Source organism: Streptomyces sp. RKAG293, from assembly GCF_023701745.1.
GTDB lineage: Bacteria > Actinomycetota > Actinomycetes > Streptomycetales > Streptomycetaceae > Actinacidiphila.
Genome location: NZ_JAJOZB010000001.1, coordinates 5,739,227 through 5,795,699, shown reverse-complemented (window position 1 = coordinate 5,795,699; position 56,473 = coordinate 5,739,227). Strand labels below are relative to the sequence as shown.

Annotated in this window: 54 protein-coding genes (2 of these 54 cut by a window edge); 19 read left to right on the top strand and 35 right to left on the bottom strand. The window is 70.0% G+C overall.

The window, feature by feature from the left end; translation table 11 throughout:
• On the bottom strand, positions 1–108 hold the beginning of the coding sequence (locus tag LNW72_RS26000; RefSeq protein WP_250977581.1) for a hypothetical protein. It extends 618 nt beyond the left edge of the window; the window shows 108 of its 726 coding nt (coding positions 1–108); the start codon lies at positions 106–108; its stop codon lies off the left edge, out of view.
• A gap of 257 nt (positions 109–365) precedes the next feature.
• Here LNW72_RS26000 and LNW72_RS25995 point away from each other — a divergent pair, with 257 nt between their 5' ends.
• The 3 genes from LNW72_RS25995 to LNW72_RS25985 are packed head-to-tail and all read left to right on the top strand — an operon-like array spanning position 366 to position 3,400.
• Entirely contained in the window at positions 366–1,679 is a 1,314-nt protein-coding gene (locus LNW72_RS25995) for a magnesium transporter MgtE N-terminal domain-containing protein (protein ID WP_250977580.1), read from the top strand.
• Complete coding sequence (locus tag LNW72_RS25990; RefSeq protein WP_250977579.1) at positions 1,669–2,223, top strand: DUF1003 domain-containing protein; 555 nt, start codon at positions 1,669–1,671, stop codon at positions 2,221–2,223. The genes LNW72_RS25995 and LNW72_RS25990 overlap by 11 nt, the downstream gene beginning before the upstream one ends.
• 19 nt (positions 2,224–2,242) lie before the next feature.
• On the top strand, positions 2,243–3,400 hold the full coding sequence (locus tag LNW72_RS25985) for an Mrp/NBP35 family ATP-binding protein (protein ID WP_250977578.1): 1,158 nt from the start codon (positions 2,243–2,245) through the stop codon (positions 3,398–3,400).
• 55 nt (positions 3,401–3,455) lie between these two features.
• Here the strand turns inward: LNW72_RS25985 and LNW72_RS25980 are convergent, their stop codons facing one another.
• The 5 genes from LNW72_RS25980 to sigE form a co-directional block, all read right to left on the bottom strand.
• A complete protein-coding gene (locus LNW72_RS25980; RefSeq protein WP_250977577.1) occupies positions 3,456–4,070 on the bottom strand; it encodes a hypothetical protein in 615 nt (204 codons plus the stop codon).
• A gap of 144 nt (positions 4,071–4,214) precedes the next feature.
• Positions 4,215–4,661, bottom strand: coding sequence for a sec-independent translocase (locus LNW72_RS25975; protein ID WP_250977576.1), 447 nt, complete (start codon positions 4,659–4,661; stop codon positions 4,215–4,217).
• 122 nt (positions 4,662–4,783) lie between these two features.
• Positions 4,784–6,079: a S1C family serine protease gene (locus LNW72_RS25970; protein ID WP_374117324.1), complete on the bottom strand. Its 1,296-nt coding sequence runs from the start codon at positions 6,077–6,079 to the stop codon at positions 4,784–4,786.
• 70 nt (positions 6,080–6,149) lie between these two features.
• A complete protein-coding gene (locus LNW72_RS25965) occupies positions 6,150–6,941 on the bottom strand; it encodes a zf-HC2 domain-containing protein (protein WP_250977575.1) in 792 nt (263 codons plus the stop codon).
• Positions 6,938–7,699 (bottom strand): RNA polymerase sigma factor SigE, encoded by a 762-nt coding sequence (gene sigE, locus LNW72_RS25960; RefSeq protein WP_187145001.1) that lies wholly within the window; start codon positions 7,697–7,699, stop codon positions 6,938–6,940. The genes LNW72_RS25965 and sigE overlap by 4 nt, the downstream gene beginning before the upstream one ends.
• 225 nt (positions 7,700–7,924) lie before the next feature.
• Between sigE and LNW72_RS25955 the strand changes: the two genes are divergently transcribed.
• Positions 7,925–8,563: an O-methyltransferase gene (locus LNW72_RS25955; protein ID WP_250980313.1), complete on the top strand. Its 639-nt coding sequence runs from the start codon at positions 7,925–7,927 to the stop codon at positions 8,561–8,563.
• Positions 8,564–8,651: 88 nt separating this feature from the next.
• On the opposite strand, the gene LNW72_RS25950 is transcribed toward LNW72_RS25955, so the two are convergent.
• Positions 8,652–8,819 carry a DUF3117 domain-containing protein gene (locus tag LNW72_RS25950; RefSeq protein WP_069464762.1) on the bottom strand — a complete coding sequence of 56 codons (168 nt, stop codon included), beginning with the start codon at positions 8,817–8,819 and terminating at the stop codon, positions 8,652–8,654.
• 279 nt (positions 8,820–9,098) lie between these two features.
• Here LNW72_RS25950 and LNW72_RS25945 point away from each other — a divergent pair, with 279 nt between their 5' ends.
• Positions 9,099–9,899, top strand: a complete 801-nt coding sequence (locus LNW72_RS25945; RefSeq protein WP_250977574.1) for an enoyl-CoA hydratase/isomerase family protein — start codon at positions 9,099–9,101, stop codon at positions 9,897–9,899.
• Positions 9,900–9,928: 29 nt separating this feature from the next.
• Here the strand turns inward: LNW72_RS25945 and LNW72_RS25940 are convergent, their stop codons facing one another.
• Together LNW72_RS25940 and LNW72_RS25935 are read right to left on the bottom strand one after the other, a co-directional pair.
• Positions 9,929–10,519: a DNA-3-methyladenine glycosylase I gene (locus LNW72_RS25940; protein ID WP_250977573.1), complete on the bottom strand. Its 591-nt coding sequence runs from the start codon at positions 10,517–10,519 to the stop codon at positions 9,929–9,931.
• Positions 10,512–10,880, bottom strand: a complete 369-nt coding sequence (locus tag LNW72_RS25935) for a cell division protein DivIVA (protein ID WP_250977572.1) — start codon at positions 10,878–10,880, stop codon at positions 10,512–10,514. Before LNW72_RS25935 ends, LNW72_RS25940 begins: the two co-directional genes overlap by 8 nt.
• A 134-nt stretch (positions 10,881–11,014) precedes the next feature.
• On the opposite strand from LNW72_RS25935, the gene folP reads away from it, so the two are divergent.
• Positions 11,015–11,875, top strand: a complete 861-nt coding sequence (folP, locus tag LNW72_RS25930; RefSeq protein WP_250977571.1) for a dihydropteroate synthase — start codon at positions 11,015–11,017, stop codon at positions 11,873–11,875.
• A 45-nt stretch (positions 11,876–11,920) separates the two neighbouring features.
• Here the strand turns inward: folP and LNW72_RS25925 are convergent, their stop codons facing one another.
• The 3 genes from LNW72_RS25925 to dapE form a co-directional block, all read right to left on the bottom strand.
• Positions 11,921–12,736 (bottom strand): TIGR00730 family Rossman fold protein, encoded by an 816-nt coding sequence (locus tag LNW72_RS25925; RefSeq protein ID WP_250977570.1) that lies wholly within the window; start codon positions 12,734–12,736, stop codon positions 11,921–11,923.
• 19 nt (positions 12,737–12,755) lie between these two features.
• The gene (locus LNW72_RS25920) at positions 12,756–13,835 is read right to left on the bottom strand and encodes an esterase family protein (RefSeq protein WP_250977569.1); all 1,080 of its coding nucleotides are present in this window, start codon (positions 13,833–13,835) and stop codon (positions 12,756–12,758) included.
• Between the two features lie 116 nt (positions 13,836–13,951).
• Positions 13,952–15,022 (bottom strand): succinyl-diaminopimelate desuccinylase, encoded by a 1,071-nt coding sequence (gene dapE, locus LNW72_RS25915; RefSeq protein ID WP_250977568.1) that lies wholly within the window; start codon positions 15,020–15,022, stop codon positions 13,952–13,954.
• 101 nt (positions 15,023–15,123) lie between these two features.
• Here dapE and LNW72_RS25910 point away from each other — a divergent pair, with 101 nt between their 5' ends.
• On the top strand, positions 15,124–16,065 hold the full coding sequence (locus LNW72_RS25910; protein ID WP_250977567.1) for a heavy metal transporter: 942 nt from the start codon (positions 15,124–15,126) through the stop codon (positions 16,063–16,065).
• A gap of 275 nt (positions 16,066–16,340) precedes the next feature.
• Entirely contained in the window at positions 16,341–16,838 is a 498-nt protein-coding gene (locus LNW72_RS25905; RefSeq protein ID WP_250977566.1) for an ATP-binding protein, read from the top strand.
• Positions 16,839–16,932: 94 nt separating this feature from the next.
• Here the strand turns inward: LNW72_RS25905 and dapC are convergent, their stop codons facing one another.
• Both dapC and fdxA read right to left on the bottom strand, forming a co-directional pair.
• Complete coding sequence (gene dapC, locus LNW72_RS25900; RefSeq protein ID WP_250977565.1) at positions 16,933–18,030, bottom strand: succinyldiaminopimelate transaminase; 1,098 nt, start codon at positions 18,028–18,030, stop codon at positions 16,933–16,935.
• A gap of 88 nt (positions 18,031–18,118) precedes the next feature.
• On the bottom strand, positions 18,119–18,445 hold the full coding sequence (gene fdxA / locus LNW72_RS25895; protein WP_138351014.1) for a ferredoxin: 327 nt from the start codon (positions 18,443–18,445) through the stop codon (positions 18,119–18,121).
• 114 nt (positions 18,446–18,559) lie between these two features.
• Between fdxA and LNW72_RS25890 the strand changes: the two genes are divergently transcribed.
• Both LNW72_RS25890 and LNW72_RS25885 read left to right on the top strand, forming a co-directional pair.
• Positions 18,560–19,519 carry a GNAT family N-acetyltransferase gene (locus tag LNW72_RS25890; RefSeq protein WP_250980312.1) on the top strand — a complete coding sequence of 320 codons (960 nt, stop codon included), beginning with the start codon at positions 18,560–18,562 and terminating at the stop codon, positions 19,517–19,519.
• Positions 19,516–20,340 (top strand): transglutaminase-like domain-containing protein, encoded by an 825-nt coding sequence (locus tag LNW72_RS25885; RefSeq protein ID WP_250977564.1) that lies wholly within the window; start codon positions 19,516–19,518, stop codon positions 20,338–20,340. The genes LNW72_RS25890 and LNW72_RS25885 overlap by 4 nt, the downstream gene beginning before the upstream one ends.
• A gap of 33 nt (positions 20,341–20,373) precedes the next feature.
• Here LNW72_RS25885 and LNW72_RS25880 read toward each other — a convergent pair whose 3' ends face one another.
• From LNW72_RS25880 to LNW72_RS25840, 9 genes are all read right to left on the bottom strand, one after another.
• Complete coding sequence (locus LNW72_RS25880; protein ID WP_250977563.1) at positions 20,374–21,012, bottom strand: response regulator transcription factor; 639 nt, start codon at positions 21,010–21,012, stop codon at positions 20,374–20,376.
• Positions 21,013–21,038: 26 nt separating this feature from the next.
• Positions 21,039–23,267, bottom strand: a complete 2,229-nt coding sequence (locus LNW72_RS25875; protein ID WP_250977562.1) for an MMPL family transporter — start codon at positions 23,265–23,267, stop codon at positions 21,039–21,041.
• A gap of 149 nt (positions 23,268–23,416) precedes the next feature.
• Positions 23,417–24,601, bottom strand: coding sequence for a sensor histidine kinase (locus tag LNW72_RS25870; RefSeq protein WP_250980311.1), 1,185 nt, complete (start codon positions 24,599–24,601; stop codon positions 23,417–23,419).
• A gap of 115 nt (positions 24,602–24,716) precedes the next feature.
• A complete protein-coding gene (locus LNW72_RS25865) occupies positions 24,717–25,457 on the bottom strand; it encodes an ABC transporter permease (protein WP_250977561.1) in 741 nt (246 codons plus the stop codon).
• Positions 25,454–26,410 (bottom strand): ABC transporter ATP-binding protein, encoded by a 957-nt coding sequence (locus LNW72_RS25860; protein WP_250977560.1) that lies wholly within the window; start codon positions 26,408–26,410, stop codon positions 25,454–25,456. Before LNW72_RS25860 ends, LNW72_RS25865 begins: the two co-directional genes overlap by 4 nt.
• A 116-nt stretch (positions 26,411–26,526) precedes the next feature.
• Positions 26,527–28,602, bottom strand: a complete 2,076-nt coding sequence (locus LNW72_RS25855; protein WP_250977559.1) for a hypothetical protein — start codon at positions 28,600–28,602, stop codon at positions 26,527–26,529.
• A gap of 140 nt (positions 28,603–28,742) precedes the next feature.
• Positions 28,743–29,177, bottom strand: coding sequence for a DUF6113 family protein (locus tag LNW72_RS25850; RefSeq protein WP_250977558.1), 435 nt, complete (start codon positions 29,175–29,177; stop codon positions 28,743–28,745).
• Entirely contained in the window at positions 29,174–30,052 is an 879-nt protein-coding gene (mshB, locus tag LNW72_RS25845; protein WP_250977557.1) for an N-acetyl-1-D-myo-inositol-2-amino-2-deoxy-alpha-D-glucopyranoside deacetylase, read from the bottom strand. The genes LNW72_RS25850 and mshB overlap by 4 nt, the downstream gene beginning before the upstream one ends.
• Before the next feature lie 31 nt (positions 30,053–30,083).
• Positions 30,084–30,278, bottom strand: coding sequence for a hypothetical protein (locus LNW72_RS25840; RefSeq protein WP_138351021.1), 195 nt, complete (start codon positions 30,276–30,278; stop codon positions 30,084–30,086).
• Positions 30,279–30,467: 189 nt separating this feature from the next.
• Between LNW72_RS25840 and LNW72_RS25835 the strand changes: the two genes are divergently transcribed.
• Complete coding sequence (locus LNW72_RS25835) at positions 30,468–32,588, top strand: prolyl oligopeptidase family serine peptidase (RefSeq protein ID WP_250977556.1); 2,121 nt, start codon at positions 30,468–30,470, stop codon at positions 32,586–32,588.
• Between the two features lie 48 nt (positions 32,589–32,636).
• On the opposite strand, the gene LNW72_RS25830 is transcribed toward LNW72_RS25835, so the two are convergent.
• The gene (locus tag LNW72_RS25830; RefSeq protein WP_250977555.1) at positions 32,637–33,737 is read right to left on the bottom strand and encodes a hypothetical protein; all 1,101 of its coding nucleotides are present in this window, start codon (positions 33,735–33,737) and stop codon (positions 32,637–32,639) included.
• A gap of 417 nt (positions 33,738–34,154) precedes the next feature.
• Here LNW72_RS25830 and LNW72_RS25825 point away from each other — a divergent pair, with 417 nt between their 5' ends.
• The 5 genes from LNW72_RS25825 to LNW72_RS25805 all read left to right on the top strand — a co-directional run bounded on the left by LNW72_RS25825 (position 34,155) and on the right by LNW72_RS25805 (position 40,377).
• Positions 34,155–35,189, top strand: coding sequence for an ABC transporter permease (locus LNW72_RS25825; protein WP_250977554.1), 1,035 nt, complete (start codon positions 34,155–34,157; stop codon positions 35,187–35,189).
• Between the two features lie 103 nt (positions 35,190–35,292).
• Positions 35,293–37,083: an ABC transporter substrate-binding protein gene (locus LNW72_RS25820; RefSeq protein ID WP_250977553.1), complete on the top strand. Its 1,791-nt coding sequence runs from the start codon at positions 35,293–35,295 to the stop codon at positions 37,081–37,083.
• A 93-nt stretch (positions 37,084–37,176) separates the two neighbouring features.
• Positions 37,177–38,154 (top strand): ABC transporter permease, encoded by a 978-nt coding sequence (locus LNW72_RS25815; protein WP_250977552.1) that lies wholly within the window; start codon positions 37,177–37,179, stop codon positions 38,152–38,154.
• 11 nt (positions 38,155–38,165) lie between these two features.
• Complete coding sequence (locus LNW72_RS25810) at positions 38,166–39,227, top strand: ABC transporter ATP-binding protein (RefSeq protein ID WP_250977551.1); 1,062 nt, start codon at positions 38,166–38,168, stop codon at positions 39,225–39,227.
• 22 nt (positions 39,228–39,249) lie between these two features.
• Positions 39,250–40,377 (top strand): dipeptide ABC transporter ATP-binding protein, encoded by a 1,128-nt coding sequence (locus LNW72_RS25805; protein ID WP_250977550.1) that lies wholly within the window; start codon positions 39,250–39,252, stop codon positions 40,375–40,377.
• A 117-nt stretch (positions 40,378–40,494) separates the two neighbouring features.
• Here the strand turns inward: LNW72_RS25805 and LNW72_RS25800 are convergent, their stop codons facing one another.
• The 5 genes from LNW72_RS25800 to LNW72_RS25780 form a co-directional block, all read right to left on the bottom strand.
• Positions 40,495–41,574 carry a dipeptide ABC transporter ATP-binding protein gene (locus LNW72_RS25800; protein WP_308402033.1) on the bottom strand — a complete coding sequence of 360 codons (1,080 nt, stop codon included), beginning with the start codon at positions 41,572–41,574 and terminating at the stop codon, positions 40,495–40,497.
• Positions 41,567–42,592 carry an ABC transporter ATP-binding protein gene (locus tag LNW72_RS25795; protein WP_250977549.1) on the bottom strand — a complete coding sequence of 342 codons (1,026 nt, stop codon included), beginning with the start codon at positions 42,590–42,592 and terminating at the stop codon, positions 41,567–41,569. Before LNW72_RS25795 ends, LNW72_RS25800 begins: the two co-directional genes overlap by 8 nt.
• Positions 42,593–42,604: 12 nt before the next feature.
• A complete protein-coding gene (locus LNW72_RS25790; protein ID WP_250977548.1) occupies positions 42,605–43,588 on the bottom strand; it encodes an ABC transporter permease in 984 nt (327 codons plus the stop codon).
• Positions 43,581–44,504: an ABC transporter permease gene (locus LNW72_RS25785; protein ID WP_138351031.1), complete on the bottom strand. Its 924-nt coding sequence runs from the start codon at positions 44,502–44,504 to the stop codon at positions 43,581–43,583. The genes LNW72_RS25790 and LNW72_RS25785 overlap by 8 nt, the downstream gene beginning before the upstream one ends.
• A gap of 64 nt (positions 44,505–44,568) precedes the next feature.
• Positions 44,569–46,209, bottom strand: a complete 1,641-nt coding sequence (locus LNW72_RS25780; RefSeq protein ID WP_250977547.1) for an ABC transporter substrate-binding protein — start codon at positions 46,207–46,209, stop codon at positions 44,569–44,571.
• 169 nt (positions 46,210–46,378) lie between these two features.
• On the opposite strand from LNW72_RS25780, the gene LNW72_RS25775 reads away from it, so the two are divergent.
• Positions 46,379–47,341 carry a class I SAM-dependent methyltransferase gene (locus LNW72_RS25775; protein ID WP_250977546.1) on the top strand — a complete coding sequence of 321 codons (963 nt, stop codon included), beginning with the start codon at positions 46,379–46,381 and terminating at the stop codon, positions 47,339–47,341.
• Positions 47,342–47,397: 56 nt separating this feature from the next.
• Here LNW72_RS25775 and LNW72_RS25770 read toward each other — a convergent pair whose 3' ends face one another.
• The 5 genes from LNW72_RS25770 to LNW72_RS25750 form a co-directional block, all read right to left on the bottom strand.
• Positions 47,398–48,498 (bottom strand): dipeptide ABC transporter ATP-binding protein, encoded by a 1,101-nt coding sequence (locus LNW72_RS25770; protein ID WP_250977545.1) that lies wholly within the window; start codon positions 48,496–48,498, stop codon positions 47,398–47,400.
• The gene (locus LNW72_RS25765) at positions 48,491–49,540 is read right to left on the bottom strand and encodes an ABC transporter ATP-binding protein (RefSeq protein ID WP_250977544.1); all 1,050 of its coding nucleotides are present in this window, start codon (positions 49,538–49,540) and stop codon (positions 48,491–48,493) included. The genes LNW72_RS25770 and LNW72_RS25765 overlap by 8 nt, the downstream gene beginning before the upstream one ends.
• 58 nt (positions 49,541–49,598) lie before the next feature.
• Positions 49,599–50,531 carry an ABC transporter permease gene (locus tag LNW72_RS25760; RefSeq protein ID WP_250977543.1) on the bottom strand — a complete coding sequence of 311 codons (933 nt, stop codon included), beginning with the start codon at positions 50,529–50,531 and terminating at the stop codon, positions 49,599–49,601.
• Positions 50,532–50,564: 33 nt separating this feature from the next.
• Positions 50,565–51,488, bottom strand: coding sequence for an ABC transporter permease (locus LNW72_RS25755; RefSeq protein WP_250977542.1), 924 nt, complete (start codon positions 51,486–51,488; stop codon positions 50,565–50,567).
• Between the two features lie 176 nt (positions 51,489–51,664).
• A complete protein-coding gene (locus LNW72_RS25750) occupies positions 51,665–53,314 on the bottom strand; it encodes an ABC transporter substrate-binding protein (protein ID WP_250977541.1) in 1,650 nt (549 codons plus the stop codon).
• Between the two features lie 436 nt (positions 53,315–53,750).
• Here LNW72_RS25750 and LNW72_RS25745 point away from each other — a divergent pair, with 436 nt between their 5' ends.
• Together LNW72_RS25745 and LNW72_RS25740 are read left to right on the top strand one after the other, a co-directional pair.
• The gene (locus tag LNW72_RS25745) at positions 53,751–54,161 is read left to right on the top strand and encodes a VOC family protein (protein WP_250977540.1); all 411 of its coding nucleotides are present in this window, start codon (positions 53,751–53,753) and stop codon (positions 54,159–54,161) included.
• Positions 54,162–54,222: 61 nt separating this feature from the next.
• Complete coding sequence (locus LNW72_RS25740) at positions 54,223–54,669, top strand: nuclear transport factor 2 family protein (protein ID WP_250977539.1); 447 nt, start codon at positions 54,223–54,225, stop codon at positions 54,667–54,669.
• 237 nt (positions 54,670–54,906) lie between these two features.
• Here LNW72_RS25740 and typA read toward each other — a convergent pair whose 3' ends face one another.
• Positions 54,907–56,473 carry the 3' portion of a translational GTPase TypA gene (typA, locus tag LNW72_RS25735; RefSeq protein WP_138351040.1) on the bottom strand. Its footprint extends 299 nt past the window's final position, so only the last 1,567 of its 1,866 coding nucleotides appear in the window; its start codon lies off the right edge, out of view — the gene reads right to left on this strand; it ends in the stop codon at positions 54,907–54,909.

The window sequence follows — 56,473 nt, the reverse complement described above, 5'->3', positions numbered from 1 at the left end:
CAGTTTGGCGACCCCGTTCGTTCCGGCGTCCGGGTCGCCGCAGCCGGCGAGGGTCAGTCCGGCGCACAGCGCCCCGACGAGAACAGCGGATCGGCGGCCGGGAAACACGTGTTCTCTTCCTCCAGCGGCAGGGGAACGGTGGTGAGGAGCCCCGAAGCTACCGCAGCGTACAGCTCCCTGCCGAGACCCGGACCGAACCATTCCATGGGCGACCGGAAGCCTGTGGCCTGCCCGGGGCGCACCCACGGCCCGCCCACGGCCTCCCGCCGCCTCCCCCGCGGAGCGGCGCCGTGCGGCAGCCAAGATCCCAGCGGGTTAGCCTGACAGCGACGAACCGTGACCCGCACGACGCCAGGAGGCACCGCATGGCCGCAGGTGCCCCGCGCGTGTTCATCTCCCACATCTCGGGTGTCGCGGTCTTCGACCCGGGCGGCGACCAGGTCGGCCGGGTGCGGGATCTCGTGGTCATGCTGCGGGTCGGCGGGAAGCCGCCGCGGGTGCTCGGGCTGGTCGTCGAGGTGGTCAGCCGGCGGCGGATCTTCCTGCCGATGACCCGGGTGACCGGCGTCGAGTCCGGCCAGGTGATCACCACCGGCGTCGTCAACATGCGGCGCTTCGAGCAGCGGCCGACCGAGACCCTGGTCCTCGGCGAACTGCTCGACCGGCGGGTCAGGATCGTTGCGACCGGCGAGGAGGTGACGGTGCTGGACATCTCGATGGTGCAGCTGCCGGCCCGCCGCGACTGGGAGATCGACAAGGTCTTCGTCCGCCGCGGCAAGGGCGGCGCGCTGCGCAGGCGCGGCGAGACGCTCACCCTGGACTGGTCCGCCGTGTCCGGCTTCTCGCTGGAGGAGCACGGGCAGGGCGCCGAGAACCTGCTCGCCACGTTCGAGCGGCTGCGCCCCGCCGACCTCGCGAACGTCCTGCACCATCTGTCGCCCAAGCGCCGCGGTGAGGTCGCCGCCGCCCTGGACGACGACCGGCTCGCCGACGTGCTGGAGGAGCTGCCGGACGACGACCAGGTGGAAATCCTCGGCAAGCTCAAGGAGGAGCGCGCGGCCGACGTCCTGGAGGCGATGGACCCGGACGACGCGGCCGACCTGCTCTCCGAGCTGCCCGAGGTCGACCAGGAGCGCCTGCTCACGCTGATGCAGCCGCAGGACGCGGCCGACGTGCGCCGGCTGCTCTCCTACGAGGAGCGCACGGCCGGCGGTCTGATGACCACCGAGCCCATCGTGCTGCGGCCCGACGCGACGATCGCGGACGCGCTCGCACGGGTCCGCAACCCCGACCTGTCGCCCGCGCTCGCCGCCCAGGTCTATGTCTGCCGGCCGCCCGACGAGACCCCGACCGGCAAGTACCTGGGCCTGGTGCACTTCCAGCGGCTGCTGCGCGACCCGCCCTTCACCCTGGTCGGCTCGATCGTCGACACCGACCTGCTGCCGCTGCCGCCCGGCACCCCGCTGTCCGCGGTGACCAGCTATCTGGCCACGTACAACCTGATCTCGGCGCCCGTCGTGGACGAGAGCGGGTCGCTGCTCGGCGCGGTGACGGTCGACGACGTGCTGGACCACCTGCTGCCCGACGACTGGCGCGAAACCGATCTGCACGGCGCGGCCGGCGCGTACCACGTCGGTGAGACCCGCCAGGACGAGAACAGGCCCGCCGATGCCCGCTGACGTGGAGCGCGAGCGCGCGAAGACACCGGGCGGCTCCACCGCGGCGCCGCGGCACCGGGTACGCCTGGACCAGCCCCGCCCGACCCGGCGGCGGCTGCTGCCGGCCTACGACCCGGAGGAGTTCGGCCGGTTCTCGGAGCGGATCGCGCGCTTCCTGGGCACCGGGCGCTTCATCGTCTGGATGACGGTCCTCATCATCCTGTGGGTGCTGTGGAACGTCTTCGCCCCGGACTCGATGCGCTGGGACCAGTACCCGTTCATCTTCCTGACGCTGATGCTCTCGCTCCAGGCGTCGTACGCGGCGCCGCTGATCCTGCTCGCGCAGAACCGCCAGGACGACCGCGACCGCGTCACCCACGAGCAGGACCGCAAACAGAACGAACGCAGCATCGCCGACACCGAATACCTGACGCGGGAGGTGGCGTCGCTGCGGATGAACCTCGGGGAGGTCGCCACCCGCGACTGGATCCGTTCCGAGCTCCAGGATCTGCTGAAGGAACTGGAAGAGCGGCGTGACGAAGGCGACGCCGGACCCGACCGGTGAGCGCCGTACCATCGACCGTATGGCTACCGACATTCACGGATCCGCTCCGACCGCCGACGCCGTGCGCGCGGCGCTCGCGACGGTGAACGACCCGGAGATCCACAAGCCGATCACTGATCTCGGCATGGTCAAATCCGTGGACATCGCGGACGACGGCACCGTGAAGGTCGCCGTCTATCTGACGGTGTCGGGCTGCCCGATGCGCGAGACCATCACCACGAATGTCACCACGGCCGTCGAAGGGGTACCGGGCGTCACCGGTGTCACCGTCGAGCTCGACGTCATGAGCGACGAGCAGCGCAAGGAGCTGGCCGGCAATCTGCGCGGCGGCACCGCCGAGCGCGAGGTGCCCTTCGCCCAGCCCGGCTCGCTGACCCGGGTCTACGCGGTCGCCTCCGGCAAGGGCGGCGTCGGCAAGTCCTCGGTGACGGTGAACCTGGCGGCGGCGATGGCCGCCGACGGCCTCAAGGTCGGCGTCGTGGACGCGGACATCTACGGCCACTCGGTACCGCGCATGCTCGGTGTCGAGGGCCGGCCGACGCAGGTCGAGAACATGATCATGCCGCCGTCGTCGCACGGCGTGAAGGTCATCTCGATCGGCATGTTCACCCCGGGCAACGCGCCCGTGGTGTGGCGCGGACCGATGCTGCACCGTGCGCTGCAGCAGTTCCTCGCCGATGTGTACTGGGGCGACCTGGACGTCCTGCTGCTGGACCTGCCGCCGGGCACCGGCGACATCGCGATCTCCGTCGCGCAGCTGGTCCCGAACGCCGAGATCCTCGTGGTGACGACGCCTCAGCAGGCGGCGGCCGAGGTCGCGGAGCGCGCCGGGTCCATCGCGGTGCAGACCCACCAGAAGATCGTCGGCGTCGTGGAGAACATGTCCGGGATGCCGTGCCCGCACTGCGACGAGATCGTCGACGTGTTCGGCAGCGGCGGCGGCGAGCGGGTCGCCGAGGGGCTGACCAGGACCACGGGCGCGACGGTGCCGGTGCTGGGCCAGATCCCGATCGACGTGCGGCTGCGCGAGGGCGGCGACGACGGCCGTCCGGTCGTCCTGAGCCACCCGGACTCCGCCGCGGCGCTCGCCCTCAGGGCGATCGCGGGCAAGCTCGGCGGTCGGGCCCGCGGCCTGGCCGGCATGTCGCTGGGGATCACCCCGCGCAACAAGTTCTGACCACAGGACGGTGCCCCCGGCCGCACCGCGGCCGGGGGCACCGTCCTGCCGGAGCTCAGCCGTCGTACGAGGTGATGTCCTTCACCACGGCCAGTCCCAGCCCGTAGGCGCTCATGCCGCGCCCGTACGCGCCCAGGTGGGCACCGCGCGCGGAGCCCGCCATGACCCAGCCGTACTCGGACTCCCGGTAGTGGAAGGTGGTGGGCTCGCCGTCCACCGGGAGCGTCAGGGTCGACCAGTGGGGGCCGGCCAGATCGTCGGCGAGATCCCAGGCGGTCGCGATCTGCTGGTCGAGCCAGTCCTGGCGCAGTGCGCGTTCCATGTGGGTGGGCCAGGTGCAGGACAGCAGGCCGGAGCCCGCCAGCCAGGCCGCCGAGGACACCGAGGTGGCCTCGAGTACGCCGGTGCCGTCCGAGCTGCGCCGGCCGGGACGCCGGGCCACCGTCACGACCACGGCGAACCGCTGGGCCTGAGGGTCGGTGGTCTCCGCCTTGATGGACGGTTCGTCGCCATGCCCTATCGAGCCGTGCTCCACGGTTCCGTCCGCGCTGGTGCCGACCGCGGTCAGCCAGCGGCGTCCGGTGAACGCCTCATCCAGCCCGTACCACGGGAAGTCGGCCATCAAGTAGCCGTCGACCGCTCGATCCGCTGTGCCGGTCTTCGTCTCCATCGGGGTGGCGCCTCCTCCATGCCCTTTTGGGCTCCGCCATCTTGCCGGACCGGAGCCGGGCCCGGAGGCCAAAACGGCGCACGGTGATGGCGGACACATGGAGAATAGCCACCCCAAGGGGTGGAACGGGACAAACTGGTTGACTCAGGTCGCGTCGGAATCGAACGGCGGGGGCTCGTCCTTGTCCAGCGTCTCGCGCTTGCGGAGCCGGTCCGGGGTGCTCGTGGCGGCACCCGCGGCGCCGGCGGCGGCCGCGGCCGTGGTGTCCGTGCCGTTCACGGCATCCGTGACCTCGGCCATCTCCTTGCGGAAGTCGAAGCCGTTGCGCAGGTCCTGCAGACCGAGCTCCTCGTTCTCCAGGATGTTCTTCCGGATGTACGTCTTCGGGTTCAGGTCCTCGAACTCGAAGTCCTTGAACTCGGGCCCCAGCTCCTTGCGGATGTCCTCCTTGGCGCTGTCCGAGAAGGCCCGCACCTTTCGGATGAACGCCATCGTGTCCTGGATGACCTTCGGCAGCTTGTCCGGGCCGAAGACGAGCACCGCAAGGATGACCAGCGCGATCATCTCCATCGGGCCTATGTCGAAGAACACCTTGCAGCTCCTTGGGACGTCCACAGCCGGGTGGGCAGGGTCCGGGTCGACTTACCGTACCTGGCCGCGCGGGCAGCGCGGGAGTGCCTTGGGCCAACACTACGTCGACACCGGGTAAAGGGTCAGTCCCCGGTGGCCGAACCCAAGGTCAGCTCGACAGTACGCTCCGATCCGGCCCGCACCAGCGTGAGTGCGAGGCGGTCACCCGGTCGGTGGCTGCGGATTTTGACGATCAGCTCCTCGCCGCGGTGCACCCGCTCGCCGTCGACCGCCGTGATGACGTCACCGGCCTCGATGCCGGCCTGGTCGCCGGGGCCGCCGGGGGTCACCGCGGTGGTGCCCGCCTTGCCGCCGACCCGGGCGCCGTCGCCCTCGTAGGTCATGTCGACGGTCACCCCGATCACCGGATGGGTGGCCCTGCCGGTGTTGATCAGTTCCTCGGCGACCCGCTTCGCCTGGTTGGCCGGGATCGCGAAACCGAGGCCGATGCTGCCGCCCTGGCCGCCGGCCGGACTGCCGTCGTCGGCCGCCCGGATCGCGCTGTTGATCCCGATCACCCTCCCCTGCCCGTCGACGAGCGGGCCCCCGGAGTTGCCGGGGTTGATGGGTGCGTCGGTCTGCAGCGCGTCCACATAGCTGACGTCGGAGCCGTCGGTGGCGCCGCCGGCCGTGATCGGCCTGCGGGTGGCGCTGATGATGCCCGAGGTGACGGTGCCTTCGAGCCCGTACGGGGCGCCGATGGCGACCACCGGATCGCCGACCCGCACCGAGTCGGAGTCTCCGAGGGTGAGCGGCCGCAGCCCGGACACCCCGCTGACCTCGATGACGGCGAGGTCGTAGCCGCTGTCCACCCCGACCACCTTCGCCTTGCTCCGCTGGCCGCCGTTGAAGGTGACCTGGATGTCGGCACCCTTGCCGGCGGCGCCGACCACATGGTTGTTGGTGAGGATGTGGCCCTTGGCGTCCAGCACGAACCCGGTGCCGGTGTCCTCGCCCGCGGCGCCCTTCACATGGATGTAGACGACGCCCGGCAGCGTCCTGGCCGCGATCCCCGCGACACTGTCGCTCGCCCGGTCGGCGCTGCCCTCGGAGACCTGGGGCAGTGTCACCTGATCGCCGTCCTGGGCACTGTGCCGTTCGGCGTAGACGCCGGCCGCTCCGCCGATCCCGCCGGCCAGCAGCGCCACCAGCGCGGCGCCCGCGATCAGCGGGACCGCCCGTCGGCGACGGGAGCGTGCCGGGATGCCGGGACCCTGCCAGGGAGCAGGCTCCGAGGCGCCGCCGGACATCCGGTTGAGCAGGTAGGGGTCGGGGAACGCCTCGTCCGGGGCGAGTCCTGTCGCCCCCGCGCCGTCCGCGCCGGGCACCGGGCCCGACGGGCGACTCCACCACTGCGGCCGGTCCGCCTCATCGCTCATTCCTCGAGCCTGCGGGCGCTATGCGGAAGTCCGCAAGTGCCACACGGCCGGATGGCCTCAGCCGGGCGGGTCAGCGGTGTGCGGCAGGTCCTGGAGTGGCCGCTGGGGTCAGCGAGGCGGTCGGTGCGGGCTTGGTGACCGGCACGGACGCCATCAGCGGACGGGTCACCGAGGCCGGCGTGACGCTCGCCATCGGGGGATGCCGCAGATAGCGGTCCTCCGCCGAGTTCACCAGGTCGCTGCGCAGCGGCTGGAGGTCGGAGACCGAGTTGACGCCGCTGAGCGGGGCGACCGCGGGGCCCTGTTCCTCGGGACGCGGGGCGCCGCTGTCGATCGCCGCGTCCATCGGGAGCGCACCGCCGAGCGCGATGGCAGCCATCGAAAACGCGCCGGCCGCCGCGAAGGCGAACCGCCGGCCGCGCGAGGCCGAACCGGGCGAGGACGCCGAACGCTCGACCTCATGGATCCGGAAGCCGCGGGACCGCACATCGGTCGGTGCGGCGAGATCGGGACCCGGGGACAGGAAGGAGAACTCCTCCGCCGTGCTCTGCCCGAAGACGTCAGCGCTGAAGAGGCCGCCGTCGAACGGACCTCTTCCCTCGTCGTCACCACCACCCGGCAGTCCCTGGAGCCGGGCCAGCAGGCCCGCGGACAGGGTCGGCGGCGCCGTGGTCGCCACGACGTTCTTCAGCCGGCGCTGCTCATCGGCGGCTGTCTTGCACTGGGGACACGTCACCAGATGCGCGAGCACCCGGTCCCGGGTGTCGTCGGGCAGCTCGCCGTCGACGAACGCGGCGAGACGATCGCCGAGATGCTGCTCGGCAGATGCCACGTGTTGCTGGCCGGTACCGCTACTGCTCACGCTCTCCCGCCCTCCAGGCCCGGTTTCGGTACGGCGGCGGCCAGCGCGCGACCCGGTCGGGCCGCGGGGGAACGGTGCTCAAGAGCCTTGCGCAGGTGGGAACGGCCGCGGTGGATCCGGCTCCGGACCGTGCCGAGCTTCACGCCGAGGGTGGCGGCGATCTCCTCGTACGACAGCCCCTCGATGTCACAGAGCACGACGGCGGCGCGGAACTCCGGTGCGAGGGTGTCCAGCGCCTGCTGGACGTCCGCGTCGAAGTGCGTGTCGTTGAAGTGCTGTGCGGGGGACGGCTCACGGCTCGGGAGCCGCTCCGCCGCGTCGTCGCCGAGCGCGTCGAACCTGATCCGCTGACGTCTCCGCACCATGTCCAGGAAGAGATTGGTGGTGATGCGGTGCAGCCAGCCCTCGAAGGTGCCGGGCGTGTACGTGGACAGGGAACGGAAGACACGGACGAAGACTTCTTGGGTGAGGTCCTCGGCATCGTGCTGGTTGCCCGTCAGGCGGTACGCCAGGCGGTAGACGCGGGCACTGTGCGTGCTGACGATCTCCTCCCAGGAAGGAGGCGTCCACGCCTGGTTCTCCCCGTCGGTGGCGAAGGTCGCGTTGGCGGGTACGTCGTTGCGTGAACGGTCAGCAGTGTTGGTCACGGATTTCGGCTGTCCGGAAGACCTGAGAATATGCCGGAGCACTCCCCGATCACCGGCCGCAGCCGCACCTCCCCTGTCGGCTCTGGTGGTCTCCAGTAGAGCCACTACCATATCCACCTCGCCCGTTAGCTCCGGATAAGTGCGCTGTCTCGCCGGGGACCTGGTCCGGACGGCCACACGGGAGGTACTTCCCCCGTACCGCACGTTCTCGGTCCCGCCCTACTAACGCGTAGTCCCATCAGCAGGTTCCCGGCTCGGGGGTCCCACCCGGCGGCAGCTGGGGGAGGATACAGTCGCCGGGCGGGCCGCAACACCGACGGGGACAGGGAGAGGGCCATTACCGGCAACCGGCAGGCGAGCTGGGCGTTCGCCGACGCCTTCGTCGCCGAAGACGACGCGCTGATACGAGCCCGGCGGCGCGCCCACGAGTCCGGTCTGCGCCCTGTGTCCCCCGGAACCGGCGCGACGCTGCGGCTGCTCGCCGCCGCCTCCGACGCCAAGGCCGTCGTCGAGATCGGCACCGGCACCGGTGTGTCCGGCATCCATCTGCTGCTCGGGATGCGGCCGGACGGCGTGCTGACCACCGTCGATTCCGAACCCGACCGCCAGCAACTGGCCCGCGAGGCCTACCGCGACGCCGGCTTCGCCGCCAACCGCGCCCGGTTCATCCCCGGCCGCGCGCTGGAGGTCCTGCCGCGGCTGGCGGACGGCGGGTACGACCTCGTCTTCTGCGACGGGGACCGGCTGGAGTACCTGGACTACCTCGGCGAATCGTTGCGCCTGCTGCGTCCGGGCGGACTGGTCTGCTTCGAGGGGACCTTCGCCCAGGGCCGCACGCTCGACGCGGCCCACCAGGACATCGAGGCCGTGCGGCTGCGCGAGCTGATGCGCGCGGTCCGCGAGAGCAAGGCGTTCGCGCCGGTTCTGCTGCCCACCGACGACGGGCTGCTGTGCGCGGTCCGCAGGGGCGCGTAGCCGGCCCCTGGATACGGCAGCGGCCCCGGTTCCGGACCTGGAACGGTCAGGAATCGGGGCCGTGACGTTTATTGGGAACGCGCTCGTGTCAGGCGATGGCCTTCTTCAGCGCGTCGCCGAGGGCATCCGCCTCGTCAGGAGTCAGCTCGACAACAAGCCGTCCGCCGCCCTCGAGCGGAACGCGCATGATGATGCTCCGCCCCTCCTTGGTGACCTCGAGCGGGCCATCACCCGTCCGCGGCTTCATGGCCGCCATGCTCGTTCCCCTTCCTGAAACCAGCTCGGACTCGAACACATTGGTTCTCGACCATTATCCCGCATGTGCCGACCCGATGACCAACATCGGTTCCCATCCGTTCGAGAAACCCCTCCCACAAAACCGGCCAATTCGGTGATCGGACTGCGATACTTCGCCGCCGCACTCCCGTTCCGTGCCGCATTCGCCCCGTTGAATGTTTGACGTACGTCACATGTTCGCCTGTGGCGATCTCCGGCATGCTGGCCAGGACCGGAGCCGCGACGAAGGGGATCATCCATGTCCGACAGCGTGCTGTACGAGGTGAGCGACGGGCTCGCGACCATCACCTTGAACCGTCCCGATGCCATGAACGCCCTGAACGTCGAGACCAAGGTGGCGCTCCGCGAGGCCGTCCGCGGCGCGGCGGCGGATTCCCAGGTCAGGGCCGTTCTGCTGACCGGAACCGGGCGCGCCTTCTGCGTCGGACAGGACCTCAAGGAGCATGTCGGCCTGCTGATGGAGGACCGCGAGTCCGGCACGGGCGCCACGATGTCGACCGTCCGGGAGCACTACAACCCCATCGTCACCGCCCTCGCGACGATGCCGAAGCCGGTGGTCGCGGGAATCAACGGGGTCGCCGCGGGCGCCGGGGCGGGCCTGGCGTTCGCCTCGGACTACCGGGTGGTCGCCGACACCGCGAGCTTCAACACGTCCTTCGCGGGGGTGGCACTGACCGCGGACTCGGGCGCGTCGTGGACCCTCCCCCGGCTGATCGGCCACGGCCGCGCCGCGGACCTGCTGCTCTTCCCCCGCAAGGTGACCGCTCAGGAGGCCCTGGAGCTCGGTATCGCCAACAAGGTCGTCCCGGCCGCGGACCTGGCTGCCGAGGCCCTGGCGGTGGCACGGAGCCTCGCGGCGGGCCCGACGGTGGCCTACGCGGCGATCAAGGCGTCGCTGGCGTACGGGACGGACCACTCGCTCCTGGAGACGCTGGAGAAGGAGGACGAGCTCCAGACGGTCGCGGGCGCGTCGGAGGACCACCGGATCGCCGTGGAGGCGTTCCTCAAGAAGGAGCCGCCGCGCTACCTGGGCCGCTAGGCCGTCTCTTCGTAGGCCCGGATCCGGGTCTACGCGGTGGCGGTGCGCACGTGGCAGCCGGCCAGGTGGTCGTCGACCAGGCCGCAGGCCTGCATCATCGCGTAGGCCGTGGTCGGCCCGACGAAGCGGAAGCCCTGCTTCTTGAGGTCCTTGGCCAGCGCCGCCGACTCGGGCGTGGTCGCCGGTACGTCGTCGAGCGTGCGCGGCACCGGCCGGCCCGCCGGGTCCGGCGCGTGCGACCAGATCAGCTCGTCGAGGCCGCCGGCGCCCAGCCCGGCGGCCACGTGGGCGTTGGCGAGGGACGCGTCGATCTTGGCGCGGTTGCGGATGATGCCGGGGTCGGCGAGCAGCCTTTCCCGGTCCTCGTCGGTGAACGCCGCGACCGCCTTGATGGAGAAGTCCGCGAAGGCGGCGCGGAAGCCCTCGCGGCGGCGCAGGATCGTGATCCAGGAGAGCCCGGACTGGAACGCCTCCAGGCACAGCCGCTCGTAGAGCGCGTCGTCGCCGTGCACCGGGCGGCCCCACTCGCTGTCGTGGTACGCCACGTACTCGGGCGCCGACAGCCCCCAGGGGCAGCGGGCCAGGCCGTCCTCGCCGGTGACCGTGCCGCGCTCAGTCATGGGGGTGGTCCTCCGGCTCCTTGCGGAGCGAGGGCGGGGTGTCCAGCAGCGCCGGGGTGGCCAGGGCGGTCGCCTGGGCGCCGGCCAGGGCCGACTCCAGGTCCGCGATGCGCGCGTCCCGTTCGGCCAGCTCCGCCGCGAGGCGGTCCAGCACCTCGTCCGCGTCGAGCATCCGGTAGCCGCGCACGGCCACCGGCAGCCGCAGCCCGTCGATGTCGGCGCGGACCAGCGGGCGGTCGGCGGGCAGCCGGTCGTCGATCCGGTCCGGGTCCGCGTCACGGAGCGGGCCGCCGTCGCCGAGTACGGCCAGTGCGACTGCGGCGACCACCGCGACCAGCGCGATGAGCATGAACCAGAACAAGACCGTCTCCCGGGGCCGCGCGATGTGTTTGCACGATGGTGCCATGTCCGGCCCCCGCCGGGCCCTCCTGTGAGGAGTCGGCGCCCTCCTGCGGCTATCGTCGCCGTTGGGCGATCTACAGGAGGCACACGCAAATGCTGCGGCTGGGCACGCGGGAGTTCGGCGACGACGAACTGGTCATCATGGCGATCGTGAACCGGACACCCGATTCGTTCTACGACCAGGGCGCCACGTTCACCGATGAACCGGCCCTGCTGCGCGTGGAACGGGCGGTGTCCGAGGGCGCCGCAATCATCGACATCGGCGGGGTCAAGGCCGGTCCCGGCGAGGACGTCTCGGCCGAGGAGGAGATCCGCCGCACGGTCGCCTTCGTCGCCGAGGTCCGCCGGCGGCACCCGGACGTCGTGATCAGCGTCGACACCTGGCGGCACGAGGTGGGTGAGGCGGCCTGCGAGGCGGGCGCCGATCTGCTGAACGACGCCTGGGGCGGCGTCGACCCGAAGCTGGCCGAGGTCGCCGCCCGCTACGACGTCGGGCTGGTCTGCACGCACGCCGGCGGCGTCGAGCCGCGCACCCGCCCGCACCGGACCGGGTACGAGGACGTCATGGCGGACATCCTGCGGGTCACCGTGGGCCTCGCGGAGCGGGCCGTCGGGCTCGGTGTGCGGCGCGACGCCGTCCTCATCGACCCCGGGCACGACTTCGGCAAGAACACCCGGCACTCGCTGGAGGCGACGCGGCGGCTCCCGGAGATGACGGAGACCGGGTGGCCGGTGCTGGTGTCGCTGTCGAACAAGGACTTCGTGGGCGAAACGCTCGACCGCCCGGTCAAGGAACGGCTGATCGGGACGCTGGCGACCACCGCGGTCTCGGCCTGGCTCGGGGCGCGGGTGTACCGCGTCCACGAGGTCGCCGAGACCCGTCAGGTCCTCGACATGGTGGCCTCCATCGCGGGCCACCGGCCGCCCGCGGTCGCCCGCCGCGGGCTGGCGTAGGGACCCCGGCGGGCCGGGGTCCCCTGGCTGCCCCCGGGGGCCGGCTCAGCCCTCGGTCTCCTTGGTGACCAGGGCCACGGCCTCGTCCACGTCGTCGGTCAGATGGAACAGCTCCAGATCGGCCGCGGAGGCCTTGCCGCCCGCGATCAGGGTGCCCCGGACCCAGTCGACGAGGCCGCTCCAGTAGGCGGTGCCGAACAGGACGATCGGGAACCGGGTGACCTTCTTCGTCTGGACGAGGGTGATGGCCTCGAACAGCTCGTCCAGGGTGCCGAAGCCGCCGGGGAGCACGACGAAACCGCGCGCGTACTTCACGAACATCGTCTTGCGGACGAAGAAGTAGCGGAAGTTCACCCCGATGTCGACGTAGGGGTTGAGGCCCTGCTCGAAGGGCAGCTCGATGCCGAGCCCGACGGACACCCCGCCCGCCTCGCCCGCGCCCTTGTTGGCGGCCTCCATCGCACCGGGGCCACCACCGGTGATCACCGCGAAGCCGGCCTCGGCCAGCGCCCGGCCGATCGCGATGCCCGCCGCGTACTCCACCGAGTCGACCGGGGTGCGGGCGGAGCCGAACACGCTGACGGCGGGGCCGAGTTCGGCCAGGGCGCCGAATCCCTCGACGAACTCGGACTGGATGCGCATGACCCGCCAGGGATCGCCGTGCACCCATTCCGAGGGGCCGCGGCTGTCCAGCAACCGCTGGTCGGTGGTGCCGGCCTGTACCTGGTCGCGCCGCCGGACCACCGGCCCGGTGTGCCGTTCCGGCCAGCCCTGTCCCTGCGGAGAAGAGCGCTCGGCCGCCTCGTTGGCCGCCGCTGCCGCCTCCTGCGCGTTGCTCGTGTCCCTGCGTGCGGTACTCATGCGAGCAGCGTACGACGCATCACGGCGCGTCAGGGCTGGCCAGCGGCACAACGCGCGGCGCCTCCAGATGACTGCTCACCCAGGTGAGCGCGTCGGGGAACATCCGTCCCCAGGTCTTCCAGTTGTGGCCGCCGGTGTCCAGCAGCATGGGGGTGACGGTCGTCGGCGCCTGGACCGCGTGCCCGAGCCAGTCGGCGAACCGCGGCGGGCTCTCGGGGTCCTGGACGCTCGACCCCACCAGGAGGTCCACGTTCGGCTTGGTGTTGTGGGCCAGCCACAGCGGTGAACGGGGGCCCTCCGCGGGGTTGTCGGGGGCCAGCGCGGCGCCCGCCACGTACCGGGAGGGGTAGTCGAGGGCGAGCCGGGCGGCGCAGTAGCCGCCGGTCGATATGCCCATCACCGCCCAGCCGCTCGGGGCGGGCAGGGTACGGAAGTTGTGCGCGACCACGTCCGGCACGTCCTGGGCGAGCCAGGTGCCGCCCTTGCCCCGGCCCGGCGCGTCGGCGCAGCCGGCCTTGGCGCCCTTGGGCGTGATCGTCGGCAGGACGAGGATGGCCGGCTCGGCCTTGCCCTCGGTGATCTGCCGCTCCATGATCTGGCCGAGCCGCATGGCGCGCAGGAAGCTGCGGGGGCTCCCGGGCAGGCCGTGCAGCACCACGATCACCGGGAAGCGGGTGTTCGCGTACTCCTTCTTGTCGTACTGCGGCGGCGTCCAGACCATGACGTCCCCCGACGCGCCGGACTTGGCGCCGAGCACGTCCGCCTTGCGGAACCCCTGCGCGTACGGGTCGAACTTCACCGTCAGCTGCGCCGGTCCCGGCGGCGGCGCCTTGTGCTTCGCGGAGGCGTTCATGCTGCCGCCCCCGCTGCCGCCGCCCAGCAGGTCGTCCCAGGAGGCGTAGAAGCCGTACTGGTTGTTCACCCCGGCCATCACCACGAAGACCGCCGTCAGCTGGCACACCACGATCATCCCGACGCGGGCGGGCAGCCGGAGCAGCCGGGGGCCCGGCACGCGCCCCCAGAGCAGCACGGCCCCCGCCACGGCCGCGACGGCCGCGACGATGAGCACCACGAAGAACAGCGGACTGGTCAGTCCCATGGAAACAGCCTTCTTCCCCCCACACGATCGGTCGCATCCGATCACACCATGGCGAGAACATCACGCGGATATCGGCCCGCGCGGTTCCCACCGGGCCCGCCGCCGGGTCCTGGGCGTCAGGCGGTGAGCCAGGCCCGCAGCCGCTCCTCGGCCTCCAGGACGGCGGCCACCGACACGTTCTCCTCGCGGGTGTGGGCCAGCTTGGGATTGCCGGGGCCGTAGTTGACCGCCGGGATGCCGAGGGCGGAGAAACGGGCCACGTCGGTCCAGGATTCCTTGCCGAACGGCTCGGTTCCGATGGCCGCGACGAACGCGGCGGCGGCCGGCTGGGACAGTCCGGGCAGCGCGCCGGGCGCGCTGTCGGTGGGCACGACCTCGAATCCCTCGAAGACTTCGGTGACGTGCGCGAGCGCCTCGGCCTCGGTCTGATCGGGCGAGAACCGGTAGTTGACGATCACCGCGCACGTGTCGGGAATCACATTCCCCGCGTGCCCGCCCTCGATCATCACCGCGTTCAGACCCTCGGGGTAGACCAGCCCGTCGATGACGACCCGGCGGGGCTCGTAGGCGGCGAGCCGGGCGAGGATCGGCGCGGCCTTGTGGATGGCGTTCTCACCGAGCCAGCTGCGTGCGGAGTGGGCGCGGCGGCCGGTGGTCTGCACCCTGACCCGCAGGGTGCCCTGGCAGCCGCCGTGCACCTGGGCGTCGGTGGGCTCCAGGAGCACCGCGAAGTCGCCGGCCAGCCACTCGGGGTGGTTCTCGACGAGCCGCTTGAGGCCGTTGAACTGGGCGGCGATCTCCTCGGCGTCGTAGAAGACGAAGGTGAGGTCGCGGTTGGGCTCGGGCAGCGTCGCGGCGAGGCGCAGCTGTACGGCGAGGCCGGACTTCATGTCGGTGGTGCCGCAGCCCCACAGCAGGCCGTCGGCGTCGAGCCGGGACGGCAGGTTGTCCGCGATCGGCACCGTGTCCAGGTGTCCGGCGAGCACCACCCGCTCGGCGCGGCCCAGGTTCGTCCGCGCCACGACCGCGTCCCCGTCCCGGTCCACGGTCAGGTGCGGAAGGGCGCGCAGCGCCTCCTCCACGATGTCGGCCAGCGCCTTCTCGGCGAGGCTGACGGAGGGGATGTCCACGAGCTGCGCCGTGACGACGGCGGCATCCTGGCTGAGGTCGAGCGGGCTGGCGGTCATGGCTCCGACCCTACCGGCGGTCCCGTGGACCTCCCACGACGTGCACACGTCCGGCGCCGGCGTTCGGGGCTCCGGAGTGGTGTGTGGGTACGGTGGGCGTCATGTCCCAGCCTTCGCCGACACCGGAGCGGCGTCCTCGCCGGCACGGCCGCCGACTCCGGCTGACCGTCGCCGGCCTCGTCCTGCTCGGGATCGCCGGATACGGCGCCTACTACGTCGTCGAGAGCCGCACCCAGCGCGCCGGGTGCACGGTCGCGGCGGACGGCAACACCATGAAGCTGGAGTCGCAGCAGGCGGCGAACGCCTCGACGATCGCCGCGGTCGCGACGTCCAGGGGGCTGCCGGAGCGGGCGCTGACGATAGCGCTGGCCACCTCGATGCAGGAGTCGATGCTCCGCAATCTCGACCACGGCGACCGGGACTCGCTCGGCCTGTTCCAGCAGCGGCCCTCGCAGGGCTGGGGCACTCCGGAACAGATCATGGACCCGGTGCACGCCACGAACGAGTTCTTCGACGGCCTGGTGAAGATCGAGGGCTATTCGCGGCTGCCGCTGACCGTGGCCGCCCAGCGGGTGCAGAAGAGCGGCTTCCCGCAGGCGTACGCGAAGCACGAGGCGGACGCGACCCTGCTGACCTCGGCGCTGACCGGCCGGCAGCCCGGTGCGCTCAACTGCACCCTGGGCTCGGGCGAGACCGTCACGACGGGCGATCCCGCGCAGGTCCGCAAGCAGCTGGCCCGTGAGTTCGGACCGCAGGTCACCCCGCGCCCGGCCGAGGGCAGGGCCGGTGGCGGCACGGCGCGCGAGCGGACCGTCCAGGTGCCGTCGGCCCCCGCCGGAGGCGCGGCGGAGGGCGACGGGAAGCGCCGCGGCTGGGAGGTGGCGCAGTGGGCGGTGGCCCATTCCGCGGACCTGAAGGTCGAGAAGGTCTCGTTCCAGGACAAGCAGTGGCGGGCGGCCGATTCCGGCAGGGGCTGGCAGAAGTCCGACACCGGTGCGGCCGGGACCGCCGACGGAGACGTACGGATCACGGTCGCGCAATAGTGCGGCGCGTCACCCGCAGGCGCATAGCGGCTACGTCAAACCCTGGAAGCGGCCAATTCCCCCGACTGGCCGCCAATTCCCTTGCCACACAAGCGATGTGACGTTTCCTCACTTCTTTGCGAGGTGACCGGAATGGCCCATTTTGCCGGAGCACTATTATGCGACGCATTACCAACTCTTTACCTCGAACGGCCGCAACCTTCGGGCTCCTGGAGCGGTAGTCAGCACGTCCGCCCAGCGGACATGTCCCGTCCCCCCTCCGTAAAAGGAGCACCATGTCCCTCCCCCTTTCGCGTCGGATCGCCCGTGCAGCCCTGCTGATCGGTGCGGCCGCGGCTCCCCTGCTGGGTGCCGGCGCCGCGTCGGCCGCCGAGCTGCCGCAGACGGCTGACCTGGGTGGACTGACCAACCTTGACGGCGCGAGCCTGGGCAACACCCTCGACGGCGCCTCCCAGCAGGCCAGCGGCCTGGCCGCCGAGGCCGGCAGCAAGACCGTGCAGACGGCCGTCCCGGCCGCGGGCCGGACGGTCGGCACCACCGGGAAGACCGCCGCCCCGGCCGCTCAGAAGGCCGCAGGCGACGCCGCGGGCTCCACCGGCGATCTCCTCGGCTCGACCACCAAGTCCGTGGGCGCGGCCGGCCTGTCCGGCGCCGAGACCCTCCCGGTCGCCGGCATGCCCGGCGGTTCCTCGCTCCCGTCGGCCGGCGCCCTCCCGGTCAGCACCCTCCCGACCAACGCGCTGCCGCTCGGCAGCCTGCCGCTCGGCGGCTAGGCACCGCGGCCAGGCACGGCGGAGCCACGCGAAGGGGCCCGGGGAGCGCGCGCTCTCCGGGCCCCTTCGGGCTGTGCGGGGACAACGGGGGACGTCAGGCCAGCCGGCGCACCGCGGCGTCCACCCGCTCGTCGAGCGCGGTGAACGCGACCCGTACGAAGTGCGCGCCCGTCGGACCGTAGAACTCGCCCGGGGCGACCAGGATGCCCTGCTTGGCCAGGTCGCCGACGGTGTCCCAGCAGGACTCCCCGCGGGTGGCCCACAGGTAGAGGCTCGCCTCGCTGTGCTCGATCCGGAACCCGGCGGCCTCGAAGGCGGTCCGCAGCACGGCCCGCCGCCGGGCGTAGCGCTCCTTCTGCACGACGGCGTGCTCGCGGTCGCCGAGCGCGGCGATCATCGCGGACTGCACGGGCGCGGGGACGATCATGCCGGTGTGCTTGCGCACCCCCAGCAGCTCCTTGACGACGGCGGCGTCGCCGGCCAGGAACGCGCCCCGGTACCCGGCGAAGTTGGAGCGCTTGGAGAGCGAGTGGACGGCGATCAGTCCGTCGTGGCTGTCACCGCACACGTCGGGGTGCAGGACGGAGACCGGTTCGGCGTCCCAGCCCAGCTCGATGTAGCACTCGTCGGAGACGACGAGGATGCCGTGCTCGCGCGCCCAGTCCACGATGCGGCGCAGTTCGGCGGCGGCCAGCACCCGGCCGGTCGGGTTCGACGGGGTGTTGAGCCAGAGCAGTTTGACGCGCGCCGGGTCGAGGTCGGCGACCGGGTCGGCGTACGTCACCGGCTCGGCGCGGGCGACGAGCGCCCCGATCTCGTACGTCGGGTAGGCCAGCTCCGGGTAGGCGACCTGGTCGCCCTCGCGCAACCCCAGCAGCGTCGGCAGCCAGCCGACCAGCTCCTTGGAGCCGATCAGCGGCAGCACGTTCGCCGGCTGGGCGCCCGTGATGCCGAGCCGGTCCCGCAGATACTCGGCGACGGCGTCCCGCAGCGAGCCGGTGCCGTACGTCTGCGGGTAGCCGGGGCTGTCCGCGGCGGCGGACAGCGCCTTGCGGATCACGGCCGGGACCGGGTCCACGGGGGTGCCCACCGACAGGTCGACGATGCCGTCGGCGTGTGCGGCGGCCGCGGACTTGTACGGCTCTAGCCGGTCCCAGGGGAAGACGGGGAGACGGTCGGAGACTGGCGCCACGCTGGTGCTCACTTTCCTGGACTGGAGAACGACGCCGGTCCCGTACGGAAGCCTCCCCGTACGGGACCGACGCATCGTGCGGTCGTGATCAGCCGGGCTGGTTCTGCGGTTCCAGCGCGGCGATGAAGGGGTGGTCCCGCTCGATCAGCCCGAGCTTCGAGGCGCCACCAGGCGATCCGAGCTCGTCGAAGAACTCCACATTCGCCTTGTAGTAGTCCTTCCACTCCTCCGGGGTGTCGTCCTCGTAGAAGATGGCCTCGACCGGGCAGACCGGCTCACAGGCGCCGCAGTCGACGCATTCGTCCGGGTGGATGTACAAGGACCTGGAGCCCTCGTAGATGCAGTCGACCGGGCACTCTTCGATACACGCCTTGTCCTTGACGTCGACACAAGGCTGCGCGATGACGTAGGTCACGCTGTCGTTCCTCCTCGGTAGGGCTCATCTCGCGCGGGAGCGCGGCGTCGTCGATGCCCGCCTCTAGTATCTCCGTTCCTGGGCACGAGACGAACAAGAGGGGCACTGATGACTATGGATTTCGCCGCCACAGGACGGCTAGTGGTCCGCATCAGCCCTGCTGACGTGGGAAAACGCGTTTCGGTACGGCGGGTACTGGAGATCGCTGACGGGCAGCCTACGTTCAGTGACACCCTCGGTGTTCTCGCATCGTGGGATCACGGAGTGGTGTGCGTCACTCGTCGGGACGGTGAAACCGTCAGGATCGCCGAATCCGCGCTGGTCGCGGGAAAGGTCGTGCCCCCCGCTCCGGTGCGCCGCAGCGCGCGGGTGAGCCCGGCGGAGCTCCAGGAGGCGGCCTCGCGCGCCTGGCCGGCGACGGAGAGCGAGCGGCTCGGGGAGTGGACCCTCAGAGCCGCGGGCGGGTTCACCCGGCGGGCCAACTCCGTTCTCGCGCACGGCGATCCCCAGGTGCCGCTGGACGAGGCGCTGGAGTTCGTCGTGCGCTGGTACGGCGAACGCGGCACGACCCCGTACCTCCAGGTCCCCGACGACGCGCCGCTCGCCGCCGAGCTCGACCGGCGCGGCTGGCTCCGGGAGGCCGACACCCTGGTCCGCACCGCACCCCTCGCGCCGCTCGCGGAACTGCCCGGCGCGGACGCCGTCACCCTGACCCGCGAGCCCGGGGATTCCTGGCTCGCGTCGTACCACCGCACGGGTGACCTGGCGGAACAAGCGCTGAAGGTGGTGCTCGGCGGGCCGTCCGTCTGGTTCGCCACCGCGCCCGGGGCGATCGGGCGCGGCGTGGTGGACGGCCGGTGGGCGCTGTTCGGTGCCGTCGAGGTCGAACCGGCGTTCCGGCGGCGGGGGCTCGCCACCGCCGTGATGGCCGCGCTCGCCCGCCGGGCCGTCGAGGAGGGCGCGTCGTTCGCGTACCTCCAGGTCGAGGCGGACAACGACGCCGCACGGGCGCTGTACGACCGGATGGGTTTCACCACCCATCACGGCTACCACTACCGCCGGCCGTCGCCGTGACGGGCCCGTGGCGTGAGCGCTTCGCGGAGGCGGCCCGCGAGGAGCGGCCCGACCTCGCCGAGCTGTGTCTGCTGATCGGCGCGGAGGCCGGTCCGGAGTTCGGCCAGACCGGTCTGGACGCGGCGCAGATCGAGCTCGACCGGCTGGCCGGAATGCTGCCCTACGGCCTCACGACGCCCGACGACTGGGCCCGCGCGCTGTCCGCGCTCCTCGGCGGCACCTGCGGCTTCGCCGGGCTGCCCGCCGACTACGGGCGGCTGGAGTCCTCGCTGCTGCACGAGGTGCTGCGCCGGCGGCGCGGGCTGCCGATCCTGCTGTCGGTGGTCTGGATCGAGGTCGGCCGGCGGGCCGGCGCCCCCGTCTACGGAGTGGCCCTGCCCGGCCATTTCGTCGTCGGCCTGGGCGATCCCGCCGGGCACTTCGTGCTCGCCGACCCGTTCCACGGCGGCCGGGTGCTCGACTCCGACGACGCCGGGCTGCTCGTCGCGGGCGCGACCGGCGCCCCGCTGGCGCCGGACATGCTGGTGCCCGCCGACCCGCTCGACATCGTGCTGCGGGTGCTCAACAACATCCGCGCCTGGGCGGCCGCCCGGCCGGAGGAGATCGGCGTGCAGCTGTGGGCCGTCGAGCTCGCCCTGCTGCTCCCCCGGCACCCGGCCCGGCTGCGCTACGAACGCGCCCAGCTCCTCGTACGGCGCGGTGACTACCTCCAGGGTGCGGCCGAGATGGAGGCCTATGCGGAGATGCTGAAGATCATCGACCCGGAGGCCGCGAAGTCCATCCAGGGACAGGCCAGATCGGCGCGCGCGCTGCTGAACTGAGCCGCCGGGCAGGCGCCGCTGTGACGACGGGCCCTAGAGCCAGCCCTTCTCGCGGGCGATCCGCACCGCTTCGGCCCGGTTGCGGGCGCCCGTCTTCTGGATCGCCGTCGAGAGGTAGTTGCGGACCGTGCCCTCGGACAGCAGCAGGCTCCGTGCGACCTCCGCGTTCACCGAACCGTCGGCCACCGCCCGCAGCACGTCCCGCTCGCGGGCGGTCAGCGGGTCCGCCCCGTCGGCCAGCGCCGCCGCCGCGAGCGTCGGGTCGATGACCCGCTCCCCGCGCAGCACCCGCCGTACCGCGTCGGCCAGCTGGGACGCCGGCGCGTCCTTGACGAGGAACGCCTCGGCGCCGGACTCCATCGCGCGCCGCAGGTACCCGGGGCGGCCGAACGTCGTGACGATCACGATCCTGATGTCCGGCAGCGCCTTGCGCAGCTGCGCCGCCGCCTCGATCCCGGTCAGGCCGGGCATCTCGATATCGAGCAGTGCCACGTCCGGTGCGTAGGCACGGGCCGCCGCCAGCACCTCGTCGCCACGGGCGACCTGGGCGACCACCTCGATGTCGTCCTCCAGGCCCAGCAGCGTGGCCAGCGCTTCCCGCACCATCGACTGGTCGTCGGCGAGCAGGACTCGTACGTTCCGTGCGGGTGGCTCGCCGCTGGCCTCAGTCATACGGCCAGAGTAGGGCCGCCGCGCCGTCAGGCCGCCGTACCTTCGGCGTCCACGTGCGGCAGCACCCGGTCGAGCCAGCGCGGCATCCACCAGGCGTGCCGGCCGAGCAGCGTCATGACCGCCGGCACCAGCAGCAGCCGGACGATGGTGGCGTCGATCAGGACGCTCACCGACAGGCCGAGACCCAGCATCTTGATGACGATGTTGTCGCTGAGGATGAACGCGGCGAAGACGCTCACCATGATCAGTGCGGCGCAGGTGATCACCCGTGCGGTGATCTCCAGACCGTGCGCGACGCTGCCCTTGCTGTCCCGGGTGCGCTCCCAGGCCTCGTGCACCCGGGAGAGCAGGAACACCTCGTAGTCCATGCTGAGCCCGAAGACGATGGCGAACATCATCATCGGCACATAGCTCTCGATCGGGACGGTGCCGTTGACGCCGAGCGACGGGCCGCCCCAGCCCCACTGGAACACCGCGACCACCACCCCGTACGAGGCGGCGATCGACAGCAGGTTGAGCACGGCGGCCTTGAGCGCCACCAGCAGCCCGCGGAAGACGGTCAGGATGATGATGAAGGCCAGCCCCACCACCACCGCGATGATCAGCGGCAGCCGTGCGGAGATGAGGTCCAGGAAGTCCACCTGGGCGGCGGTCGTCCCCGTCAGATAGGTGCGGGCGGCGGTGCCCGACACCGCCTTCGGCAGGACGTCGTCCTCGAGGTGGTTGGTCAGATCCGTGGTGCCCGCGGCCTGCGGAACGACCTCGGAGATCGCGGTGGAGATCAGCACCTGACCGTTGCTGGTGGGCTGCGGCGGGCTGATGCTCGCCGCGCCGGGCACGCCGGTGAGCGCCTTCTGCACCGAGGTGGCCAGCGCCGCCCGGTCGGCGGACGGTACGTCGGTCTGGTCGACCACGATGGTCAGCGGACCGTTGGCACCGGGCCCGAAGCCCTCGCTGATCAGGTCGAACGCCCGCCGGTCGGTGAAGCTGGTCGGATCGGCGCCGTCATCGATATGGCCGAGCCGGATCGACAGCAGCGGGATCGCCAGGACCGCGATCACCACCACCCCGCCGAGCAGGAACCACCAGGGGCGGCGCTCCACCCGCTGGGCGTACCGGTGCCAGCCGCCCTGCGCCTCGCCCTCCAGGCCCTGGGTGCCCTCCGCGACGGGCTTGCGGAAGGTGAAGCGGTCGATCCGGCGGCCGATCAGTCCGAGCAGCGCGGGGACCAGGGTGAGCGCGCCCAGCACCGCTGTGACCACGGTGACGCCCGCCGCCACGCCCAGCTTGCCGATGAAGCTGACCCGCGACACGTACAGGCCGAGCAGCGCGACGATCACCGTGCAGCCGGAGACCAGGACCGCCCGGCCACTGGTGGCCACCGCCCGGCCCGCCGCGACGGGCGGATCGTCGCCGTCCATCAGGAGCTGGCGGTAACGGGTGATCAGGAACAGCGCGTAGTCGATGCCCACGCCGAGCCCGATCATCGTGGCCAGGGTCGGCGAGACGCTCGCGAAGGTGGAGGCCGCCGCCAGCAGGCTCAGACAGCTCAGCCCGACGATCACCGCGATCAGTGCGCTGACCAGCGGCAGGCCGGCGGCGATGGCGCTGCCGAAGCCCACCAGCAGGACGACCACCGCGACGGCGAACCCGATGGCCTCGCTGGTGAAGTCCTTGGTGTCGGGCCGGGCGGCCTCGCCGAGCGGGCCGCCGTACTCGACGTCGATGCCCGCGGACCGCAGGGAGGCGACGGCGCCGTCGACGTTGTCGACCAGGGATTCGCCGATCGACGTGGGATTCTTGTCGAAGCGGACGGTGATGTAGCCGATCGTCCCGTCCTTGGAGATCGCACCCGTCGGCGGGGCGGACGCCGAGGCCGGCAGCGGGTTCACCACCGAGGTGACGTGCGGGACCTTCTGGAGCGCGGCGACGGTCTGGTTGATCTGGTCCGTGACGCCGGTCAACGGGCCCTTCGCGTCGTGCATGACCACCTGGCCGGCGGTGCCGCTGGAGGCCGGGGCGTTCTTCTGGAGCACCTGCTGGCCGGTGTTCGACTGGGTGCCCGGCAACGAGAAGTCGTCCGAGTACGTGCCGCCGAAGGTGTTCTGCAGGACGTGCAGCCCGGCCAGGGCGACCAGCCAGACGATGATGACCACGACGAAACGCCGGGCGCACCATTCACCGAGTCTGCGCAGTGCTCCCGCCCGCTCGGAGCCGGGCCCCGGTCCGGCGCTCTTGGCACGTCGTGCAGCCATGCGTTCTCCCTGGAGCCCTGGGATGCGTACGGCGATCGGCGGACCGGCGCCGGCCGAGGCGGCCTTCGGCTCGTGATAGGTAGCCGAGGAAGCTCCAAGGGAAACCGGCACACGGCCGAACGGGGTGCGCGACGCCGCCGCGTACCAGGTCAGGCGAGGGGCGGAACCGTCACCACGGGGGTACGGCGCGGCACGCTCGCGCTGAGCGTGAAGCCGGTCGGCGCCGCCGGTCCTGTGGTGAGGCTGCCGCCGGCGAGCAGCAGGCGCTCCTCCAGGCCGGAGAGGCCGTTGCCGGGGCCGCCGGCGGGGCCGCGGCCGTTGTCCGTCACGGTGAGGACGACGGTGCCGGCGCCGTCGTCGGACCGCTCGGCGAGGGTGATCACGCAGCGGGTGGCGCCGCTGTGCCGGATGACATTGGTGATCGCCTCGCGGAGGGCCCAGGCCAGCGCGCCCTCGGTGTCCGGGGCGAGCGCCGGCGGGGTCGCTGTGTCGTCCTCCGCGGCCGCGGAGGGCGGCAGCTCCACCGGGAGGTCGGCGGCGATGCCGGCGGCGGCCAGCGCGGTACGGGCACCGGCCAGTTCGGTCGCCAGCGTGGGGCGGCGGTAGCCGCTCACCGCCTCCCGGACGTCGACGAGCGCCTGGCGGCTGACCTTCTCGATGTCGGCGACCTGCTGCGCGGCGTCCACCGGACGGTCCGGGAGCATCCGGCCGGCCAGCTCGCTCTTGAGGGTGATCAGGGACAGCGAGTGGCCGAGCAGATCGTGCAGATCACGGGCGAGCCGCAGCCGTTCCTCGGTCGCGGCGAGCTGCGCCACGGTCTCCCGCGCCTCGCGCAGCTCCCGCATCGTCTGGACGAGTTGTCTGATGCCCACCATCGCGAACCCTCCGAGGAGGCAAGGGATCAGCAGCGCCGGAAAGAGGTCCCGCTGGGTGTCGACGAAGGAGCCGATGAGGGCGAGCGCTCCCGTGGCGGCCGGGATCAGCCACCGGGACCGGGCCGGCGGCAGAACAGCCCCGCACGCCACCGAGACATAGACGAAGAGCACCAGCCAGGGCTTGCCCAGGGTGGCCGAGGTGAGCGCCGCCAGCGCGGCGAGGGCGCACAGCACCCAGTACACCCAGCGCTTCTGCTCCTCGGTGTTGGTGCGCAGGAAGACCAGCGACAGATAGGCGAGGACGAATCCCGTGAGGCCCATCGAGGCCAGGACCACCACCGGGGTCCCGTGGCCGCCGTGCACCAGGTCGTCCACCGGGGCGCCCAGGTAGAGCATCCAGATGGCGATCCACAGCAGCTTGACCACGGCCTGCCTGCGGGTCTCCGGCACGCGGCCCATGGAGGTGGAGTCGGCGGCCTCCAGCTCCGCGCGCCACGGCGACCAGTTCTCTCGTCCGGCGCGGGCGCCGGCTGCGGACTGCATGGGCTTCGCGGGCTTCACGGGCTTCACGGTGTCACGCCTTCTGGGTGTCCTTGCGGTACAGGTACGCCGCGCCGCCCGCGAAGACCAGCAGATAGACCAGCAGGATGGCGATGTCCTTCACATGCGGGGCGTCCCCGAGCTCCACGGCCTGGCCGAGCGACGCGTAGGGGCGGGCCGGCAGGTACTGGGCGATGTTCTGCATCCACTGCGGGAAGGACGTGAAGGGCACCCACAGGCCGCCCAGCAGCGCCAGCGCGAAGTAGGCGATCATCGAGATCGGCCGGGCGACATCGGCGGACGCGACATAGCCGATGGCCACCCCGAGCGCCGCGAAGACGAAGCTGCCGGCCCAGCTGCACAGCAGGATCGCGACCCACTGCCAGGCGTCCAGGCGCACCTGCTTCACGGCCGCGCCGACGATCATGACGAGCAGGATCGACGGCAGGCTGATGGTGGCCGCCGAGGCGATCTTCGCGGTGACGTAGCCGCGGCCGGGCAGCGCGGTCAGCCGCAGCTGGCGCACCCAGCCCTTCTCGCGCTCCCGGGCGATCCGCTCCGCGTTCCCCATCAGGACCGCCGTCATGGCGCCGAACGCGGACATCGCGACCATGAAGTACGCGACCGTCGACAGGTCCGTGCCGGGCAGCTTCGCCTTGGGGTCGGTGCCGGCCGTGATGATCAGGAAGAGCAGCGGCGGATAGATCACCGAGAAGAACATGAACTTCTTGTTGCGCAGGACGCGCAGGATCTCCAGCTTGATCAGAGTCTTCATCGCTCTTCCGCCTCCTCGGCGGATGCTGCGTCGGTGATGGCGAGGAACGCCTGCTCCAGGCCGAGGCCCGCGACTTCGAGATTGCGGGGGTAGAGCCCCAGGCCGTAGACCGCGTGCATCGTCGCGTCGGCGTCGTCGGAACGGATCCGGACGGTGGCCCCCGACACCTCGACGCCCACCAGGTGCGGCAGCGCCCTGAGCGCGGGCTCGTCGATCGCGCCCTGGAGGTCGAAGGTGATCCGGCGGGCACCGGCCCGCGCCTTGATCTCGGCGGCGGTGCCGTCGGCGATGAGCCGGCCGCGGTGCAGGACCAGGACGCGGTCCGCGATCGCGTCCGCCTCCTCCAGGTAGTGGGTGGCGAACAGCACCGTGCGGCCCTCGTCGACCCGGCGGCGCATCGTCGCCCAGAACGCCTGACGGGCGGTGACGTCCATCCCGACGGTCGGCTCGTCGAGCACGATCAGATCGTTGTCGCCGGCGGTGGCGAGCGCGAAGCGGACCCGCTGCTCCTGGCCGCCGGAGAGCTTGTTGACCTTGCGGTCGCCGATGTCGGTGATGTCGGCGGTGGCCAGCACCTCGTCCACCGGGTAGGCACGCGGGTGCAGCGCGCAGGCCAGGGAGATGATCTCCCGCACCGTCACGTCCTCCATGAGGCCGCCGCTCTGCAGCATCGCGCCGACCCGGCCCTGCGCGATGGCCTGCGCCGGGGTGGTGCCGAACACCTTGATGCTGCCGGAGTCGGGGTTGCGCAGCCCGAGGAGCAGATCGAGGGCCGAGGACTTGCCGGCCCCGTTGGGACCGAGCAGCGCCACGGTCTCGCCGGGGTGCAGGGTCAGGGTGAGGTCGGCGACAGCGTGCACAGGGCCGAAGCTCTTGTTCACGCCGCTGAAGCCGACCACGGGTTCGCCCGTGGCGGGCCCGTCGGTCGCGGTCTGTACGGCTGGTGCGGTCATGGCATCAGCTTCGCCGAGCGGCGGGCCCTCCCGGCAGTGCCGGACATCGTGTCTTCCGCATGACAGATGTCATGATCCGGACCGCTGCCGGGGGGCCAGGACGATACGACCTCGCGCTACTTCGCCACGTGCGGGATCACCACGGTCTTCTTGGACTGGTCCGACGAGTTCAGCGCCGGCAGCATCGCGTCGGCGACGTCCTTCGGGGTGACGGCGGTCTTCGTGCCGTTGTCCCGCACGATGAGCACGCCGCTGAACGCCTTGCCGTACAGGTCCTTGAGGACGGCCAGGTCGAAGGACGGCTGGAGCTTGCCGTCGGCGTCCGCGACCATCGTCAGGAACTTGGGCAGCGACTTGTTCGGGCCGAACGGGACCTTGTGCGAGCCGTCGGCCTTCACGGTGACGATCCCGGCCATCGCGGACTTCCCGAAGCCGGCGATGGCCTCGTCGATCTGGGCCTGGGTGACCTTCGGCTGCACGGTCGTGGCGGTCAGTTCCACCGGCTGGTCCCGGCCCGTCTCGGCGCGGGTCCGGTACGCCTCGCTGACCTTCTTCATCGAGCCGTTGACGTCGACGGCCTGCCGCGGGCTGCCGGGTACGCCGACGGCCTTGCCGCTGACGAACTTCACCATGCCCTCGGCACCGGATCCGCCGGCCGCCTGCTGCGACAGGTTCTGCAGCGCGGACTTCAGCTTCTCGTCGTCCTCGACCAGCACCGGTTCGGCCGGCCGCGCTCCGCCGAGGAGCGAGCCGATCACCGAGACCGGGTTGTAGTCGGTGTGCGCGACGGAACGGACGGTGGCCAGGTTGTCGATGGAGAGGCCGGCCACCGAGGGCTTGAGCTCCAGCGTCCGGGCGCCGATCTTCACCTTGATCGGTGCCGTGATGCGGTTGCCGAGCTTCGCGTCGAGCGTCTTGACGGCTTCGTCGCGCGACTTCCCGCCGATGTCGACACCGAGGACGGTGGTGCCCTTGGGCACTTCCGCGTGGTTCATCAGCAGACCCGCGCCGTAGGCGATGCCCGCGAGGAAGACCAGGAGGCCACCCGCCAATATCACCTTGGAGCGGCCCTTGGGCTTCGCCGGCGTGCTGTCCGCCTCGAAGCGGTACGAGTCCTCGCCGGCGGCCGGCGGCTTGGGCGTCCTGGGGCCGGCGGGCACCGTCGGGATGCCGCTGACCAGCGTGTCACCCGACACGCGCCCACCGGGAGCACCCGGGGCGGCGGGAGCACCGGGCCCGGGGACGCCGGGGGCGGGCCGGCCCGCGAGGGGCAGCCGCGCGGCGCCGGTCACCGGACCGGTGGTCGGTCCCGCCGGTCCCTGCGGGCCCTGGCCGGCGGGCGGCTGGTAGGCGGGGAATGGCATGGTTCGGTCGCCCTCGCCGGGCGCTCCGCCCGGCCCGAACGGCGGGCCGTTGAACGCCGGGTCGGCGAAGCCGGGATCACGGTAGGACGGGTCGCTGAACGCCGGGTCCTGCGGGGCCAGCGGGTTCGAGCCGGGCCACGGGGTGTCGTCCGCGTTCCCGGGGAAGGAGCCCGCGCCGCCGAGCGGTGTGCCCATCGGCGGCGCCAGATACGGGCCCGCCGTCGGCTGTCCGGCGGCCGGCCGGCCGCCGGCGTCGGGACGGGACCCCGGCCGGGGGTCGCGGCCGTCGTCGGGGAACTGCAGTCCCGCCACGTTGATCGGCTGGGTGCTGTCCGCTGCCGGAGGCGGCGTCGGACCCGGTGCGGGGGACGGCGCGGGAGCGGCCGCCGACGACTTCCGGGGGGCGAACCAGTCGCTGGTCCGCTCCGGCCCGGGGGCCTCGTCCGGCTCCGGCTCCCCGGCCGGCTCGGCGGCGGGCGCCGGCCCCGGCACGGCGTTCCAACTGGAAGCGGGGCGGCCCGGGTCGGGGTCGCCGGACGGTTCCGCGGGAGTGCGGTCCTCGACGGGGGTGCGCATGACCAGCGGCGGAATCGGCCGGGATCCGGGGATGTTGATCCGGATCCGGGTGGTCATCGTGGTCTCGGTCCTGGGCTCCTCGGCGGCCGGCGGCACCGGCGCTTCGGGCGTGGCGTCGCCGTCCTGCGACCCCTCCTGCGGGTGCAGCGACGGAAACGGGCGGGTTCCGTACGGCGGGGTCCCCGACGGGTACGCGGCCCCGCCGCGACCCCCCTGGTTCCCGGAGGACGAACTGTCAGTTTCACGACTCAAAGCAGGCTCTCCCGGTTAGCTTCGCCACCTCACGGCCATCCTCAGGCGGCTCGCCAGCGCGCACCACCATACTGGGCGGCGCCGGAGCGATCCCCGTGACCGGTGGAACGCTCGCTCCTCAGCACACCACGGACAGCGGGTCAGCCGCCAAGTCGGGCGTCATTAGCCCCGGATGAGGGCAATTGCGGCAAAGTGGCGCAGACCACTCCCGCGAGCGCTCCCCCCAACAGGTAGATGTACGGGCCGATGCCGGCCGCGAAGAGGAAGTCGCCCTCGGGCCGAGCGGAGCTCAGCAGCATCACGGTGATGAGCCACACGACGCCCGGCACCACCGCCCCCAACCGGGTGCCGGTGAGCTTCACCCCGCCGTAGAACAGCCCCGCGACTCCCGCCAGCGCGAGCAGCAGCCCGCCAGGGAACCAGCCGTCCTGGACCAGCGCGCCCGCCCCGCCGACCAGCGCGGCGAGCACCCCGAGCACGAAGTACGACCCGATCCGGGCCGTGCCGCCCATCCCCGCGCGCCCCGCCGCTTCCCCGGCCTGTTTGCCCGCACGCGGCGTCGTGGCCGGACTCATACCCGCACCCCGGCGAACAGGTCGTCCTCGCGCTCCGCGCCCGCGGTCCCCTGCGCCAGCAGGTAGTACTCGGTGGGGAACAGCGGCTGCCCGAGGTCGTTGGAGAGGGCGAAGAACGGGCCGTCCACCACGATCTGGGTGAAGTGGGCGCGCATCGCCGCGGCCTTGCGCTCCCCGTACGCGGTCCCGCCGATCGCCGCCGTCACCTTCGCGTCGTCGACCACACCCGGTACGTCGTCGACCGAGGCGATCCCCTCGAACGGGCCCCCCTCACTGGAAAGCAGGGCCTTCCCGGCCGCCCTGAGGGCCGCGAAGCCCTCCTCGACCACGGAGCGCGGTACGCAGTTCCAGTAGATCTTCTCGACGCCGTGGCCCTCGGCCGCGGCCAGCTCGGCCGCGCGCATCGCGACGCGGTGCGCCTGGATGTGGTCGGGGTGCCCGTAGCCGCCGTTCGGGTCGTAGCCGATCAGGACCTGCGGCCGGATCTCCCGGATGACCTCCACGAGCTGGCCGGCGGCCTCGTCCAGGTCGGCCTGCCAGAAGCAGTCCGGGTTCTCGTTCTGGACGACGCCCATCATCCCGGAGTCGCGGTAGCGGCCGGGCCCGCCCAGGAAGCGGTGATCGGTGACCCCGAGCTCCTTCATCGCCTCGGCGAGCTCTCCGATGCGATGCCGGCCGAGGGTGTCGTCGCGGTCCGCGGCCAGATGCGCGAGATCGGTCGGGATGACCTCGCCCTCTTCGCCGAGAGTGCAGGTCACGAGGGTGACATGAGCGCCTTCGGCCGCGTACTTGGCCATCGTCGCGCCATTGTTGATCGACTCGTCGTCCGGGTGCGCATGGACGAGCAGCAGCCGCCTGGGAGGGAGATCGCTCATGGGGAGAGCGTAACGACCCGGGGTGTGCCCCTCAGAACTTGAAGCCCCCGATCATGCCCGCGACGCTCGTCGTCAGCTGCTGGATCGTCGGGGCCACGGAGGAGCTCGCCAAGTAGAAGCCGAGCAGCGTGCAGACCACCGCGTGACCGCCTTTGAGCCCAGACTTCTTGACCAGCAGGGCCACGACGATCAGCAGCAGCAGCACCGCCGAAATCGATAGCGCCACAACGGCTCACCTCCCAGGTACGCAGGGGCACGACACTTGCCAGTTGCTACTAACCCTTACCCACACACGGCAACTGATCATAACTTTCCGTGCCACCGCATATCTCGGTGCACGGAAGCACGCGGGGGCGCATAGCCGGTTTTCCGCCAGACCCGCTGAGCGCCGGTACGGGCCTCTAGGGTCGGTGGCATGACTGAAGAGCTCTCGTTTCCCCGTCAGCACGCCCGGACGCAGCGCTTCTCGCTGGGCTCGCCCCGGGCGTTCACCGTCTCGCCGGACGGGGAGCGCGTGGCGTTCCTGCGGTCCCGGTCGGGGACCGACGCGTCGAATCTGCTGTGGATCCTCGATCCGGCATCCGGTCAGGAGCGGATCGCCGCGGATCCGGCGGCGCTGCTGGCGGGGGCCGGCGAGGAGCTCTCCGCGCAGGAGCGGGCGCGGCGGGAGCGCAGCCGTGAGGGGTCGTCCGGGGTGGTCGGTTATGCGGTGGACCGGGCCGTGGAACTGGCGGCGTTCGCGCTCTCCGGGCGGCTGTTCGTGGCCGAGCTGCGGGCCGGGACGGCGCGCGAGCTGACCACCGCGGGCCCCGTCGTCGACCCCCGGCCGTCGCCCGACGGGCGCCGGGTGGCGTACGTCGCGGGAGGCGCGCTCCGGGTCGTCGACGCGGACGGCGGCAACGACCGGGCGCTCGCGGAGCCGGACGGCGACGAGGTGACGTGGGGGCTGGCGGAGTTCATCGCGCAGGAGGAGATGGCCCGCAGCCGCGGCTTCTGGTGGGCGCCGGACGGTGAGCGGCTGCTGGCCGCCCGGGTCGACGAGAGCCCCGTACAGCGCTGGTGGATCGCCGACCCGGCCCATCCGGGCCGCCGCCCGGCCGAGATCGCCTATCCGGCGGCCGGTACGGCCAACGCGGTGGTGACGCTGGCGCTGGTCGGCCTCGACGGTTCCCGGGTGGACGTGGAGTGGGACCGGGAGCGCTACCCGTATCTCGCGCAGGTGCACTGGTCGGCGGCGGGACCGCCCGTCCTGCTCGTGCAGGCCCGTGACCAGCGCAGTCAGCTCTTCCTCAGCATCGACACCGACTCCGGCCACACCCACCCGGTGCACGCGGAGGAAGATCAGGATTGGCTTGATCTTTTCCCCGGGGTGCCGGCCTGGACGCCGGAAGGGAAGCTGGTCCGGATCGCCGAGGAGGCCGGGGCGCGCGTCCTGGTCGTCGGCGACCGGCCGCTGACCGGCGCGCAGCTGCACATCAGGGCCGTGCTCGACATCACCGCGGACGACGTCCTCGTCTCGGCGTCGGCCGGTGCCGCGGCGGACACCCCCGAGATCGGCGAGATCCACGTCTACCGGGTGGGCGGACACGGCGTCACCCGCGTCTCGGACGAGCCGGGCGTGCACTCCGCGGTCCGCTCCGGGTCCCTGACGGTGCTCAGCTCGGCGACGCTGGAGACCACCGGCGCCCGGGTGCGGGTCCTGCGGGACGACAAGCCGGCCGCCGTCATCACCTCGTACGCCCAGCAGCCCGCGCTGCGGGCGGTCGTCCGGCTGACCGAGGCGGGCGACCGCCGGATCCCGGCGGCGGTCCTGCTGCCGACCGGATACCGGGAGGGCGACGGGCCGCTGCCGGTGCTCATGGACCCGTACGGCGGGCCGCACGGCCAGCGCGTGGTGTCCGCGCACAACGCCCACCTGGTCTCGCAGTGGTTCGCCGACCAGGGCTTCGCGGTGATCGTCGCGGACGGCCGCGGCACCCCCGGCCGCTCCCCCGCCTGGGAGAAGTCCGTCGTCGGCAATCTCGCCGGGGTGACGCTGGACGACCAGGTCGACGCGCTGCACGCGCTGGCCGGCACGTACCCGCTGGACCTGGACCGGGTCGGCATCCGCGGCTGGTCGTACGGCGGCTATCTCTCCGCGCTCGCCGTGCTGCGCCGCCCCGACGTCTTCCACGCGGGCGTCGTCGGCGCGCCGGTCACCGATCTGCGGCTCTACGACACCCACTACCAGGAGCGCTACCTCGGCCACCCGGACGAGCACCCCGAGGTGTACGCCGCCAACTCCCTCGTCACCGACGAGGGGTTGTCGGGCGCTGCGGACCAGGTCCGGCCGATGATGATCATCCACGGTCTCGCGGACGACAACGTCCTGGTGGCGCACTCGCTGCGGCTGTCCTCCGCGCTGCTGGCGGCGGGCCGCCCGCACGAGGTGCTGCCGCTCTCCGGGGTCACGCACATGACCCCGCAGGAGGAGGTCGCGGAGAACCTCCTGCTGCTCCAGGTGGCCTTCCTCAAGCGGACGTTGGGCGTCGCGTAGTACCTGACGCCAGCCGCCGGCCGCGACCCGCGCCCGCAGTCCCGCCCGCTACCGGCCGGGCGGTGCCTGCGGGCGCGGTGGCGTGTTCGGCGGGTACTCCGGCGGGAGCGGCGGCGGGCCGCCGAACGGCGACTGGCCGTACGGGGCGTCGTTGTACGGAGCGGGGGCCGGCGGTGCGCCCCAGGCGCCGTACTGACCGCCGGGTGCCCCCCAGGCGGGCACTACGGGCGGACGGTAGGTGCCGCGCAGCGCGAGCAGCAGGATGATCAGGAGTCCCGCGACGACCTCCACGACGGAGGTGAGCTGCTGCAGGATGTCGGTGGTGTCCAGGTCGCCGAACTCGAAGAGCATCTTCTGCTTGGCGTAGAGGTCCAGCGTGAACACCGCGTAGACGGCCAGCAGCCACCCCAGTGCCATGCCCAGCGGGCGCGCGACCGGCTTCCGGGCGAACGCCTGCACCGCGGTGACCATGCACAGCACGATCACCACCCAGTCGACCCAGAAACCCGGTGGGGCGAGCAGCACGCCGGAGGGCTGTTTCCCGGTGAACTGGCGCCAGTACGAGAACGGCCCCATGCGGTCCGAGGTGAAGTGCTGGATGTAGTACGCCTCCCAGGCCAGCGATGCCAGCGCGAGGAAGATCAGCAGCAGCCCGCCGAAGATCGCGGGTCCGGTACGCGGCGGAGCGGGCGGCTCACCGTCGGCCGGTGAGACGACCGGGCGGCGTCCGGCGGCCGCGACGACGATGAGCGCCACGCCGACGAGGACCGCACCGATCGCGGTGAACAGCGCCCGGTCCCGCAGGTGAAGACCCCTGGTTTCGTCCTCGGTCATGATCCACAGCAGCGGGAGCCGGAAGGACAGCGTGAGCACTCCGGCGGTCACGAAGGCGCCCGAGGCGATCGGTTTTGCGGCCGCCAGCAGGGCGCCCAGATAAACGATCACCAGAATCACGTCGGTCAGGGACGTGCCGAGCGGTGCATGCTCCTGACCGGGGAAAATCCGTCCGATCCAGGTCAGAAATGTGTCTTTGACGCCCACATTGCCGATGTCCCGGCCGATCCAAATGATCTCTGCAGCAATGAGAACGACACAAATGATCCCGCCCGCGGCCCGCGCTCCCCGCGCCAGCACATTGCCCTGATTCAAGGCCATCTCCCCCCAGGCACACCGTTCCCATAGATATACCCGTACATCAGGGAGGGGAACAGGCTTTCCCCGAACGGCAATCGGCCGGGGCACCCGCAGGCGTCCCGGCCGGTCCACGGCACCCGCACGGCCGTACGCTGTTCAGAGTGCTACGTCCGTATATCGGTGTTGCGACAGTCAAGTTGCTTACGTGTAAACGCGTTTGATCCGCAAAGATACCCAAATGCCGTCCGAAAAGGATCATTGTCAAGCACGCGGGCGCGGCAATCTGCACAATCTTCGCTCAAGAAGAGCCCATGCGCAGTTTCTTCCCCCGCCACCCCCTTGACTGGAGGATGAATCCATTGCCAAAGTCCGCTCAACCCGCGACGAAGTTTTCAGTCGCGACGACAGACTCCTGGTGTGGGGGCATTCGTTATGACGAGTCAAACCCAGGCCGTGGTCACGGACGCCAATGACGGCTCCATCGACCCGGCGGCTCAGACCCAGGGCCTGGGCAAACAGGCCGGCGACATCGTCGGCTTCTCCCCCGGCCAACTCATGTGGCGGCGCTTCAAACGCGACCGTACCGGAGTCATCTCCGCGTTCGTAGTCATTTTCTTCTTCGCCATCGCGATCCTGGCGCCGGTGATCTCCAAGCTCTACGGCAAGGACCCCTACACCCTCTACGGGCAGAACAACTCCGACCTGCTCAACGAGTTCGGGTACCCGGTGGCGCCCAACGGCGGGGTGAGCAGCAGCTTCTGGTTCGGCATCGAGCCGGGACTCGGCCGCGACGTCTTCACCCAGCTGCTGTACGGGATCCGCACCTCGCTGTTCATCAGCGTCGCGGTCACCCTGGCCACGGTGACGACCGCCATCCTGCTCGGCATCACCTCCGGCTACCTCGGCGGCCGGGCCGACTACTTCATCGGCCGCATCTCCGACCTGCTGCTGGCGTTCCCGTCGCAGCTGTTCTTCGTGGCCTTCATGCCGATCGTGGTGGCGATCTTCGTCGATCCGCAGGACGAGACGCCCACCTATCTGCGCGTCACCGCACTGATCGCCGTCCAGTGGTTCCTCGGCTGGATGGGCCTCTCCCGCATCCTGCGCGGCCAGGTACTCAGCCTGCGCGAACGGGAGTTCATCGAGGCGGCCAAGGTCACCGGTGCGTCGTCGTGGCGCATCGTCCGCCGCGAGCTGCTGCCGAACCTGGTCACACCGATCCTGGTGCAGGCCACCTTCATGCTTCCCGGTTTCGTGACCGCGGAGGCCGGTCTCTCCTTCCTGGGCGTCGGCATCATCGAGCCCACGCCGGACTGGGGCCGGATGTTCGCCAAGGGTGGTGACATCGCCCAGAACGACATCACCTACATGTTCTTCCCCGGCATCGCCATGGTGATCTTCATCGTCGCGTTCAACCTGCTCGGGGACTCGGTCCGGGATGCGTTCGACCCGAAATCGGGACGCTGAAGCCGTACCGCGGGGGCGCACCGCCGCCCCAGCACCGGATGAGTCAGTCAGCACAACAGCCATCGACGAACAGGTAGGTGTAGAGACAGCTATGACGGTCTACATGCGTAGAACGAAGGCCACCCTGGTGGCCGTGGCGGCGGGCGCGCTGATGCTCACCGCGTGCAGCAGCGGCGGCGGCGGTACGAGCAAGAACGACACCAAGGACAAGCAGGACCAGAACGCGAAGCAGCAGCAGTCCCAGATCACCTTCGGTGACGCCGCCGCCTCCTCGGGTCCCGCAGAAGAGGTACCGGGGGCCAAGCCCGGCGGCACGCTGCACGCCCTGGAGCGCGACAGCTTCACCCACCTCGACCCGGGCCAGATCTACGTCAGCAACGAGGGCCAGCTCGCCACCCTCCTGCACCGCGGCCTGACGACGTACAAGCTCGACAGCAAGGGCAAGTACAGCGTCGTCGGCGACCTCGCCACCGACAGCGGCAAGGAGACCGACGCCGGCAAGACCTGGACGTACACGCTCAAGGACGGCATCAAGTTCGAGGACGGCACGCCGATCACCTCGAAGGACATCCGCTGGTCGGTGGAGCGGCTGTTCGCGCCGTTCATCACCAACGGCCCGGCCTACCTGCAGCAGTGGCTCGCCAACACCGCCGGCTCCGACTACCGCAAGCTGCTCCCGGACGGCCCGTACAAGGGCGCGCACCTGCCGGACTCGCTGCTGCAGACCCCGGACGCCAAGACCATCGTCTTCCACTTCCCGACGGCGCAGCCGGACACCCCGTACCTGATGGCCATGGCGGGCTACGCGGTGGTCGACTCCGCGAAGGACACCAAGGAGAAGTACGACAAGGCGCCGGTCGCGTCGGGTCCGTACAGGATCAAGTCCTTCGAGAGCGGCAAGTCCATGACGCTCGTGAAGAACACCAACTGGGACCCGAAGACCGACCCGGCGCGCCACCAGTACGTCGACACCTTCGACATCACGTTCAACCACCAGGCACCGGACTCCACCAAGCGCCTGATGTCGGACGCCGGTGAGAACCAGACGTCGCTGAGCTTCGCGAACGCCGTGGACACCAAGAGCACCCCGACCGTCGTCGGAACCGCTTCGATCTTCAAGCGCACGGTCTCCGGCTACCAGCCGTTCGTGGGCCAGATCAACTTCAACATGAAGAAGATCACCGACCTCCAGGTCCGCAAGGCGCTCGCACTGGCCATCCCGACCAAGCCGGTCTGGCAGGCCCTCGGTGCCTCGTACGGCGCGGAGTACGCGGGCGGCTACATCAGCCCGACCCTCGCCGGGTACCAGAAGAGCGACCCGCTGGGCAAGGTCGCCAAGCCCGACGGTGACCAGGTCGCCGCGAAGAAGATCCTCACCGACGCGGGCAAGCTCAACACCAAGATCACGTACGCGTACATCAACACCGCCGCGGGCCAGGAGTACTCGGTCGCCATCGCGGACGCGCTCAAGAAGGCCGGCTTCGACGTCCAGCGCAAGGACCTGCCGTCCGACACGTACTACGACCTGATCGGCAAGGTCGACAACCCCTACGACATCTACGCGAGCGCGTGGGGCGCCGACTGGCCGAGCACCCTGACCGTCATCCCGCCGGTCTTCGACGGCCGCACGATCGCCGACCAGGCGCCGAACTACTCTCACGTCAACGACCCCAAGATCAACTCGGATATCGACCGCATCAAGGCGATCACCGACCCCAAGCAGGCCGCTGATGAGTGGTTCAAGCTCAACACCTACATCACCACCGAGGTGATCCCGGGTGTCCCGACGGTCTTCTACAAGCAGCTCCAGCTCTTCGGCTCCAAGGTCGGCGGCGTCGTCTACAACAACGTCACCTCCGGCATCGACCTGACGAAGCTCTTCGTCAACCAGTAAGCACCGCAGACGCCTTCCGGCGGGACCGGGGTCCCGGTCCCGCCGGCGGGCGGCACAGCCCACCGCCGCCGTCCTCTGAGAGCTGCGACTGTCATGCTTCGATTCCTCGTACGCCGGACGCTCGGCGCGCTAGTCATCCTGCTCTTCATCAGCGCCTTCACCTACTTCCTGTTCTTCGCGATCCCGCACGACCCGGCACTGCTGTCGTGCGGCAAGAACTGCACCCCCGACAACATCGCGCTGATCCACAAGAACCTCGGTCTCGACAAGCCGATCCCCGTCCAGTACTTCAACTACATGGTGGGGATCTTCGCGGGACGGCACTTCAGCGTCGGCGACTGCTCGGCCCCCTGCTTCGGCTACTCGTTCGCCAACTCGGACCCGGTCTGGCCGACCATCCTCAACCGCTTCCCGCTCACGCTCTCGCTGGCAGCGGGCGGCATCGTGGTCTTCCTGCTCGTCGGCCTCGGCGCCGGCATGCTGGCGGCCTGGCGGCGCGGCACCTTCATCGACAAGTTCTTCAGCTCGGTGTCGCTGGTGCTCAGCTCGATGCAGATCTACTTCGTCGGCCCGATCGTGCTGGCCCTGCTGGTCTACAACAACCAGATCATGGACCAGCCCAAGTACGTCCCGATCAGCGAGGATCCCATCGGCTGGTTCAGCGGGCTGCTCATCCCCTGGTGCGTGCTGTCGATCATCTTCACCGCCGGCTACACGCGTATGTCGCGGTCCACGATGATCGACCAGCTGCAGGAGGAACACGTCCGCACCGCCCGCGCCAAGGGCATGTCGAGCCGCTATGTGTTCTTCCGGTACGCGTGGCGCGGCTCGCTGATCCCGATCGTCACCATGCTGGGCCTGGACATCGGCACCCTGCTGGGCGGCGCGATGATCACCGAGTTCACCTTCTCGCTCGCCGGCATCGGACGGCTGGCCGTGGACTCGGTGCTCAGGACGGACCTGCCGATGCTGATGGGCGTGATGCTGTTCAGCGCCGCCCTGATCGTCCTGTTCAACATCATCGTGGACGCCGCCTACGCGTTCATCGACCCGCGCGTGCGCCTCTCCTAGGAGCCCCGTCAGTGACCACCATGACCAAGACCGAGGGAGAACCGGCCCTGCCCGGGACCGATCCGTTCCTCTCCGTGCGTGATCTGCATGTGCGGTTCTCCACCGAGGACGGCATCGTGAAGGCCGTCGACGGGCTCTCCTTCGACCTCGAACGCGGCAAGACGCTGGGCATCGTCGGCGAGTCGGGCTCCGGGAAGTCCGTGACGAACCTGACGGTGCTCGGGCTGCACAACCCGATGAGCACCACCGTCACCGGCGAGATCCTGCTGGACGGACAGGAGCTGACCGGGGCGAGCAACCGCACCCTGGAGAAGCTGCGCGGCAACAAGATGGCGATGATCTTCCAGGATCCGCTGACGGCGCTCTCGCCGTACTACACGGTGGGGCGGCAGATCGCCGAGCCGTTCATGAAGCACACCGGCGCGAGCAAGCGCGAGGGCCGGGCGAAGGCCATCGAGATGCTGGAGAAGGTCGGCATCCCGCAGCCGAAGACCCGGGTGGACGACTATCCGCACCAGTTCTCCGGCGGTATGCGGCAGCGCGCGATGATCGCGATGTCGCTGATCTGCAATCCGGACCTGCTCATCGCGGACGAGCCGACCACCGCACTCGACGTGACCGTCCAGGCGCAGATCCTGGACCTGCTCAAGGACCTCCAGCAGGAGTTCGGCTCGGCGATCATCCTGATCACCCACGACCTGGGGGTCGTCTCCAAGATCGCGGACGATCTGCTGGTGATGTACGCGGGCCGGGCCGTGGAGCGCGGCTCGGTGCGGGAGGTCATCAAGTCCCCCCAGCACCCGTACACCTGGGGTCTGCTCAGCTCGATGCCGCGGCTGTCCTCGGACGTCAACGAACCGCTGAGCCCGATCCCCGGCACCCCGCCGAGCCTGCTCAATCCACCGACCGGCTGCGCGTTCCACCCCCGGTGCGAGTTCACCGGGCTGGTCGGCGGTACGCGCTGCGGCACCGACCGCCCGGACCTGCCGGCGGGCCGGGGGTCCGCCTGTCATCTGACCGCAGAGCAGAAGCAGTCCGTATTCATCGAGAAGATTCAGCCCCGGCTGGGCTGACCGGTCATCTGGGGCGAGCATCATGAGCAACGACACCACCATCACCAAGGCCGACGCGGTCCCTTCACCGCGCGACGGCGCCTCGGGAGAGGCACTGCTCGAAGTCACCGGCCTCACCAAGCACTTCCCGATCCACGCCGGTTTTCCGTTCAAACACAAGGTCGGCGCGGTCCAGGCGGTCGACGGTATCGATCTGACCATCCACACCGGTGAGAGTTTCGGTCTGGTCGGTGAGTCCGGCTGCGGCAAATCCACCACCGGCCGGCTGATCACCCGGCTGCTCGAACCGACGGGCGGAAAGATCTCCTATCGGGGCCGGGACATCACCCGTGCCTCCCGCAAGGAGATGATGCCGGTCCGCTCGGAAATTCAGATGATCTTCCAGGACCCGTACTCGTCGCTCAATCCGCGGCAGACGGTGGGAACGATCATCGGCGGCCCGATGGAGATCAACCACATCAATCCGCCCGGTGGCCGCGAACAGCGGGTCCGGGAACTGCTGGAGACCGTCGGACTCAATCCCGAGCACTACAACCGCTTTCCGCATGAATTCTCCGGCGGCCAGCGGCAGCGCATCGGCGTCGCCCGCGCTCTCGCCCTGGAACCGAAACTCATCGTGGCCGACGAACCCGTCTCGGCCCTCGATGTCTCGATCCAGGCGCAGGTCGTCAACCTGCTGCAGAAGGTCCAGGCGGAAATGGGGATCGCGTTCCTCTTCATCGCCCATGACCTGGCCATCGTGCGGCACTTCACCCAGCGGGTCGCGGTGATGTACCTCGGCAAGATCGTCGAGGTCGGCGACCGGGACTCGATCTACAACCGGCCCCGCCACCCGTACACGCACGCCCTGCTCTCGGCGGTCCCCGAGGTCGACATCGACGGGGAGGACCGGGAGCGCATCCGGCTGGCCGGCGACGTCCCGTCCCCGATCAACCCGCCGTCGGGCTGCCGGTTCCGTACGCGCTGCTGGAAGGCGCGCGATGTGTGCGCCTCGGAGGAACCACCGCTGATCCAGCTCGGCGGCAACCGGGACGGCCACCTCACGGCGTGCCACTTCCCCGAAGAACCGACGATCGCGGCAAGGGACGAGGACATCATCCTCGACCCGGCGCTGGCCGCGATCGAGGGGGCGGCCGAAAAGACCCTTTGACCCGGGCTCCCGTCCTCCGTTCGGCCCGCGGCCCGTACCCGGACACCCCAGCAGCACCCGGGTACGGGCCGTGGCGTGCGCCCGCCCCGACGGCCGTCGGAGCCGGCGCCCGCCCGGTCAGTCCTCCCTCGGGACCACCTGCTTCTCCTCCGCGAAGTGGCAGGCGCTGTCGTGCGCGGCGGGCGAGTCGAGCCCGCGGAACACCGCAGGGACGGCCAGCAGCGGCTCCTCGAGCGTGCAGCGCTCCTGCGCCTTCCAGCAGCGGGTGCGGAACCGGCAGCCGGACGGCGGGTTGGCCGGGGACGGTACGTCGCCGACGAGGATGATCCGCTCGCGCCGGTCGCGGGCGTCCGGGTCGGGAACGGGGACGGCCGACAGCAGCGCCTGGGTGTACGGGTGCGTCGGGTGCTCGTAGATCTGGTCGTCGTTGCCGATCTCGACGACCTTGCCGAGGTACATCACGCCGACCCGGTCCGAGATGTGCCGGACGATCGACAGGTCGTGGGCGATGAACATGTACGAGAGGTTGAACTCCTCCTGCAGCCGCCCCATCAGGTTCACCACCTGTGCCTGCACCGACACGTCCAGCGCGGAGACCGGCTCGTCCGCCACGATGATCTCCGGGCGCAGCGCCAGGCCGCGGGCGATCCCGATGCGCTGCCGCTGGCCGCCGGAGAACTGGTGCGGATAGCGGTTGATGTACTCGGGGTTGAGGCCGACCACGTCCAGCAGGTCCTCGACCGCCTTGCGGCGGTCGCCCTTCGGGGCGACCTCCGGGTGGATCTCGTACGGCTCGCCGATGATGTCGCCGACCGTCATGCGCGGGTTCAGCGACGTGTACGGGTCCTGGAACACCATCTGGATGTTGCGGCGGACGACCTTGAGGGCCTTCCCCGACAGCTTGGTGATGTCCTCGCCCTTGTAGAGCACCTGACCGGCCGTCGGGGTCTCCAGGTTCATCAGGAGCCGGGCGACGGTGGACTTGCCGCAGCCGGACTCGCCGACGATGCCGAGCGTCTCGCCCTGGTAGAGGTCGAAGTCGACGCCGTCGACCGCCTTCACCGCGCCGACCTGCTTGCGGAAGAGGATGCCCTGGGTCAGCGGGAAGTGCTTGACCAGGCCGCGGACACTCAGGATCGGCTCCCGGTCCGACGCTCCGGCGGGCACCTTCGTCAGGTGGGTCGTGGTGTCACTCACCGATGGTCTCCGTCCAGAAGTGACAGGCGCTGGCCCGTGTCCCGCTGACCTCGTACAGCGGCGGCACATCGGTGCGGCAGATGTCCTGGGCCATCGGGCAGCGCGGGTTGAACGCGCAGCCGGCCGGGATGTGCAGGAGGTTCGGTGGCAGGCCCTTGATCGCGTAGAGCTCCTGGCCCTTCTGGTCCAGGCGCGGGATCGACCGGAGCAGGCCCTTGGTGTACGGGTGGGCGGGCTTCCGGTAGATCTCGTGCACGGGCGAGGTCTCGACGATCCGGCCCGCGTACATCACCGCGATCTTGTCGGCGACGTCCGCGACCACGCCGAGGTCGTGGGTGATCAGGATGAGACCCATGTGCAGCTCGCGCTGGAGCTCGGCGAGGAGCTCCATCACCTGCGCCTGGACCGTCACGTCCAGCGCCGTCGTCGGCTCGTCGGCGATGATCAGGTCGGGCTCCAGGGCCATCGCCATCGCGATCATGATGCGCTGGCGCATGCCGCCGGAGAACTGGTGCGGGAAGTCGCCCACCCGCTGCCTGGCCGCGGGGATGCGCACCCGCTCCATCAGCTCGATCGCCTTGACCTTGGCGTCCTTGCGCGACATCCCCCGGTGGACGGTGAACATCTCGCCGAGCTGCTCACCGACGCTCAGGACCGGGTTCAGCGAGGACAGCGCGTCCTGGAAGATCATCGCCATCCGCTCGCCGCGCACCCGGCGGCGGGCCTCCTTGCCCATCGTCAGCAGGTCCTGGCCCTGGAAGACGATCTCGCCCTGGGTGACGAAGCCGGGCGGCGAGTCCAGGATGCCCATGATCGCCTGCGCGGTCACCGACTTCCCCGAGCCCGACTCGCCGAGCACCGCCAGCGTCTCGCCCGCGCTCACCGTGTAGTTGACGCCGTTGACGGCCTTGGCCACACCGTCGCGGGTACGGAATTCGACGTGCAGGTCCCGCACGTCCAGCAGGACCCCCTGCGGGTCCGGCGGATCCTGCTCGACCTGCGTGATCAGGCTGGTCATGGAACGCCTCCGTCAGCGCAGCTTGGGGTCGAGGGCGTCGCGCACCGCGTCGCCGAGCATGATGAACGCGAGCACGGTGATGCTCAGCGCGCCCGCGGGCCACAGCAGCATGTGCGGTGCGTTGCGGATCTGGGTGGACGCCGCCGAGATGTCGATGCCCCAGGAGACGGTCGGCGGCTTGAGGCCCACCCCGAGCCAGGACAGCGTCGCCTCCAGCGCGATGTACGTGCCGAGCGCGATGGTCGCGACCACGATCACCGGGGCGACCGCGTTCGGTGCGATGTGCCGCAGCAGGATGCGGCTGTGGTTCGCCCCCAGCGCCTTGGCCGCCTGGACGTAGTCGTTCTGTTTGGCGGTGATCACCGAACCGCGCGCGATGCGGGCGATCTGCGGCCAGCCGAGCAGCACCATGAAGCCGATGACCGGCCACACCGTGGAGTTGGTGACGACCGACAGGAAGACCAGGCCGCCGAGGATGATCGGGATGGCGAAGAAGATGTCACTGATCCGGGAGAGCACCGCGTCCGAGGTGCCGCCGAAGTAACCGGCCAGCCCGCCCAGGATGCCGCCCAGCAGCGCGACGCCCGCCGTGGCGCAGACGCCGACGGTGACCGACGCGCGGGCGCCGTACACCACGCGCGTGTAGACGTCGCAGCCCTGGTTGTCGTACCCGAAGGGATGGCCGGGCTGGGAGCCCTGCTGGGACTTGGACAGATCGCACTGGAGCGGGTTGCCGCTGGCGATCAGCGACGGCCACAGCGAGATGACGATCAGGAAGAGGATCAGCAGCGAGGAGATGATGAAGATCGGGTTGCGCCGCAGGTCGTGCCAGGCGTCGGACCACAGGCTGCGGGGCTTGCCCGTCGGGCCGCCCGGTTGCGGTGCGTGGCCCGGCGCGTGATCGAGCGTCTGGGCCTCGGAGGCGGCCAGGTCCATCGATCCGCCCATGCCGGTGGGGGCGACGGACTCGTTCGATCGGTCGTACTCCTCAGGCATACCGAATCCTCGGGTCCAGGACCGCGTAGAGCAGGTCGACGAGCAGGTTCGCCAGCAGGAAGACGATCACCAGGATGGTGACGAAGCCGACCACTGTCGCTGAGTTGTGCCGGAGGATGCCCTGGTAGAGCTGGTATCCGACACCCTGGATGTTGAAGATCCGCTCGGTGACGATCGCGCCGCCCATCAGGCCGCCGATGTCCGTCCCGATGAAGGTGATCACCGGGATGAGCGAGTTGCGCAGCAGGTGCCGCAGGATGACGCGGCGCCGGGGCAGCCCCTTGGCGACCGCGGTGCGGACGTAGTCGGCGCGGGTGTTCTCGGCGATGGACGTCCGGGTCAGCCGGGTGACGTACGCCAGCGAGACCAGGGCCAGCACGATGCCGGGCAGGATCAGTTCGTTGAGCGGTGCTTCCGGCGATACCGATGGCTCGCCGATGCCCCATTGCACCGCGATCACGTACTGCAGCACATAGCCGAGCACGAAGACCGGGATGGAGATCACGACCAGCGTCATCAGCAGCACCGAGGTGTCGATGGGGCGGCCGCGGCGCATACCGGTGATCACACCGAAGGTGATGCCGATGACGATCTCGAAGAAGATCGCGACCAGCGTCAGGCGCAGCGTCACCGGGAAGGCGCTCTTCATCAGTTCGGTGACGGGCTGCCCGTTGAACGCGGTCCCGAAGTCACCGGTGAAGATGTTCCCCATGTAGTCGAGGTACTGATGCCACAACGGCTTGTCGAGGCCGTACTGGTGCCGGATCTGCGCGGCCGTGGCGGGGTCGGGGGCGCGGTCGCCGAAGAACGCGGCCACCGGGTCGCCGAGCGCGTACACCATCACGAAGATCAGGAACGTGGCGCCGATGAACACCGGGATCATCTGCAGCAGGCGCCGGATCACATAGCGTCCCATGGGGCCTTCCCCAAAGTCGGGCGGTGGCCCGGCGCGGGGTCACCGCGCCGGGCCACCGCGCGGGTCAGCTGACCTTGATCTCGTTGTAGACCGGGACGCTGAACTGGTTCAGCGCCACATTCGAGATCTTGGTGGAGTAGCCCCCGGTGCCGTTCTGGTACCAGAGCGGGATGGCCGGCATGTCGATGGCGAGCTGCTTCTCCGAGTCCTGGAACAGCGCGACGGCCTTCGCGGTGTCCGGCTCGGCGTTCGCCTGGTTGATGAGCTTGTCGAAGTTCGCGTTCGTGTAGTGCGAGTCGTTCGACGACGCGTTGGTGTAGTAGATCGGCTGCAGGAAGTTCTGGATCAGCGGGTAGTCCATCTGCCAGCCGGTCCTGAACATGCCGGTCATCTGCTTGTTCGTCACCTTCGAGCGGAAGTCCGCGAAGGTGCCGATCGGGTTGAAGACGCACGCCTTGTCGTTGCCGAGCGCGTTGTTGATGCTGTTGCAGACCGCGTCGGACCAGTCCTTGTGCGAACCGGTGTCCACGTTGGACGTCAGGGTGACCTGGCCGCCGGGCAGGCCGCCGGCCTCCGTGATGAGCTTCTTGGCCTCGGTCGGGTTGAACGTGCAGGCGTCGCCGCACAGCCCGGCCTTGAAGCCGCCCGCGTCGCCGAGCACCGGCGAGGTCCAGTCACTGGCGGGCTCGCGGGTCTTCTGGAAGATCTGCTCGGTGATCTGCGCGCGGTTGATCGCCATCGACAGACCCTGGCGGATCTTCGCCGCGTTCGGCCCCGACCACTTCGGGTCGTACAGCGGGAACGAGACGGTCTGGATGATGCCGGCCGGCTGGTTGATGAACCGGTCTCCCAGGTCCGACTTGGCGTTCTTGAGCTGCGACGCGGGGATGTCGTCGACCAGGTCGATGTTGCCGGCCTGCAGGTCGGTGTACGCGGTGTTGTTGTCGGTGTAGACCCGCAGGTCGATGCCGCCGTTCTGGGCCGGGTCAGGACCCTTGTACCCGGCCCACTTGCGCATCTTCATCGTCTGGCCCTTGGTGTACGAGTCCACCGTGTAGGGGCCGTTGCCGATCGGCTTGTTCAGCCAGGTGGCGTGGTCGGAGAAGAACGACTTCGGCAGCGGGTCGTACGCCGAGTAGCCCAGCGTGTCGGGCCAGGTGGAGAACTTGGCGCCGAGCTTCACGGTGAAGTTCAGGTCGTCGACCTTCTTCAGCCCGCCGAGCGTCTGGGCGGTGGACGCGGCACCCTCCTTCTCCGGGTGCACCGCGTCGTAGCCGTCGATGAAGCGGAAGAAGCTGGCGTTCTTCTGCGCGTTCTTCAGCAGCGCGCCGTAGTTCCAGGCGTTGATGAAGGAGTCGGAGGTGACCGGGTCGCCGTCGCTGAAGGTCCAGCCGGGGTTCAGCTTGATCGCGAAGTTCAGCGAGTCGCTGGTGGTGATCGACGCCGCGACCATGTTCTCGGCCTTGCCGGTCTTCGGGTTGTACTTCTTGAGACCACGGAAGAGCATGTCCAGCACCTTGCCGCCCTGCACCTCATTGGTGTTGGCCGGCTCCAGCGGGCTCTGCGGGTCTCCCCACGAGGCACTGACGATTCCCGAAGCGCCGCCTCCACCACCGCTGTCGCTGCCCCCGCCGCCACAGGCGGTGGCCGCCAGGGCGACGGCCGTCGCACAGACGGCCCACTTCAAGCGCGTGGATCCGCGCATCGCGTGCCTCCTCATGGGTCACAAATGACACTTAGTTCCTCATGACACCCCAAACCCTTCACCGACGCACCTCTAGCGCACCCGTGTCGCCCTACGAACTCCTGGCCGACACCCCGTGTGGGCCAACGCCTCACTCAGCGGCGTTGTCCGACATAGGGTCAGAAGGGTGATGACGACAGCCGAAGAATCGTTCCTGCGCGCTTTTCACGCCGAGCACCCGGCCGTGACATCGCGCTCCCTGGCCCGTGGCCGGGACGCCGCCGGCCGCTCCAGCTACCGGATCCTCAGCGACCTGGTCGCCGGACACCGGCGGGTGCTGGACCTCGGCTGCGGTGACGGGTTCCTGCTGGAGCAGGTGGCGGAGGCGGGTGCTGCGCCGGCCGCTGACGAGGGGGCGGCCGACGCGGGAGCAGGCGAGGCACCGGCCGCTGACGTGGGGGCCGGTGACGAGGGGGCCGCCGCGGTCGCGGTGCCGGTCGGCGATGACCCGGTCGCCGGCCGGGAGCTCGCGGGCGTCGACCTCTCCCCCGACGACCTGGCCCTCGCGCGCCGGCGGCCGGCGCTGGCCGGCGCCACGCTCCTGGAGGCGCGGGCCCAGGACCTGCCGTTCCCCGGCGACCACTTCGACGCCTGTGTCTCCCACATGGCGCTGATGCTCATGAACGACGTCGACCGGGTCGCCGCCGAGCTCGCCCGGGTCCTCGCCCCCGGCGGCCTGCTGGCGCTCGCCCTGGGCGGCGGCGCCGCGGGCGGCGAGGCCTACGAGCTCTTCAGCGCCCTGACCGGACCCGTCGTCGACGCCGTGCCCGACACCCAGCGGATCCCCCGCCTCGGCGACCGGCGGACCCGTGACCGCGCGGGCCTCGACGCGATCCTCACCCCGGCCGGCTTCGCGCCGGTCGGCTGGGAGACCGTACGGATCGACCTGAGCGGCCCGCTCGAGGACGTGTGGGTCACCCTCTCCGCCCTGTACGACCTCGGCCCCCTCTCCCGGGAGGCCACGAACGCGCTGCGCGAGACCTTCACCGCGGGCGCCGCCTCCCTCGCCCTCCCGGACGGCACGATCCCCTGCGCCATGAACATGCGCATCGCCACCACGCACCTGACGGCGGGACGAGCCGGGAACGAGTGAGGGCCCCGCCGATCCAGGACGGATCGGCAGGGGCCCTCACTCGGTGTGCGGCGCGGTTACGCGACGCCCACGACGTCCTTGACCTCGGCGAAGTGGCATGCCGAGTCATGGGCGGCGGGCGAGTCGACGCCCTTGAAGCGCTCCGGGATCGCCAGCAGCGGAACGTCCGTGGCGCACTTGTCCTGCGCCTTCCAGCAGCGGGTACGGAACCGGCAGCCGGACGGCGGGTTGGCCGGGGACGGGACGTCTCCGGTCAGGATGATGCGCTCACGGTGGGCACGGGCCTCGGGGTCCGGAACGGGGACGGCCGAGAGCAGCGCCTGGGTGTACGGGTGGGTCGGGTACTCGTAGATCTCGGCGTCGGAGCCGATCTCGGCCATCTTGCCGAGGTACATCACGCCGACCCGGTCCGAGATGTGCCGGACGATCGACAGGTCGTGGGCGATGAAGATGTAGGAGAGGTTGAACTCGTCCTGCAGGTTCTCCATCAGGTTGATGACCTGAGCCTGGACCGACACGTCGAGCGCGGAGACCGGCTCGTCGCAGATGATGACTTCCGGGTTGAGCGCCAGGCCGCGGGCGATGCCGATGCGCTGCCGCTGGCCGCCGGAGAACTGGTGCGGGTACCGGTTGATGTACTCCGGGTTGAGCCCGACGACGTCCAGCAGGTCCTGGACCTTCTTGCGGCGGGTGCCCTTGGGCGCCACCTCGGGGTGGATGTCGAAGGGCTCGCCGATGATGTCGCCGACCGTCATGCGCGGGTTCAGCGACGTGTACGGGTCCTGGAACACCATCTGGATGTTGCGGCGGACGACCTTGAGGGCCTTGCCCGACAGCTTGGTGATGTCCTGGCCCTTGTAGAGGACCTCGCCCGCGGTGGCCGTCTCCAGGCTCATCAGCAGCTTGGCGACGGTGGACTTGCCACAGCCGGACTCGCCGACGATGCCCAGGGTCTCGCCCTGGTACAGCTCGAAGGAGATGCCGTCGACGGCCTTGACCGCGCCGACCGTCCGCTTGAACACGATGCCCTGGGTCAGCGGGAAGTGCTTGACCAGGTTCCGGACCTGGAGGATCGGCTCGCCGCGGTCGACCGGGGCGTTGATCGCCGCCTCGACGGCCTCGACTGTCGTCTCATCGTCCTTGCTGAGATCAGCCATGGATCGTCTCCTTCCAGAAGTGGCAAGCGCTGCCACGGCCCGGCAGCTCGTCGCCGTCGGCCTCGGTCACCGTGTGCAGCGGCGGCACATCGGTCCGGCAGATGTCCTGCGCCATGTCGCAGCGCGGGTTGAACGCGCAACCCGAGGGAACGGCCAGCAGGTTCGGCGGGAGGCCCTTGATCGCGTAGAGCTCCTGGCCCTTCTGGTCCAGGCGCGGGATCGACCGGAGCAGGCCCTTGGTGTACGGGTGGGCCGGCCGCTTGTAGATCTCGTGCACCGGCGCGGTCTCGACGATCCGGCCCGCGTACATCACCGCGATCTTGTCCGCGACGTCGGCGACGACGCCGAGGTCGTGGGTGATCAGGATCAGACCCATGTTGGACTCGCGCTGCAGCTCCGCGAGCAGGTCCATGACCTGGGCCTGGACCGTCACGTCGAGCGCCGTGGTCGGCTCGTCCGCGATGATCAGGTCGGGTTCGAGGGCGATGGCCATCGCGATCATGATGCGCTGGCGCATACCGCCGGAGAACTGGTGCGGGTAGTCACCGACCCGCTCCCTGGCCGCCGGGATCCGGACGCGGTCCATCAGCTCGATGGACTTCTTCTTCGCGTCCTTCTTCGACAGCCCCTGGTGGGCGCGGAACATCTCGCCCAGCTGGAAGCCGACGGAGAGCACCGGGTTCAGCGAGGACAGCGCGTCCTGGAAGATCATCGCCATCTTGTTGCCGCGCAGCTTGCGCCGCTCGCTCTCCGGCAGGGCCAGGATGTTCTGCCCGTGGAAGAGGATCTCGCCCTGGGCGACGCGCCCGGGAGGGCTGTCCAGGATGCCCATGATCGCCTGGGCGGTCACCGACTTGCCGGAGCCCGACTCGCCGAGCACCGCCAGCGTCTCACCGGCGCTCACGCTGTAGTTGACGCCGTTGACGGCCTTGGCCACACCGTCGCGGGTCTTGAATTCCACGTGGAGGTCGCGCACTTCGAGCAAGGGCCCGCCGGCGGCGGTCGTTCCAGTGCTCTCGGCGGCCGTTTCGACCGTGGTCATGCCGTCACCTTCGTCCTGCTTGCTCGTAGCTCGTGGGGGTCCGACTCATGAGGGCGCCTCACCGGAGCTTCGGGTCGAGCGCGTCGCGCAGGCCGTTGCCGAGGAAGACGAAGCCGAGCGCGGTGATGACGATCGCCAGGCTGGGATACACCCAGAGGTAGTCCTTGACGCCCATGAAGTCCTTGCCCGCGAAGATCATGTTTCCCCACTCGGCGACCTCGGGGCTCACCCCGACGCCGAGGAAGGACAGCGAGGCCTCGGCGACGATCGCGATGCCGACGCTGCTGGCCGCGTAGACCACCACCGAGGTGACGGAGTTGGGCAGGATGTGCTTCAGCACGATCCTGCGCCGGCTCGCGCCCAGCGCCTTGGCGGCGTGCACGTAGTCCATCTCACGGACCGACAGGATCTGGCTGCGGAGCAGCCGGGCGAAGGTGGCCCAGGAGAAGATGCCCAGCGAGATCACGACGGGCAGCACGCCACGGCCCATCAGCAGGATGATGACGATGGCGCCGACCAGCAGCGGGAAGGCGAAGAAGACGTCCGCCACGCGCATGATCACGGTGTCCCAGGCGCGGCCGAAGTAGCCGGCTATCGCACCCAGCGTGATGCCGATGACGCAGGCGAGCAGGATCGAGGCCAGGCCGACGATCATCGCGATCCGGCTGCCGTAGATGATGCGGGACAGCTGGTCGCGGCCGAGGGCATCGGTCCCCAGCCAGTGCTTGCCGCTCGGACCCTTCAGGGTGTTCATCAGATCCTGGTGGAGCGGGTCCGCGGGGGCGATCAGCGGAGCGAAAATTGCCACCAGCAGAAGAATGACGACGATCAGCAGGCCGACGACGGCCAGCTTGTTGGCGAGGAAACGGGCGCGGATCTCGCTCCAGTTGCTGACCCTCGCGACGCTCGGTTCGGCTGCGCTCTGCGCAGCCGGGGCCGGACCGGCCGCGGTGGTACCCGACCCATCCATGCCCGTGACGACCTCAGTCATGGTGTGACTCCTAATTCGGGACGACCCTGCGGGTCAGGAGAGGCGGATTCGCGGGTCGAGTGCGGCGTAGAGCAGATCGACGATCAGGTTCAGCAGGATGAAGACAGCAACGCTGTACGTCACCACGCCGACGATGATCGGGTTGTTCTGCGACTGAATCGCCGTGATCAGCGCGAGTCCGATGCCGTCCCAGTTGAAGATCGTCTCGGTGATGAGCGCACCACCGAGCAGACCGCCGAAGGAGATACCCAGGTAGGTGATCACCGGGATGACGGAGTTGCGCATGATGTGCCGGACCAGGATCGTCCGGCGCGGCAGGCCCTTGGCCACCGCGGTCTTGACGTAGTCCGCGCGCAGCACCTCGAGCATGGTGCTCCGGGCGATCTGCGCGACGAGGGCCGCGTCGATGATGGCCAGCGTCACCGCGGGCAGCACCATCGAATTGAAGGACCCGTCCGAGATGAGCGGGAACCAGCCCAGCTCCACCACGAAGAAGCGCTGCAGGATCATGCCGATAACGATGGAAGGTACGCCCACGGCAAGGGTCGTGAGGAACGTCACCGACACGTCCCAGACCGAGTATCTGCGCATCGCCGCCAGTACACCGACGCTCAGGCCCAGGATGACGTCGAAGACGATCGCGGTCACCGCGAGCTTCGCCGTGTTCACCAGCTTGGGCTGGAGGATCTCGTTGACCGAGCGGCCCTGGGTGTAGTCCTCACCCAGATCGCCCTTGCCGAGCTTCTCCACGTAGTGCACGTACTGCACGACCAGCGGGTCGTCCAGTCCGTACTTCGCGCGCAGTTCCTTGACCACCGCGGGATCACGCGCCTTGTCACCGCCGATCGAGCCCACCGGGTCACCCGGGAGCACGAACAGGCAGGCGAACAGGATCATCGTCGCACCGAGCACGACGACAACCAGCTGGCCCAGCCTGCGGACCACATACCTTCCCATGACTTACCTCTCTACCTCGCTGCCGCACCGAAGCAGCCACAACGCCCGGGTCGGGCGCGCCTGGACGGGGCGGTGGATCACACCGCTCCCGACGGGGGCCGGGGGCCGGGGCGACCGAGTCTCGACTCGATGCCACGGCCCCCGGTTCGCGCCGCACTGGTTGCGGCGGTGTGTGACTACTTCGCGCTGATCTCGGCGAGGTTCGGGTCCTCGTGGAAGTCCATCGCCCCACCGGTGAACTTCTTGGTGTTCACCAGACGGAACTGGGTGCGGTTCCACAGCGGGATCAGGGCCTGGTCGTCCATCGCCAGCTTCTCGGCCTGCTTGTAGACCTCGTTGCGGGCGGCGGAGTCCTTGGTGCTGCGGGCCTTCTCCACCAGCGCGTCGAACGCCGGGTTGTTGTAGCGACCGCGGTTGTCGCCCTGAACCTTGCCCGAGGCGTCCTTGTTGATGGACTTGGAGTCCAGCAGCGGGAACAGGAAGTTGTCCGGGGTCGGGTAGTCCGCGCCCCACGCGAAGCGGTAGGCACCGGTGGCACCCGGCGCCTGCTGGGCCGCGAGCAGCTCCTTGAACGGCTTCGCGTCCATCTTGACGTTCAGACCGAGGACGTCCTTGATCTGCTGGACGACGGCCTGGACCCACTCCTCGTGGCCACCACCGGTGTTGAAGCCGATGTGCAGCTCGTCACCGGGCTTCAGACCGGCCTCGGCCGCGAGGGACTTCGCCTTGTCCTTGTCCTGCTTGATGCAGGAGACGCAGAGGTCCTTCTGGTAGACGTCCTTGAAGGACGGCGGAAGGATCGTCGTCGACTTGGTCTGCATGCCCTGGAAGACACCGGCGATGATGGCGTCCCGGTCGATCGCGTACGAGATGGCCTGGCGGGCCTTGGCGGTCTTCAGCGGACCGTTCTCGGTGATCGGGAGCAGGTAGTTCATGCCGCTGGTGTCGGCCTGGATCCACTCGTTCTGCGCCGTGTACTTGGCCTTGGCCGAGGTCAGCTGCGCGGTGGGCATACGGGCCCAGTCGAACTGGCCGGACTGGAAGCCCTGGTACTCCAGGTTGCTGGCGTTCGCCGAGTTCAGGATCGAGATCTTGACCGTGTCGAGGTGGGCCTTGGTCAGACCGTAGTCGTCGTTGCGGACGAGCGTGATCGACTTGTTGTGCTCCCACTTGCCCGACATCTTGAACGGGCCGTTGCCGATGGGGGCGTCGTTGTACGCCTGGTTCTTGCCGGCGCCCGCGACCTTCGGCACCGGGGACATCGAGGTGTGCGTGGTCTTGACGTCGAACTCGAAGTCCGGGGTGGTGAGCTTCACCTGGATGGTGTTCTCGTCCGGCGCGCTCAGGCCGGAGAACGTGGTCGCCGTGCCCTTCTGCAGCGCCTCGAAGCCGTCGATGCCGCCGACGTTGGGCGTGGCCACGTCGGACGCGGAGTCCTTGGCGGCCAGACGGGTCCAGCCACGGATGAACGCCTCGGCGTTGACGATCTCGCCGTTGGTGAACTTGGTGCCGGGCTTGATCTTGAAGGTCCAGGTCTTGCCGTCGTCACTGACCGTCTTGGAGGTCGCGAGAGCGGGTATGACCTTGCCGTCAGCGGTCGGCTCGTACAGCCCGGTGAACAGGTTGTCCGTGACCAGGATGCCCTCGGACTCCTGGGCGTTGACCGGGTCGATCGAGACCGGCTCGACGAGGCCGAGGCTGAAGGTGCCACCGGCCTTGCCGGCACCGGCCGGCTTGTCGTCCTTGTTGTCGCCGCCGCAAGCGGTCGCTGCAAGGGCAACGATGACCGCGCCCACGACCCACTTGGCGCTCTTGGCACCGCGCATGGATTGCCTCCTCAGGAGTTCACTGTTTTTACGTGAAAAGAAGGCCGACCATCCGCTGACACCCCTGACAGCGAAACCGGCCCTCTGTTGCTCGTGAGTCGGCGCTCCCCATAAGCGCTTGGACCCATTGACCCGAGCTGAACTGCGTCCCACTATCGGGCACGTTTAGGCGCGTAACCACACCCAAATGGTCTCGCTTTGATCACATCGGGTATGAACTTGGCCCACAATTCGGACATTTGGAACGTAGACAGACACCCGCGAAACGGACTGTTAACGCAACATCCGGCGAATCGCGTCCGCTATGCGGACGCGGGTCTGTCGAAATCGGTTGCGGGAGGTCCGAAAAAGCCAGCCCGAGTCTACGCGGGTCACCCTCCGGGCGTCCTCGATACGACCGGGCCCGCCCGGCCGCCGGAACCTGTTGAATCGGCCCATGAGCCAGGAGATCTCCGGACTGTTGCATCACGTCGAACTGTGGGTCGCCGACCTGCCCGCCGCCACCGCCGGCTGGGGCTGGCTGCTGGGCGAGCTCGGCTACACCCCGTTCCAGGACTGGCCCGCGGGGCGCAGCTGGAAACTCGGCCCCACCTACATCGTGGTCGAGCGCTCCCCCGCCCTCACCGGCGACCGGCACGAGCGGCGCCGGCCGGGCCTCAACCACCTGGCCTTCCACGTGGCCGACCGCGCCATGGCCGACGATCTCGCGGCCAGGGCGCCGGAGCACGGCTGGACCCTGATGTTCCCCGACCGGCACCCCTTCGCGGGCGGTGACGCGCACTACGCCGCCTATCTGGAGAACGCCGAGGGGTTCGAGGTCGAGCTGGTCGCACCCATCGCCTCCTGACCGCGGGGCGGCTAATCTGACTGACCGTCAGGTTGTAGCCGGCCGCGGGAAGGGATCCCCAGTGCCCCACAGTGAGTTGGACCACACTCGGCGCGAGAAGACGGTGGAGTCGTTCTGGCGCGGGGTCGACACGCACGACTGGGGGCTGGTCGCCTCCACCCTGGCGGAGGGGTTCGTACGCGTCGGGATGCGCGGCGACGAGGACGACACCGTCCGGGGCCGGGAGGCGTATGTGGCGTTCGTCTCACGGGTGACGGAGCGGATGGCCTTCCACCGGCTGGAGTCCCGCCGGACGTTCCTCAGCGCGGACGGCCGGCGGGTGCTCAACGAGGCGGTCGAGACGATCCAGCCGACGGCGGCCGACGAACGGAACGTGATGTCGTTCGCCAACGTCATGGAACTCGGCGAGGACGGGCTCATCACCCGGCTCGACATCTACTGGAAGACCCCGGTACTGCAGCCACCGGCCTGGATCGTGCCGGGAAGCACCCCGGCGCAGGCGCCATGACCGTGGCTCCACCCGGGGTACGCGTCCCCGGGCGCCGGACCGGCTGATCCAAGCCACCAGAGCCCCTGACAGCGGCAGTTGGGGCCCGGGGGGCCGCCCGGGGCGCCGGACGGACCCAGACGGCCCGCGCAGCGCCCTGGAAGGCCCGGAGGGGCCGGGGACACGTCCCGAGAAGCCCGATGGGCCCGGGGACACGTCCCCGGGCCCCTCTTCACCCGGTGATCCGGGCGGAAGGCGTCAGCGCTTGGCGCGCGAGTACGCGCGGCCGCGCTCCTTCTGGTCCAGGACGACCTTGCGGATACGCACGGTCTCCGGGGTGACCTCGATGCACTCGTCCTCGCGGCAGAACTCGAGGGACTGCTCCAGGGAGAGCCTGCGCGGCGGCACCACGTTCTCGGTGTTGTCCGCGGAGGCGGCGCGCATGTTGGTGAGCTTCTTCTCCTTGGTGATGTTCACGTCCATGTCGTCGGAACGCGAGTTCTCACCGATGATCATGCCCTCGTACACCTCGGTGGTCGCCTCGACGAAGATCACGCCGCGCTCCTGGAGGTTGATCATCGCGAACGGCGTCACGACACCGGCGCGGTCCGCCACCAGGGAACCGTTGTTACGGGTGCGCAGGTCGCCGAACCACGGCTCGTGACCCTCGAAGATGCTGTGCGCGATACCGGTGCCGCGGGTGTCCGTGAGGAACTCGGTACGGAAGCCGATCAGGCCACGGGCCGGGACGATGAACTCCATGCGGACCCAGCCGGAGCCGTGGTTCGTCATGGTCTCCATACGGCCCTTGCGGGTCGCCATCAGCTGGGTGATCGCGCCGAGGTACTCCTCGGGGGTGTCGATCGTCATGCGCTCGACCGGCTCGTGCACCTTGCCGTTGATCGTCTTGGTGACGACCTGCGGCTTGCCGACGGTCAGCTCGAAGCCCTCACGGCGCATCTGCTCGACGAGGATGGCCAGCGCCAGCTCGCCACGGCCCTGGACCTCCCACGCGTCGGGACGCTCGGTCGGCAGCACGCGGAGCGAGACGTTACCGATGAGCTCCTTGTCCAGCCGGTCCTTCACCTGGCGGGCGGTGACCTTGTGGCCCTTGCCGCCCTTGCCGACCAGCGGCGAGGTGTTGGTACCGATGGTCATGGAGATGGCCGGCTCGTCGACCGTGATGAGCGGCAGCGCGACCGGGTTCTCCAGGTCGGCCAGCGTCTCGCCGATGGTGATGTCCGGGATACCGGCCACGGCGCAGATGTCGCCGGGGCCCGCCATCTCGGCCGGCTTGCGGGTGAGCGCCTCGGTCATCAGCAGCTCGGTGATCTTGACCTGGGTGACCGAACCGTCACGCTTCATCCACGCGACCTGCTGGCCCTTGCGGAGCTCGCCCTCCTCGACGCGGAGGAGCGCGATACGGCCGAGGAAGTTGTCGGCGTCCAGGTTGGTGACGTGCGCCTGGAGCGGCGCGCCCTCGGTGTACTCGGGGGCGGGGACCGTCGACAGGATGGTGGAGAAGAACGGCTCGAGCGAGTCGCTGTCCGAGGGGACCGTGCCGTTCTCCGGCTTGGTCAGCGAGGCGACGCCGTCACGGGCACAGGCGTAGACGATCGGGAACTCGATCTGCTCCTCGGTCGCGTCCAGGTCCAGGAAGAGGTCGTAGGTCTCGTTGATGACCTCGTCGATCCGGGAGTCCGGGCGGTCCGTCTTGTTGATGCACAGGATGACCGGCAGGTTCGCCGTCAGCGCCTTGCGCAGCACGAAGCGGGTCTGCGGCAGCGGGCCCTCGGAGGCGTCCACGAGGAGCACGACCGCGTCG

Bases quoted from the DNA above. Each gene is read 5' to 3' on its own strand.
- LNW72_RS25750 (WP_250977541.1), bottom strand. From the start codon at position 53,314: ATGCGCGGTGCCAAGAGCGCCAAGTGGGTCGTGGGCGCGGTCATCGTT.
- LNW72_RS25945 (WP_250977574.1), top strand. From the start codon at position 9,099: ATGTCCGACAGCGTGCTGTACGAGGTGAGCGACGGGCTCGCGACCATC.
- LNW72_RS25820 (WP_250977553.1), top strand. From the start codon at position 35,293: ATGCGTAGAACGAAGGCCACCCTGGTGGCCGTGGCGGCGGGCGCGCTG.
- LNW72_RS25970 (WP_374117324.1), bottom strand. From the start codon at position 6,079: ATGAGCGATGAGGCGGACCGGCCGCAGTGGTGGAGTCGCCCGTCGGGC.
- LNW72_RS25980 (WP_250977577.1), bottom strand. From the start codon at position 4,070: ATGGAGACGAAGACCGGCACAGCGGATCGAGCGGTCGACGGCTACTTG.
- LNW72_RS25865 (WP_250977561.1), bottom strand. From the start codon at position 25,457: ATGAAGACTCTGATCAAGCTGGAGATCCTGCGCGTCCTGCGCAACAAG.
- LNW72_RS25770 (WP_250977545.1), bottom strand. From the start codon at position 48,498: ATGGCTGATCTCAGCAAGGACGATGAGACGACAGTCGAGGCCGTCGAG.
- LNW72_RS25875 (WP_250977562.1), bottom strand. From the start codon at position 23,267: ATGGCTGCACGACGTGCCAAGAGCGCCGGACCGGGGCCCGGCTCCGAG.
- LNW72_RS25880 (WP_250977563.1), bottom strand. From the start codon at position 21,012: ATGACTGAGGCCAGCGGCGAGCCACCCGCACGGAACGTACGAGTCCTG.
- LNW72_RS25775 (WP_250977546.1), top strand. From the start codon at position 46,379: ATGACGACAGCCGAAGAATCGTTCCTGCGCGCTTTTCACGCCGAGCAC.
- LNW72_RS25835 (WP_250977556.1), top strand. From the start codon at position 30,468: ATGACTGAAGAGCTCTCGTTTCCCCGTCAGCACGCCCGGACGCAGCGC.
- LNW72_RS25920 (WP_250977569.1), bottom strand. From the start codon at position 13,835: ATGGGACTGACCAGTCCGCTGTTCTTCGTGGTGCTCATCGTCGCGGCC.
- LNW72_RS25780 (WP_250977547.1), bottom strand. From the start codon at position 46,209: ATGCGCGGATCCACGCGCTTGAAGTGGGCCGTCTGTGCGACGGCCGTC.
- folP (WP_250977571.1), top strand. From the start codon at position 11,015: ATGCTGCGGCTGGGCACGCGGGAGTTCGGCGACGACGAACTGGTCATC.
- LNW72_RS25785 (WP_138351031.1), bottom strand. From the start codon at position 44,504: ATGGGACGCTATGTGATCCGGCGCCTGCTGCAGATGATCCCGGTGTTC.
- LNW72_RS25765 (WP_250977544.1), bottom strand. From the start codon at position 49,540: ATGACCACGGTCGAAACGGCCGCCGAGAGCACTGGAACGACCGCCGCC.
- LNW72_RS25795 (WP_250977549.1), bottom strand. From the start codon at position 42,592: ATGACCAGCCTGATCACGCAGGTCGAGCAGGATCCGCCGGACCCGCAG.
- dapE (WP_250977568.1), bottom strand. From the start codon at position 15,022: ATGACCGCCAGCCCGCTCGACCTCAGCCAGGATGCCGCCGTCGTCACG.
- LNW72_RS25995 (WP_250977580.1), top strand. From the start codon at position 366: ATGGCCGCAGGTGCCCCGCGCGTGTTCATCTCCCACATCTCGGGTGTC.
- LNW72_RS25860 (WP_250977560.1), bottom strand. From the start codon at position 26,410: ATGACCGCACCAGCCGTACAGACCGCGACCGACGGGCCCGCCACGGGC.
- LNW72_RS25815 (WP_250977552.1), top strand. From the start codon at position 37,177: ATGCTTCGATTCCTCGTACGCCGGACGCTCGGCGCGCTAGTCATCCTG.
- LNW72_RS25825 (WP_250977554.1), top strand. From the start codon at position 34,155: ATGACGAGTCAAACCCAGGCCGTGGTCACGGACGCCAATGACGGCTCC.
- LNW72_RS25925 (WP_250977570.1), bottom strand. From the start codon at position 12,736: ATGAGTACCGCACGCAGGGACACGAGCAACGCGCAGGAGGCGGCAGCG.
- LNW72_RS25790 (WP_250977548.1), bottom strand. From the start codon at position 43,588: ATGCCTGAGGAGTACGACCGATCGAACGAGTCCGTCGCCCCCACCGGC.
- sigE (WP_187145001.1), bottom strand. From the start codon at position 7,699: ATGGTAGTGGCTCTACTGGAGACCACCAGAGCCGACAGGGGAGGTGCG.
- LNW72_RS25755 (WP_250977542.1), bottom strand. From the start codon at position 51,488: ATGGGAAGGTATGTGGTCCGCAGGCTGGGCCAGCTGGTTGTCGTCGTG.
- LNW72_RS25890 (WP_250980312.1), top strand. From the start codon at position 18,560: ATGGATTTCGCCGCCACAGGACGGCTAGTGGTCCGCATCAGCCCTGCT.
- LNW72_RS25940 (WP_250977573.1), bottom strand. From the start codon at position 10,519: ATGACTGAGCGCGGCACGGTCACCGGCGAGGACGGCCTGGCCCGCTGC.
- LNW72_RS25910 (WP_250977567.1), top strand. From the start codon at position 15,124: ATGTCCCAGCCTTCGCCGACACCGGAGCGGCGTCCTCGCCGGCACGGC.
- LNW72_RS25985 (WP_250977578.1), top strand. From the start codon at position 2,243: ATGGCTACCGACATTCACGGATCCGCTCCGACCGCCGACGCCGTGCGC.
- LNW72_RS25805 (WP_250977550.1), top strand. From the start codon at position 39,250: ATGAGCAACGACACCACCATCACCAAGGCCGACGCGGTCCCTTCACCG.
- LNW72_RS25950 (WP_069464762.1), bottom strand. From the start codon at position 8,819: ATGGCGGCCATGAAGCCGCGGACGGGTGATGGCCCGCTCGAGGTCACC.
- LNW72_RS25990 (WP_250977579.1), top strand. From the start codon at position 1,669: ATGCCCGCTGACGTGGAGCGCGAGCGCGCGAAGACACCGGGCGGCTCC.
- LNW72_RS25745 (WP_250977540.1), top strand. From the start codon at position 53,751: ATGAGCCAGGAGATCTCCGGACTGTTGCATCACGTCGAACTGTGGGTC.
- LNW72_RS25850 (WP_250977558.1), bottom strand. From the start codon at position 29,177: ATGAGTCCGGCCACGACGCCGCGTGCGGGCAAACAGGCCGGGGAAGCG.
- LNW72_RS25905 (WP_250977566.1), top strand. From the start codon at position 16,341: ATGTCCCTCCCCCTTTCGCGTCGGATCGCCCGTGCAGCCCTGCTGATC.
- mshB (WP_250977557.1), bottom strand. From the start codon at position 30,052: ATGAGCGATCTCCCTCCCAGGCGGCTGCTGCTCGTCCATGCGCACCCG.
- LNW72_RS25870 (WP_250980311.1), bottom strand. From the start codon at position 24,601: ATGGGCCGCGTGCCGGAGACCCGCAGGCAGGCCGTGGTCAAGCTGCTG.
- LNW72_RS25760 (WP_250977543.1), bottom strand. From the start codon at position 50,531: ATGACTGAGGTCGTCACGGGCATGGATGGGTCGGGTACCACCGCGGCC.